Origin of the sequence: uncultured Bacteroides sp. (genome assembly GCF_958445495.1) — a bacterium.
Classification (GTDB): Bacteria; Bacteroidota; Bacteroidia; order Bacteroidales; family Bacteroidaceae; genus Bacteroides.
Genome location: NZ_CAUCSQ010000010.1, coordinates 57,672 through 115,342, shown reverse-complemented (window position 1 = coordinate 115,342; position 57,671 = coordinate 57,672). Strand labels below are relative to the sequence as shown.

Sequence of the window (57,671 nt, the reverse complement as noted above, 5' to 3'; positions counted from 1 at the left end):
ACAAACGGGTAAATATCATTACTCCTCCGTTGTATAAAGCTTTTCCGACTCCGGAGGCTCTGGCCGCCACTACGCCGGAAGTGGTTTTCGAATATATCCGCAGCGTGTCTTATCCGAACAATAAGGCGAAGCACTTGGTAGGAATGGCTAAAATGCTGGTCAAGGATTTCCATAGCGAGGTTCCCGACAACCTGGAGGATTTGATAAAGCTGCCCGGCGTGGGGAGGAAAACCGCCAACGTAATCCAGTCGGTCGTATTCCACAAGGCGGCAATGGCGGTAGATACGCACGTGTTCCGTGTCAGCCACCGTCTCGGACTGGTTCCGGACAGTTGCACCACTCCGTTCAGCGTAGAAAAAGAACTGACAAAGAACATCCCGGAAGAACTGGTTCCGATTGCACACCACTGGCTCATTCTGCACGGACGTTACGTCTGCCAGGCGCGCACCCCAAAATGTGCCACCTGCGGTTTGCAAATGATGTGCAAATATTTCTGTAACACTTATAAAGTTACAAAAGAGGAACCCAAAGTCAAGAATAAATAACGATTTAATAGCAAGAAACCGAAATAAATAGTAACTTTGCGGTCGTTCTGAAAGAATATCTTTAAAACACTTTTAAATAAAATAGAGTATTATGCAGACAATTGACAAATTCAATTTTGCCGGTAAAAAGGCATTTGTTCGCGTGGACTTCAATGTACCCCTGGACGAAAACTTCAACATTACAGATGACACCCGTATGCGTGCAGCTCTTCCTACTTTGAAGAAGATTTTGGCAGACGGCGGCAGCATTATCATCGGTTCCCACCTGGGCCGTCCGAAAGGAGTTGCCGATAAATTCTCCTTGAAACATATCATCAAGCATCTGTCTGATTTGCTGGGCGTTGAAGTTCAGTTCGCTAACGACTGCATGGGTGAAGAAGCTGCCGTAAAGGCTGCCGCTCTGCAACCGGGAGAAGTTCTGTTGCTCGAAAACCTCCGTTTCTACGCTGAAGAAGAAGGCAAACCGAGAGGCTTGGCTGAAGATGCTACGGACGAAGAAAAAGCGGCTGCCAAGAAAGCGGTAAAAGAAAGCCAGAAGGAATTTACCAAGAAATTGGCTTCTTACGCTGACTGTTATGTAAACGACGCATTCGGTACCGCTCACCGCGCCCATGCTTCCACTGCATTGATTGCCAAATATTTCGATGTAGACCATAAGATGTTCGGTTACCTGATGGAAAAAGAGGTGAAAGCCGTTGATAAGGTGCTGAACGACATCAAACGTCCGTTCACTGCCATCATGGGCGGTTCTAAGGTTTCTTCCAAAATCGAAATCATCGAAAACCTGCTGAACAAGGTGGACAACCTGATTATCGCCGGCGGTATGACATATACGTTCACGAAGGCAATGGGCGGCAAAATCGGTATCTCTATCTGCGAGGACGATAAGCTTGACCTGGCTCTGGACCTGATGAAAAAAGCAAAAGAGAAAGGTGTAAACCTAGTTCTGGCCGTTGACGCCAAGATTGCCGATTCTTTCTCTAACGATGCCAATACGAAGTTCTGCCCGGTCAATGAAATTCCCGACGGATGGGAAGGCCTGGATATCGGTCCTAAGACGGAAGAAATCTTCGCTAACGTTATCAGAGAATCCAAGACTATCCTCTGGAACGGTCCTACAGGCGTATTCGAATTCGACAACTTTACCCACGGCTCACGTGCTGTAGGCGAAGCAATCGTTGAAGCGACCAAGAACGGCGCATTCTCACTCGTAGGCGGAGGTGACTCCGTAGCTTGTGTCAACAAGTTCGGCCTGGCAAGCGGCGTGTCTTATGTTTCAACCGGTGGCGGCGCATTGCTCGAAGCTATCGAAGGAAAAGTTCTTCCGGGTATCGCTGCTATTCAGGAATAAGATTTGATTTTTCCATATTTTCTATTTGGGAGGCAGTTCTTTTTAAAAAGGACTGCCTTCATTTATAAAATGAGGGATATGAAGCCCGTCATTATTGATTCGTTCGTGCCGAATGCCTGTCTGCTTCCGGTTCCCGCATCACCGAACGGTTCCGGCATGATTCGCTCTTCCCGGCCATGCAAAAGGGCATGAAATTCCCTGCTGTGGGACAGATACGGATGTGAAATCCCGGTTTTATCACCTCATACGATTATTTCAGCCCCGATAAAGAAGGAAATTTCAATCAAAATAAGTATATTGCCACCCTGTTTGCCATATCCGGATTATCCTTGGGCAACATGGACAGGCGCCGGATATTTGAAGAAGCCGGAAAAAGACAAATAAACAGATATGAACCTTATAAAACAGAGAAACTAAAAACATGGAACACAAAATCGCCGAAACCAACGCCCGGATAGACGTGGCCGACGTATTAAGAGGATTTGCCGTAATGGGAATTATCCTTTTACACAGTGTTGAGCATTTCAATTTTTATTCTTTCCCGGAGAAAGTCCCTTTCGAATGGATGGGTTTTACCGACCAGGCTATCTGGCGAGGATTATTCTTTGCATTCAGCAACAAGGCGTATGCAGTATTCGCATTGCTCTTCGGTTTCAGCTTTTACATCCAGGAACATAACCAACAACGCAAAGGGAAAGATTTCCGGCTCCGTTTTTTATGGCGGTTATTTCTTTTGTTCATCATCGGGCAGTTTAACGCGGCATTCTTCACCGGAGAGATATTGACGATGTATGCCATTCTCGGAATCATCCTTCCGCTATTCTGCCGCATGAGCGACCGTACCGTCATCATTACCGCCACTTTGCTAATCCTCCAGCCGATTGACTGGGCAAAGTTAATTTATGCTTTATGCAACCCGGATTATGCGGCGGGTGAGAGTCTCGCACGTTATTATTTCGGCATAGCATACGACGTACAGAAAAACGGCACATTCCTCGAAACTATCCGCATGAATCTGTGGGAAGGGCAGCTTGCCAACATGACCTGGGCGTTGGAACACGGGCGTATCCTGCAGACTCCGGGATTGTTTTTGTTCGGCATGCTGGTCGGCCGCCGGAAATATTTCCTTTACAGCGAACGGAATGAACGTCTCTGGCTGAAAGCTCTGGCGATTTCCCTGCTCTGCTTCTTTCCCCTCTACGGACTCAACAACATGCTGCCGGAATATATCGGAAGAGATGCCGTCCTCGTACCTTTACAACTTATTTTAAGCTCGCTCAGCAACCTTAGCTTCATGGTGCTGCTGGTAACGGGACTGTTACTCACTTTCTACCGCGTGAAAGACCGCAGTTTCCTGATGCGTTTCACGTCTTACGGGAAAATGAGCCTGACAAACTATCTGGGACAATCCGTTTTCGGTTCTCTTTTGTTCTATCATTGGGGATTCGAACTGGGACGTTATCTGGGTATCACTTACAGTTTCTTTTTTGGCATTCTTTTTGTTCTGCTACAAATGGCATTCTGTTCGTGGTGGCTCCGACACCATAAGCACGGTCCTTTCGAAGGTCTGTGGAGACGTCTGACCTGGATTGGAAAAAATAAATAATTGAATCATGATGAACGAAAAAACAATTAATGAACAATACGCATATATACGTACCTTACTGGAAGGGAAAAGGCTCAAGGAAGCTTTAATGCAACTGGAGTCATCGCTCTGGCAATGTCCCGATTGGGATTTGCGCACTCGTCTGGAGGAGCTCCAGACTTCTTACAAGTATATGCTGGAATATATGAGGCAGGGGGCGAACGATCCCGAACGGTGGAACCTGTACCGGAAACTGGTGGCAGACACATGGAGCATTGCCGACCAAGCGCATTTGCTCATGCTGGACAATGTATCGTCAAAATATTACCATGAGGTGCGGCGTACTCCCGGACCTGCCGGCGTGTCGGCATACGGCATAAAGAAAATGCTGCATATACTGGAAGCGTTCAATGACGACTTGGCAGTCAGCGGATTGCTTTCCGATGAAAAAATGGATGAGGTATTGAAACGGCACGAAGATACACTCAAATTCATGTTCATAAGAACATGGACGAACAGTTCTTGGAGCCAGGAGGAGGAAGAGGACGCCCAGTCCATGCTCACCTCGGAATTGCTTTCGCCCAATGATTTATGCCTGTTTGTCAGCGCCGTCACATTAAGCGTGATGGAGTGTTTCGATTTGCGCAAAGTCATGTGGCTGCTGGATGCCTACCGGCATCCGGACGTCAACGTCAGCCAGCGGGCACTGGTGGGGGCTCTGATTGTTTTCCACCTATACAGAATGCGGCTTCCTTTCTATCCCGACTTAATCAGACGGATGGACCTCATGGAGGAAATACCGCCTTTCAGGGAAGATGTCGCCCGTATTTACCGCCAGATGCTTTTATGCCAGGAAACGGAGAAGATAGACAAAAAAATGAGGGAGGAGATTATTCCCGAAATGTTGAGAAATGTCTCTTCCATGAAGAACATGAAATTCGGTTTCGAAGAGAACGACGAGGAGAATGACGACAAGAACCCGGACTGGGAGGACGCTTTTTCCAAATCCGGACTGGGAGACAAGCTGCGCGAAATGAATGAACTTCAACTGGAAGGCGCGGATGTGTATATGAGCACGTTCTCTTCCCTGAAGAGTTATCCGTTCTTCCGTGAAGTGCAGAACTGGTTTTATCCGTTCAGCAAGCAGCAGTCTAACGTATTCAGGGCGATGAAGCAAACGGGCAATGAGGGAAGCAGCCTGCTGGATTTAATTCTCCAGTCGGGATTTTTCAGCAACAGCGACAAGTATTCGCTCTTTTTCACTATCCACCAACTGCCTAAGATGCAACAGGAGATGATGCTGAGCCAGCTTAGCGAACAGCAGGTGGCGGAATTGACGGAGAGGTCGAATGCGGAGAACATCAAGAAATTCAATGAACGTCCCGGAACCGCCAGCAACCAGTACTTACACGACCTGTACCGTTTTTTCAAACTAAACATGCGCCGGCATGAGTTCAGGGATATTTTCAAAGAGAAGCTCGACTTCCACCATATTCCCGCGCTGGACAATGTGTTGTATTGGGAGGATGTATTGTTCCCCATCGCTGATTTTTACCTGAAAAAAGAACGCTGGGACGAAGCGATTGAAATTTATGAGGAGATGGAAACCATAGGGGGATTTGAGGTCAACGGGGCGGAATCTTACCAGAAATTCGGATATGCTTTGCAGAAAAGGAAAAGATATGCGGAGGCTATCGGGATTTATTTAAAAGCCGACACGCTGAAACCGGACAATATCTGGAACAACCGCCATCTGGCTACCTGCTACCGGTTGAATAAGGACTACCGGACAGCGATTACTTATTATAAGAAGGTAGAGGAGGCAGAACCGGAGGCGGCAAATGTGGCGTTCTATATCGGCAGTTGCCTGGCGGAACTCGGACAGTATGAAGAGGCGCTGAACTATTTCTTCAAATTAGATTTCATCGAGAACAATTGTATCAAGGCATGGCGCGGCATCGGCTGGTGTTCATTCGTCAGCCTGAAATACGAGCAGGCGATGAGATATTACGAAAAAATCATTGAGCTGAAACCGTTAGCCATCGACTATATGAATGCGGGACATGTCGCCTGGGTTATGGGGGATACTCAAAAAGCCGCCGTTCTTTACGGGAAAGCGATTACCGTAAGCGGCAACCGTGAACGGTTTCTGGAGATGTTCCGCAAAGATGAGGAGTCTCTTCTCAAACAAGGCATTCGAGAAGAGGACATTCCTTTGATGCTGGATTTATTATAATTTTTTCAACTCCCCGTATAGTTTCTGTATGGGGAGTCCCATGATGTTATAAAAACTACCGGAAATAGATTTCACCCCGATATATCCAATCCACTCCTGCACACCGTAGGCTCCCGCCTTGTCCATCGGCCGGTAACGGTCTACATAATACAGGATTTCATCTTCTGACAGGACGTCGAACAGAACGTCGGAGGAGGCGGTAAAACTCTTTTGCCACTCGGTGGTGGTCAGACAGACACCCGTGAAGACCTGATGGGATTTTCCCGAAAGGGCACGGAGCATTTCAATGGCTCCTTCCCTGCCTTCCGGCTTACCGAGCACTTTTCCGTCTAACCAGACAATGGTGTCTGCCGTAATCAGCAATTCGCCGGGTTTCATGGCGGAACGATAAGCGTCGGCTTTCTCACGCGAAATGTATTCGGGAATGGCGGCGCCCGCCAACGTATCCGGGTATGACTCATCGACATCGGGCAATGTCCTGACTACGTATTCTATTCCCAAACCAGACATCAGTTCTTTCCGGCGGGGCGAATTGGAGGCTAATATAATCTGGTACTTCTTTAAATTGTCAAGCACGGCTTCAATTAATTATGCGAATCCCGATTAAGGGCTGCTGTTAGGAATTACATGTTATTAAAAATCAAATGCCATAATAAACGCGAGTTACCTTGTTACCATCCGAAGGCGTCTTCCGCCATCCATAACCCGTGGGCTTTCAAGACTTGTTCTATCACATCACGCCCGCAACCACGGCCTCCGTCCGCATAGGAGATGTATTTCGCCACAGCTTTCACTTCCGGCACGGCATCTTTCGGGCAACAAGGCAATCCGCACTCGCGCATCACTTCTATATCGGGCACGTCATCGCCCATATACAGTATTTCTTCATCCGCCAATCCGTATTTATCGCGAAAATCCCGATAGTCATGTATCTTCACGGCAGACCCCATATATATGTCTGTCATTCCCAGTCCTGCAAAACGGATACGCACCGCTTCCGTTCTCCCGCCGGTGATGATGGCGATATGGATGCCTTTCTTCACTGCCAGTTGGATGGCATACCCGTCTTTGATATTGACCGTACGCATCGGTTCGCCGGAGGGATGCAAAGGCACGGTTGTCGAACTCAACACTCCGTCTACATCAAATACCAGGGCTTTGATGCGGGATAAATCATAATTGATGGTGCTCATGGATACTCTTACTCATTAATTTATAAATTTCCTGCAATGCCGGGGAGTCTGCCAGCATCGCAAGATGGTTACTCATCACATTTTCGTCATAACGCACCGCCGGTCCTGTCTGCGCGTCACGCGGGGCCAGCTCGTGTACTTTCCGCGCGGTTTCGTCAATCAGCGGAAGCATCACTTCGAAAGGCAGCCCGTACTTTTCAAGTAAATCGGCAGCCAGGGCGTACATGTGGTTTGTAAAGTTACAGATAAAGACTGCCGCCAAATGAAGGCTTTTGCGTTGTTCGGAATTTATTTCATAGACTTTCTCCGAAAGGATGGAGGCGATGGCTTTTAAGAGTGCGGTGTCTTCCGGGTTTTCCGCTTCGATAAAGAACGGCACTTCCCGGAAGTTGACTTCACGCTGTTTGCTGAATGTCTGCATCGGATAAAATACTCCGTAACGTTCTGCGTGGCCTTTCCAAATGTCCATCGGGATACTTCCCGCCGTATGCACCAGCAAGGAATTTTGCTTACCCTCCGCTATCTGCGGCAACAGTTCTACAAAAGCCGCGTCTTTCAGGGATACGATATACAGCTTGGCGTCTTTCGAGACTTCCTGCAAATCCGTCGTATAACCGGCCTCTACCTTTTCAGCCAATGCGCGGGCGGATTCTTCCGTCCGGCTATATATCTGTACGATACGGAATCCCCGGCAATAGAATGCTTTCGCCAGATTGGTCGCCAGGTTTCCGGCGCCGATAAACACAATCGGAGTATCTTCTATACTTCTCTTCATTGTTTTTTCAACGTTTTGCTATCCAAAATAAAATGATTCCGACAATAAGTAATGTCAACGGCAATAAATAACCGGAAAGCGAACCGAGCAGGGAAATTACCAAACCGATATTCATTACCAGCCAAAGCCCTAACAGTACAAAACCAATCGATTTGTCACGCTTGAATATAAGAAAACAGGCAGAGGCATACAGCAGCATATTGTCTTTATTCATCACCCAAGGCAAACCGACGGAGGAAAAATGAACCAGTTTGTCAACTAAAAAAAGCGAACCGATTACTATAAAAGTAACGGCGGTAGCAAGATAGGTATCTTTACTATTATTTGCTTTGGCAGCTCCCATTCTTATTTTCCTCCGAACTTATTGATATGGATTTTTTCCCATTGGAGATGTTCTTCATTGAACGGCTTGCGCTCCATCCCTTTATGGCCGATGGCAATGACGGAGAGTACCTGAAGCTGCAAAGGAATATCCAGAATGCCGTGTACAAATTCGTCGGAGGGCATTCCGGTAGCCGTGAAACGTTCGCGCACCTGCACCCAACAACTGCCCAGCCCAAGGTCTTCCGCCTGCAACTGTATCATAATGGAGGCAATAGCCGCATCTTCAATCCAGACGTCACTCGCCAACGGATCGGCCGTCACCACAATAGCCAAAGCGGCATCCGCAATAAAAGAGGAGGCTTGCTCCTTGCAGTGAGAGAGTTCTTTCAATAGTTCTTTATCGTCAACTACTATGAATTGCCAACTGTTGCTGCGTTTGGAAGAAGGTGACATCAAAGCCGCTTTCATCAAGGATACGACCTCATCCTGGGTCAATTCTTCATCCGTGAATTTACGCATGCTGCGGCGTTTCTTTATCAATTCACTGAAATTTTCCATATTATTTCCGGTTTCATTTAGATTAATGTATGCAAAGATAGTGCAAAACAGCCGTAATAAGAAATAAAACCCTATCTTTGCACGGTTAAAAACAATATCATTATGAAAAAACAATTTACGCAGGACGATTACATCAAGGCCAATCGCAAAGCAAGCCGTGAGGCGGAAATCGAGATGTACGGACATCCGATTTGCCATAAAAGGGTGCATAAATCAAAGAGAGCATATGACCGTAAAAAGATAAAGGCAGCCGATAAAAAGCTGCCTTATTTTTTTGCTTTCTTTTCTTCTTTCATCACATCTGCACCCATAGGGAAAACGGTCGCCGCACTTATTTCAATTCGCCGTCCGGCCACGGTCCGCCCGATGCCGGCCTTACACAATCCTCGTCAGCTCCCCTGTCGTCGAATCGATGATGAATCCGTAGACTTTCACATCTGAAGGAATCAAAGGATGGTGTATGATAAAATCGACCGTTCCCCGTACCGATTTCTCCGTATCCTCGAAGCCGTCCAGCCACGCACGGAAATCGACCCCGCAAAAACGCATCATGTCAATATAATCGGGATTAATGCCTCTCGCCTTCATTTTCTCAAGCATCTCATCGCTATGCATGTGGCAGGCTCCGCAATCAGAATGCGCAATCACCATCACTTCTTCTACTCCCAGCTCAAAAATAGCGACAAGCAAACTGCGAATCACACTGCCGAACGGATGGGAAATCACTCCTCCCGCATTCTTTATCATTTTCACATCGCCGTTTTTTATCCCTAATGCGGCGGGCAACAAAGCCGTCAGCCGCGTATCCATACAGGAAAGAATGGCAATCTTTTTATCGGGATACTTATTGGTAATATATGCTTCGTATCCTTTCTTTTCAACGAATTGCTTGTTGTAAGCTAAAATTTCTTCAATCATGACATTTAATATATTACTGACGCAAAGGTAAGTAAAAGTATAAAAATATACACAAGTAATCCTTTCCGTTTTTCCCCGCCTTCACATTTTATCACATTGCATTTTCACAAGCTGCGGGGAAAACTTTTCTTTGATGTAAAACATGTTCAACAAAATCCCGATTTTCTTGTTGGATAAAAAATAAAAAGTGTAAATTTGTACCACATGTCACTTAAACTAACTACATATTATCATGGAAAGGATATTCCCGATTTGCCGGGAAACAATACATTCCATTCCAAAGAGTTGTTTCAGATATATGAAGCGACTCCCGGTTATTCGCCTCTGCTGATAGTGGCGACTGAAAACGGAAAACCCGTGGCACGACTTCTGGCAGCCATCCGCAAGGCAAAAAAATGGCTTCCCGCCTGTCTGGCAAGACAATGCGTAGTATATGGAGAGGGAGAGTTTCTGGACACTCCTCTTGCCGACGGCAGAGAAAAACCGCTTCCCGCTGTCAGAGAAAGGGAAGAGGTTATTTTCGGCGAGATGCTGGAACATCTTACGCAGGAGGCGACCCGCACCTGTATCCTTATCGAATTCCGCAACCTGAACAACTCGATGTTCGGTTACCGCTCTTTCAGGAGCAACGGCTATTTCCCTGTCAACTGGCTGCGGGTGCGCAATTCGTTACACAGTTCCCCGAAGGCGGAAGACCGGTTCAGTCCGTCACGTATCCGCCAGATAAAAAAGGGGCTCAAAAACGGAGCGAAAGTGGAAGAGGCCCATACTGCGGAAGAGATACGCGATTTTTCACGGATGTTGCACAAGGTTTATTCTTCCCGCATCCGCAGGTATTTCCCTGCCAACGATTTTTTCCGCCACATGAACAACATGCTCATAAAAGGAAAACAGGCAAAAATATTCATCGTCCGTTACAAGGAAAAGATTATCGGCGGTTCTGTGTGTATCTATTCCGGCGAAAACGCCTTCCTTTGGTTTTCGGGGGGGATGCGAAAGACGTATGCGCTGCAATATCCGGGCGTACTGGCTGTCTGGAAGGCTCTGGAAGACGCTCACGAACGGGGATTCCGCCACATCGAGTTCATGGATGTGGGACTTCCTTTCCGCAAACACGGTTATCGCGACTTCGTGCTCCGTTTCGGAGGGAAACAGAGCAGTACCCGCCGCTGGTTTCGTATCAGTTGGTCATGGCTGAACAAACTGATGGTGAAATTTTATGTTTAAATGCAATCTCCGGATTACAAAACTATTCCTTGCCGCCCTGTCCTATCGTTTTTTATCGTTTATATCTCAACAATTAAATGCTGAAAAATTTCTTTATTAAGCAAGAATTGTCTTTCTTTGTGCTGTTTTATACCATATAAGCACATAATTTAAAACCAAATAAAAAAAATATAGTCATGAAGATTTCACACATTGAACATCTGGGCATTGCCGTAAAGAGCATCGAAGAGGCCCTTCCTTACTACGAAAACGTATTAGGTTTGAAGTGTTATAACATTGAAACGGTAGAGGACCAGAAGGTTAGAACCGCTTTCCTGAAAGTAGGCGAGACGAAAATCGAACTGTTGGAGCCGACATGTCCCGAAAGTACTATCGCCAAGTTTATCGAGAACAGGGGCATGGGTGTCCACCACGTGGCATTTGCCGTAGAAGACGGCGTAGCCAACGCCTTGGCAGAAGCGGAAAGCAAGGAAATCCGCCTGATTGACAAAGCTCCCCGTAAAGGCGCCGAAGGTTTGAACATCGCTTTCCTTCACCCGAAATCCACTTTGGGAGTGTTGACAGAACTCTGCGAACATTAATCTATAAACTCTAAAACCAACAAGAACTCATGAGTAATCAACTTGAAAAAATTAAAGAGCTTATTGAACGTCGTGCCGTAGCGCGTATCGGAGGCGGCGAAAAAGCAATTGCGAAGCAACACGAGAAAGGGAAATACACAGCACGTGAGCGTCTGGCTATGCTGCTGGATGAAGGCAGCTTCGAAGAAATGGACATGTTCGTCGAGCATAGATGCACGAACTTCGGTATGGAGAAAAAACATTATCCGGGTGACGGCGTGGTAACCGGTTGCGGTACTATCGAAGGACGCCTGGTATATGTATTCGCTCAAGATTTCACCGTTTCCGCCGGTTCTCTGTCGGAAACCATGTCGCAGAAGATTTGCAAAATCATGGACCAGGCCATGAAAATGGGTGCTCCCTGTATCGGAATCAACGACTCAGGAGGTGCACGTATTCAGGAAGGTATCAATGCTTTGGCCGGTTACGCGGAAATATTCCAACGTAACATCCTCGCATCCGGCGTTATTCCGCAAATTTCCGGTATCTTCGGCCCTTGTGCCGGCGGCGCCGTTTATTCTCCGGCTTTGACTGACTTTACTCTGATGATGGAAGGCACTTCCTATATGTTCCTTACCGGTCCGAAAGTGGTGAAAACCGTAACGGGTGAGGACGTAAGCCAGGAAAACCTCGGAGGCGCAAGCGTACATTCCACCAAATCGGGCGTTACCCACTTCACTGCCCAGACAGAAGAAGAGGGATTGGCGCTAATCCGCAAACTATTAAGTTATATCCCGCAGAATAATCTTGAAGAGGCTCCTTACATCGACTGTACCGACCCTATCGACCGGTTGGAGGACTCTTTGAACGATATCATCCCCGACAGCCCCAACAAACCGTACGACATGTATGAAGTCATCGGTGCGATTGTGGACAACGGTGAGTTCCTCGAAATCCAGAAAGACTACGCCAAGAACATTATCATCGGTTTCGCACGTTTCAACGGACAATCCGTGGGTATCGTCGCCAACCAGCCGAAATATCTGGCAGGAGTGCTCGACAGCAACGCATCCCGCAAGGGCGCACGTTTCGTACGTTTCTGCGATGCTTTCAATATTCCTATCGTATCATTGGTGGACGTGCCGGGATTCCTTCCGGGAACAGGACAGGAATACAACGGAGTAATCCTCCACGGCGCCAAGCTGTTATATGCTTACGGTGAAGCCACCGTGCCCAAGGTAACAATCACATTGCGCAAATCTTACGGCGGCTCGCACATCGTCATGAGCTGTAAACAACTCCGCGGAGACATGAATTATGCATGGCCTACTGCAGAAATTGCCGTAATGGGCGGTGCGGGAGCCGTAGAAGTGTTGTACGCCCGTGAAGCGAAAGAGCATGAAAATCCGGCGCAATTCCTTGCGGAAAAGGAAGCCGAATATACCAAACTGTTCGCCAATCCTTACAATGCGGCCAAATACGGTTACATTGACGACGTTATCGAACCGCGCAACACACGTTTCCGTATTATCCGCGCTTTGCAGCAATTGCAGACCAAGAAGCTGAGCAATCCGGCTAAGAAACATGGTAATATTCCGTTGTAATCTAACTTTTCACATTAAAACAAGAACGATTATGAACAAATTCAAAACCGGAATATTCCTTTCTTTGCTATCGCTCGCCGGGCTGACTTCTTGCGGAGAACAAGAGTCGAACAGCAAGCTGGTGCTAAATGAAATCCTGATAGACAACCAAAGCAACTATCAGGACGATTACGGGGTACACAGCGCATGGATTGAAATATTCAACAAGTCATACGGCAGCGCCGATTTGGCAGCTTGCCTGTTAAAGGTGAGCAGCCAACCGGGAGACACGATTACTTATTTTATCCCGAAAGGCGATATCCTGACAGTAATAAAACCCCGTCAACATGCCTTATTCTGGGCAGACGGAGAGCCGAACCGCGGAACTTTCCACACGAACTTCAAACTGAACGCCGAAACAGCCAATTGGGTCGGCCTGTTCGATTCCGGCAAGAAGCTGCTGGACGAAGTGGTAGTACCGGCAGGTGTTCTCAAACCCGACCATTCTTACGCACGTATCAGTGACGGAGCGCTGGAATGGGAAGTGAAAGGCGGAAGCAGCGACAAGTATGTCACTCCGAGCACGAATAACAAGACGCTTAACAGCAACGCCAAGATGGAAAAATTCGAAGAACATGATGCGGTCGGCATCGGTATGTCCATTTCGGCTATGAGCGTAGTATTCTGCGGATTGATTCTTCTTTTCATCGCTTTCAAAATCATCGGCAAAATAGCCGTGAACCTGAGCAAACGCAATACCATGAAATCCAAAGGTATCGACAAGCACGAAGCGAAACAGTTATCGCAGGCTCCGGGCGAAGTATATGCCGCCATCTCCATGGCATTGCATGAAATGCAGGATGAAGTACACGATGTAGAAGAAACCGTATTGACTATCACTCGTGTGAAACGCAGCTATTCACCGTGGAGCTCAAAGATTTACACTTTGCGCGAGACTCCCCCCAGAAAGTAAATCACCCAATAAAAAGATAAAACGATGAAAGAATATAAATATAAAATCAACGGTAACTCATATAAAGTAACCATTGGAGACATCGAAGACAACATCGCTCACGTAGAAGTGAACGGTACACACTATAAAGTGGAAATGGAAAAACAACCGAAGGCTGCACCGGCAAGGCCCGTGGTGCGTCCTTTGCCTAACTCTCCGGCCGCTCCTACCACGCCGGTAGTGAAACCGACCGCTCCTTCCGGCGGCAAATCCGGTGTTAAATCTCCGCTGCCGGGCGTTATCCTCGATATCAAGGTAAATGTCGGCGATACCGTAAAAAAGGGACAAACTATCATTATATTGGAAGCCATGAAAATGGAAAACAATATCAATGCGGACAAAGACGGTAAAGTGACTGCCGTCAATGTCAACAAGGGAGATTCTGTTCTTGAAGGTACTGACCTCGTAATTATCGAATAATATGGGAGATTTTATTAACTTTTTAGGAAACAACCTTGCCGACTTCTGGACCTACACAGGATTTGCCAACGCTACAGCGGGACACATCATCATGATTCTTGTCGGCCTGGCGTTCATCTACTTGGCCGTAGCCAAAGAGTTTGAACCGATGTTGCTGATTCCCATCGGATTCGGTATCCTAATCGGTAATATACCTTTTAACATGGATGCCGGACTGAAAGTCGGCATTTACGAAGAAGGTTCGGTATTGAACATATTGTACCAGGGAGTGACTTCCGGCTGGTATCCGCCACTCATATTTTTAGGTATCGGCGCCATGACCGACTTTTCCGCACTTATCTCTAACCCCAAACTGATGCTGATTGGCGCAGCCGCACAATTCGGTATTTTCGGGGCTTATATGATTGCATTGGAAATGGGATTCGACCCGATGCAGGCCGGTGCTATCGGCATTATCGGCGGTGCGGACGGCCCGACGGCTATCTTCCTTTCGTCCAAACTGGCCCCGAACCTGATGGGAGCTATTGCGGTGTCCGCCTATTCCTATATGGCGCTAGTGCCGGTGATACAACCGCCAATCATGCGTTTGCTCACCACCAAGCACGAGCGTGTTATCCGCATGAAGCCGCCGCGTGCCGTTTCACATACGGAAAAGGTGATTTTCCCGATTATCGGTTTGCTGTTGACTTGCTTCCTGGTTCCTTCCGGTCTGCCTTTGCTGGGTATGCTGTTCTTCGGCAACTTGCTGAAAGAAAGCGGTGTGACCCGTCGTTTGGCTAACACGGCCAGCGGTCCGTTGATTGATACGATTACCATCCTGTTGGGACTTACGGTGGGCGCTTCCACTCAAGCATCCGAATTCCTGACGTTTGACTCAATCAAGATTTTCGCTCTCGGTGCTTTGTCATTCATCATTGCTACCGCATCCGGCGTACTCTTCGTCAAAATCTTCAATCTTTTCCTGAAGAAAGGTAATAAGATTAATCCGCTAATCGGTAATGCCGGTGTATCCGCAGTTCCTGACTCCGCCCGTATCTCCCAAATTATCGGTCTGGAATATGACCCGACCAACTATTTGCTGATGCATGCCATGGGTCCGAATGTTGCCGGAGTAATCGGTTCGGCTGTCGCTGCCGGTATCCTGCTTGGATTCTTGATGTAAAAACAACTGTCTTTCATATAAAAACGCTTCCTTATCAAAGAAGGAAGCGTTTTTTTTATTGCCTTATGTTATTCTTTCTCATTCTCAGATGCAATACCGTTCCAGGACTCAAGATGACCCAATAAAAAGGGACATTCGGTAAATAGTATAAAATTAGCCAACTAATTCATACTTAAAGTATTGCGAATTAGGGATATTCAGTAAATGTCCCTAAAAAAGGCTGCCACCGTTAAAACCGATAGCAGCCTTTCAAATTTATTCTGGAATAATCCGAAGATTACTGTGCCAGTTTATTATCGGAACCGAGCACATTGATGATTTTGTGCTTATACAGTTTTTCCATATTGTCACGAGCCGGTCCCAGATACTTACGCGGGTCGAATTCAGCCGGTTTTTCAGCGAATACTTTACGTACGGCAGCAGTCATAGCCAGACGAGAGTCTGAGTCGATATTAATCTTGCAAACAGCAGACTTAGCGGCCTTACGCAATTCTTCTTCCGGAATACCGATAGCAGCTTTCAGAGCACCGCCGTATTTGTTGATAGTTTCCACTTCTTCCTGAGGAACAGAAGATGAACCGTGAAGAACGATAGGGAATCCCGGAAGTTTTTCCATTACAGCGTCCAATACGTTGAATGCCAACGGAGGAGGAACCATACGGCCTGTCTTCGGGTCGATGTGGCATTGTTCCGGAGTGAATTTATAAGCACCGTGAGAAGTACCGATAGAGATTGCCAAAGAGTCGCAACCCGTACGAGTAGCAAAATCAATTACTTCTTCGGGGTCGGTATATGTGTGATGGTCTGAAGAAACTTCATCTTCCACACCTGCCAACACGCCCAATTCACCTTCTACAGTTACATCGAACTGGTGAGCATAGTCAACCACTTTCTTCGTCAACGCTACGTTTTCTTCGTAAGGAAGATGAGAACCGTCAATCATGACTGAAGAAAAACCGGAGTCGATGCAAGACTTGCAAGTTTCAAAAGTATCTCCGTGGTCAAGGTGAAGAACGATTTCGGGATGTGCACAACCTAATTCTTTAGCATATTCCACAGCACCCTGGGCCATGTAACGCAACAAAGTTGCGTTAGCATACTGACGCGCACCTTTGGAAACCTGAAGAATCACAGGAGATTTAGTTTCAACAGCAGCCTTGATGATAGCCTGCATTTGTTCCATATTGTTGAAGTTGAATGCTGGGATAGCATATCCACCTTTGATAGCCTTAGCAAACATTTCTCTTGTGTTTACCAATCCTAAATCTTTGTAATTTACCATTTTGTTTAAAGTTTATTGTTAGTGAATAAAAATTCTACGCAAAAGTAAGCATTCTCACCCGAATAACGAACATCGGAAAGGAAAATATAGCAGAAAAAGGTTTAAATCCGTGACTGATTTCTTATAGGAAAGTGAGTCTGATATCAGATTGTAATGTCTACCTAGCAAATGAATATGAACAAGATTACCTGCCTTCTACTTATAAAACAGGATACCTCTACCGAAGTTTTTCCATAAAACTTTTTTCTATTTCAAAGAAAAGCATTATCTTTGCGCTCTGAAAAAGACCATTACACTATTTCTTACCAAAAATAGGAACAGAATATAAATTAAAAAAACAGATACTGAAATGAAAAAAGGTATTCATCCAGAATCATACCGTCCGGTAGTATTCAAAGATATGTCAAACGGTGACATGTTTTTGTCCAAGTCAACTGTAGCAACGAAAGAAACCATTGAATTTGAAGGTGAAACTTATCCGTTGCTGAAAATTGAAATCTCAAACACGTCTCACCCGTTCTATACAGGTAAATCTACATTGGTAGACACAGCCGGACGTGTTGATAAGTTCATGAGCCGTTATGGTGACCGTAAGAAGAAATAAATCAATCTTTTCCGTAAGATTGAGAAAAAGGAGGTTTCGAGTTCGAAATCTCCTTTTTTCATTCTTTTCCTCCCCTCTCCTTCCCGGAAAGCCATAAGTTCTTTTTCCGGCAGGAAAATCAGAAAAAGGTACTGGAAAATACATATACTGCCTGCCCCGAACCGAAGCGGAGAGATGTCACCTGCCGGTTTCCGCCAGGCCTATTTCTCAGCATAAAGTCCAAGCGTATTTCCTTCACTATCGGCAAACATGGCAAAATACCCCATCCCGTCCGCTTCTATTTTAGTTTTTGGACGGACTGTCTTACCGCCGTTAGCCTCAATCAGGGATAACGCAGTTTCGATGCTTTCGACCGGCAGACTGACCAATACGCCATCTCTGGAAGGATGAAAATCCGTCGCCCACGAGATTGCGACATTAGGCTTGATTGAGAAATCTGAAAAGAAAGCCATCTTTTCCGTCTCACAAGCATCACAGACCCTCAGCTCGATGCCTAATACTGTTTCATAAAACCTTACTGCACGCTCAAAATCCACCGAAGGAATTTCTACCAATTCAATCAAATTTTTCATCATTTGTTAATTTTTAGTTTCTGTCTTATTGACCTCACAAAGGTAAAGCGACGAAAATCCGTAAACTTGGAAAAAAGGGACTAAATAGAGAAATAATCGGAATAAGGGGTACAGATTGCCACATACTGGCCCGGAGTGTAACCGGAAAAAAGCTTGAACTCGTTTATCATGTGTGCCTGGTCATAATAACCGCATTCATAAGCCAATGCGGTAAAATTCATCGCCGGGTTTTGCTGCAACGTATAGAGCGCCCTGTGAAACCGGACAATCCGCATAAATTCTTTCGGGGTCGCTCCCACGTATTCGCCAAAAATCCGTTGAAACTGTTTTTTACTCAGACAAATCTCCTCCGCGAGACGGGATACGGAAAGTTCTTTACCGCACTGGTTGATTGCATTGACAGCCGTAACCATCCTCCGGTAATTATATTCTTTCAAAGGTTGCAAACGATTCATTAAAAAGGCTTCAATCAGATGGATGCAAGTATGGTTATCAGTCGTATGAAGTATCTTGTCTTCCAACTCTTTTAATGAACCGATGTTCAAGTCATCCGCCGAAACAATCAAACCGGATAATTCGGAGAGGGGCAACTCAAAGAAAGCTTTTACTCCGAACGGGTGAAATACCACAGCAATCATACTAACCGTCCCTGTCGGAATCAAATCCGCAAAAGAAAGAGACTGTCCTGAAAACGAAGTCGTCGCAATAAGCTGACGGTTGCATTTCATAGGATTAGCCCTGTGGAATAATAAATCCACATTGCCGCTCGGAAAGATCCGCTGTGAATTGACAACATCATCGCTTTCCAATAGCCAGTAGTGCTTGACGTAGGGTGTAAGTACTGCAGAGGGACGTATAATACTGAAATGTTCCATCGGACACAAAGTTAATCCTTCAAATCGGAATAACCTTGTAAAAAAGAGACATTTCCCGTTTGACAGTTCTTTTAGAACTCCCGCATTTCAAACCTGCCATCTCCCCCAATGGCAAATTAACGACCAATCAAACTGCCCGGTAATTTCCATTGCTTGGACAAGAGGTTATCCCGTCAGAACAAAACATCTCCCTATTGAAACAAAAAACATGTGTTTATCTCTCCCGACAAACAAAAAGAAATCCGGTCAGCTCCGTTTATTATCAAAAAAGAAACTACCTTTACGGAATTAATAAAACAAAATAGAAATAATCAACCCAAAACAATGACAAAGGAGGAAGTTTATAAACTTATCAGGCAACGCCTGTCTTTCGGGGACGAATTGCAACAGCAGTTAAGACATATTAATAAAGACGTTTTCATGAAAGAACACCGCAGGTTCGAGATGTCCGGATGCGAAAGCCAAACCGGTTGGTGCACAGTTTTCAATACGGCTATTCTGAATGAATTTGCAGACCTGGGAATCTACAATTACACCTCTTACCTTTTTCTCGATTTCCATAGAGGGGTTCCGACCGTCTATCTCAAATATTTTTCCGAAGATGAAAACCTGGAATACACTCTTGACGGATATACGACAACGGAAATTATATTCGCAATCTTCGAATTGACTATTTTCTCCGGCAAACCAACAAGAATCCGGAGATAAGCCAGTACTTACCTCCGGATTCCCCAATCTAAATTGTATGTCGTCCTTTAATTATGCAAGGAAAGAAATCAATACCCCGGCAGCTACGGCAGAACCAATGACTCCGGAGATGTTACTTGCCATACAATATTGCAACACATGATTTTTTGAATCGTACTTCAAAGCAATCTCATTGGCAACACGGCTCGCCATCGGAACGGCACTTAATCCGGTCGCACCGATAAGCGGGTTGATTTTTTTCTTGGAGAACAGATTCACCAACTTCACGAACAGGATACCGCCCGCAATGGACAAGGCAAATGCCAGGAAACCGCCGATAACGATGCCGATTGTAGTCCAATTCAGGAAGGCTTCCGTTGTCATGGTTGCACCCACCGACAATCCGAGAAAAATAGTAGCGGCATTCATAATGCTATTGGAGGCGGCATCGAACAGACGGAATGTATTCGTCCCGATTTCTTTCACCAGGTTACCGAACATCAGCATACCAATCAAAGGAACCGCACTCGGCACAAACAAGGCTACAACTGTAGTCACCACAATCGGGAAGACAATCTTCAGCACACGCAGATTCTTAATCTCCGTCTTTGAAGGATATTTTTTCTCTTGTTCCTTCATGTTGATGCTCAACTCTTTTTTAGTACAGAGCAACTTCACTACCAGCGGAATAATCACCGGAACCAATGCCATATACGAATAGGCTGCAATAGCAATCGGTCCCAACAGATGAGGAGCCAGCTTGATAGTCGTGAAGATGGCTGTCGGACCGTCCGCACCGCCGATAATGCCGAGAGAAGCCGCCTCTTTAGGAGTGAATCCCATCAGAATAGCTACCAGCAATACGGTAAAGATGCCAAGCTGTGCGGCAGCCCCGAAAATAGAAAGACGCAGGTTACGCAACATCGGACCGAAATCAGTCAATGCACCGACTCCCATAAAGATAATCGGCGGCAGGAAGCCTGTCTTAATCAACATATAATAAATGAAGTTCATCAACCCCAGCTCATGTGCAATATCATGCAGGGGCATTTCCCAGATGTTCTTCATTACCCCGTTCACCATCACCATGCCATTCTCATCCGCCTGGACCACTCCCATATCTCCTCCGGGGAAGTTGGCAAGCAATACGCCGAAGGCGATAGGAACCAGCAACAAGGGTTCGTACTGTTTCTTGATACCCAAATAAAGCAAGACGAACGCGATGGCATACATTATCAGGAACTGCGGTTCGGCAACAATATTGCTGAACGCAGTCATGTCATATAAGTTTTCAAATATCTCGTTCATTATCCTATCTTCATTAATACATCATCTTCAGAAACACTGTCCCCCGGATTAACGCAGATAGCAGTAATCGTACCGCCAAATTCCGCACGGATGGCATTATAAGTCTTCATTGCTTCTACATAACAGAGCACATCTCCCTCTTTCACCGCATCGCCGACCTTCAAAGCAGATTCCTGTGCATTTTTTACCAGGAAGAATTTGCCTTCAAGCGGAGAAAGGACTTCTTTCCCTTCTCCCGCCGGTACAGCGGCGGCAGGTGCGGCAGGAAGCTCGGCATCACCGTAAGCTACGGTCACGCGATAAGCCTGTCCGTCCACTTGTACGGTCAGAGTCTTCGGCTTGGCATCTTCCGACGGCGATTTATCTTTCTCGGCACGGCGTTTGGCTACATCTTCCAAAAATTCTTCTTTGGCTTTACCGCTCTTGTAAGCCTCGTACTGAGCCGGATGCATCGCATATTCAAAGAGTTCTTCATCGTCTTCTCCCGTCTCCCATTTGTTCTCTTTCATCAATTTGCGGTACTTGTCAAGAGAATCCGGATAATTATCCTGCGGATTTCCTTCGAAGAACTTACGTCCCTCACGTTCCGCCTTCTCTACGATTTCAGGAGCGAGTTTGCCCGGCAAGCGTCCTGCTTTACCTAAAATCATATCCCAGATATCATCGGCAATCATTCCCCAACGTTCCTTGCCTTTCTCCATTGCCATTACATTCATCATAGCCAGATTTTTCACATACTGGCTGAACGGAGTCACCAACGGGGGATAACCGACACGCGGCCATACATAGGCAACCTCGTCAAACAGCTTAATCAAAAGCTGGTCTTGCGTCATGAACGGCAAATTACGTTTCGCCTTATATTTGTTGATTGATTCCAGATTTGTTTCAAGGTCTGCCATCAAACTGCCCATCATACCGCCGGGAAGTCCGGGGGCAATAAGCAGGGAATTCATCAGGCGGTTTTTCGGACTGATGTACAATCCGAGAAAATCGTCCATAAATTCCTGAATCAACCCGCGTACCTTCATATAGGCTTCCATATTAATTTCAGGGACTTGGTAACCGGCATCTTTCAGCATGGCTTGTACACTTAGCAAATCAGCATGTCCCGTGCCCCATGATAGCGGCTCCATCCCCACGTCGATGTAATCGCAACCGGCTTCACAAACTTCGAGGATGCTTGCCATATTGAATCCCGGACCTGCATGACTATGATATTGGACAGGTATCTCAGGATGCGCCGCCTTGATATTAGCGACAATCTTACCCAACGAAACGGGACGGCCGATTCCCGCCATATCCTTGATACAGATTTCATCCGCTCCCAGCTTGATAAGTTCCAACGCCATGTTAGTGTAATACTCTACGGTATGGATGGGTGAATGGGTGATACAGAGCGAACATTGCGAAATCATGCCTGCTTCCTTCGCATACGTAATGGAAGGAGCAATGTTACGCACATCGTTCAATCCGCAGAAAGTACGGGTGATATCTGTGCCTTGTGCTTTTTTCACTTTATAGAACAGTTTGCGGACGTCTGCCGGGACGGGACTCATACGGAGTCCGTTCAACGCACGGTCGAGCATGTGGGTTTGAATGCCTGCTTCATGGAATGGTTTCGTCCATTCGCGTACGGCTCTATTCGGGTTTTCGCCAAACAATAAATTTACCTGTTCAAAACCTCCGCCATTGGTTTCCACACGGGCAAAACAACCCATTTCAATAATAGCGGGAGCTACCTTCACGAGTTGGTCTACACGAGGTACGTATTTTCCGGCAGACTGCCACATATCTCGGAACACCAAACTAAACTTTACTTCTCTTTTCATGTTTTTCAACGATAAAATGATATTGATTAATTATAATTTTTCTACTTTAGTGACTTTCCCCTTACCTTGTGTCACCACATTCACAGCAGCCGTAATGGCAGCCAGAATATTAGCCGGAACAGGCGCAGGACCTTTCTGTGCCTCTTTCTTGGCAGGAAGTACTTCTTCCGGAGCATACTTATTGACTGAAGCAATCAGTAATTTACCTAAATAAATCACAATCAGCAGAATAACAAACACGGTAGCCATTCCGACCACCATCAGCAAGAGCGCTGTCTCGATATTTTCCATATAACAAATTATTAGTAATTTAAGCGTGTGTGTCTAAAAGCGTTCGAAAATACCAATTTTTTATTTTAAAATTAATTAAGAAAGGGATAATAAAGTATAAAACCGCAAGTTAGCGATAAGATTTATAATCTCCCGAAATCGCTTTCTTAAAAAATAAATTGGCGTGGGAGAAGTTCCCTCCTTCTTCTCCCACACACTGCAGATAAAAAAACAATTATAAAAAATAATGTATTTACTGATAGCAGATTGATAACAGATAACAATCCGACTAAATTTCACTTCCGGCTTCATTTTTTTCTTAACCTAGCAAAGTCTCCGGAAGCAAACCGATCAACATAAAATATAACTCTCCGGCCATCATCGGCCTCCTGAATAAAATTAGTGTGCCGGGTATAAACCTCCTGAAACTCATCCCGGCTTTTCAATCGGAAAATCAAGCTGACTCATTTTCAACTTCGGCGAGGGAACCCTTTTCCAATCCACTCTTTTGACAGTCATTCATTATACTGTCCTGAATCTATTGTTTGTTTTGACTTTTTCGTTCGCCACCTTTTCCTGATGACATTAAATATCTTTTCCGCGCTTCATTTAAGAAGCGCTTACATTAGGAGGAGAACGTTTCTTTCCTTTTTTACCAAAAAAAATCAAGAAAAATAAACGGATAGTTCTAAAACGTGGTGATAGTTTTAACGGAACCGGCTTCATACGGTGTTGCAAACGATAGATAATCAATTTCAAACTCTGCTACAAATACCCCGGCAAACCCTTTCCCGGGAATTCAAAGAATAAACGAAAAAATGATAAACACTGAACAAATTACCGATTCCGCCCAGCTTTTTATTGAAGAATAACTTCTTTGCCCCGAAGCTGGTAACCGATTCCGCAGGATCCGAAGACCTTTTCCAACGTAGCGTTCAAATCCTTTGTCAGAATGGCCCCGCTGTAAATCATTCCCTCACATTTTTCACGTCCGATGACCTTCACTTTAAATATCTGCTCCATATCCGCAACGACATTCACCAACGGATCATCTTCGTATTCCAGAATCTCCGGAAATTCAGATTCCGGTGTCGGCACTTTCCTTTTTACCGGAACAATTTTACTTTCATCACACCGGACGCTTTGTCCGGCAGTCAATGTCTGTTGCCCGACAGGCGTTGCAACCTGCACACTTCCTTCTTCACAATTCACAAGCATTTTCTTTCCTTGTTGTGCCACCAGAAACTTCGTGCCCAACACTGTCACATTTCCCGCCTCTGTCCAGACGGTAAATGTCTCTCCGGAAGTCACATTAAAAAGTGCCCTTCCGAACAGTTGCAGTTTCCGTTCCCAAAACCATCCGATACGATTGTATGCCAAAGTCGAATTTGCCATGAGTTTTACCTTACTGCCGTCCGGCAATTCATAGTCCACCGCCGTCGCCTCAGCAGTCACCTTTTTTGCAGACAAATAATAAGCGCTTACTCCCAGAAGAATAACAAATGCGGCAGCCACTCCCCGATACAGGAAAACGGACTTATAACCATCCCGCTTCCGCCGGCGGCTTAAAGCAATCCGATGAATCTCTTCCCGCTGCAATTCCAGTTTTCCGGCAATTTTCGCTTTACGGATAAATTTCTCACCGGTCAGAGGCAGTTTACCTTCCTCAATGTACTTTTCCAAAAGTCCCGTTTTATCTTCCATACCTCAACTAAAAATCCATAAATTAGCCCCCACCGCAATCAGGAAAGATTTATCCAACCGTTCTCTCAGTTTGGATATAGCCATGTGGGTGGTGTTATAAACCGTGCGTGAAGTCAATCCCATCACCTGCGCTATTTCCTCCGGACTCATTTTTCTGTAATATTTCAGATAAATTACTTCCCGTTGCTGCCTAGTCAGGTTATTAATCTCCTTCTGCAGAGTTTCCAATTGCTCCCTTTCCAATTCGGAGCGGATGATAGCCGTTTCTATATCAATCTCAAGGTCAAATTTATATTCGTCCGTATCCACTTCATCCAACGAACTGAATGTTCCGCCATTCTCTTTCTTCAACTCACTTATAATGATGTGCCTCAATGAAACACATAAATATGCAGGAATTGACTTAGGTGTGGCGCAAGTTTCTCTTTTTTCAAAGATATACATAAACAACGACTGTATCGCATCAGTAACCAAATCATCATTTCCGGCAATCTTCATGCCATATCCGTACAGTAAATCCGCATATTGGTCATAAAGCCGCCGGAACGCCCCTTCATCTCCTTGCTGAATCTTATTCCAGGATAGCTTATTCATTTCCCTCCTCTCTCATCTATATGAGATATGTTTGTTTCGTTTTATCCGTTTTTCCCTCCGGTCAAGCCCGGTGAAACGGGCATCTAAAATTCACTTGTAAAATGGAACTTAATATGTTTGAAATCCATCTGTGCCATTTGAAGTACATAGCCGGAATCGGCAAGAAACACATCCCGCCCTTCTCTGTCCTTAGCCATATACTGGTATTTACGTTTCTTGAAAGCTTCCAACTCCGCCGGTTCGTCACTTTCCACCCAGCAAGCCTTATACAGGCTTACCGGCTCCCAACGACAGGATGCATTGTATTCATTCAACAGACGATATTGAATAACCTCGAACTGCAACTGTCCTACCGTACCGATAATCTTACGTCCGTTGAACTGGTTGACAAAAAGCTGGGCCACTCCTTCATCCATCAGTTGGTCTATGCCTTTGGCTAACTGTTTCTGCTTCATCGGGTCTGCATTCTCGATATACTTGAACATCTCCGGCGAGAAACTGGGCAATCCGCGGAAATGAAGCATTTCTCCTTCCGTCAACGTATCGCCGATTTTAAACGTGCCATTATCCGGCAACCCGATAATATCTCCGGCATAAGCCTCGTCAATGGTTGTCTTCCGTTGCGCCATGAACTGTGTAGGCGACGAGAAACGCATCGTTTTACCGTGACGGACATGCAAATACGGAGCGTTACGCACGAACTTGCCTGAACAAATCTTACAGAAAGCGACACATGAGCGATGGTTCGGGTCAATATTAGCCGTAATCTTAAAGATAAACCCGGTAAACTTCGGCTCTTCCGGTTTCACTTCACGTTCTTCCGCCTGCACGGGACGAGGACTCGGAGCGATTTCAACAAAGCAATTCAATAATTCTTGCACACCGAAGTTGTTCAATGCAGATCCGAAAAACACCGGTGCGCAATCTCCCGCCAGATAAGCCTCCGAGTCAAATGCCGGATAAACTCCCTCAATCAACTCCAGGTCACCGCGCAATTTGTCTGCCAGCGGCTTCCCGATTTGATTATCCAGCTCCTCCGTATGGATATCGACCTCCACCTTCTCCGTCACCATCTGTTTGGACGGTTGATACAAATCCAGTTTCTGCTCGTAGATATTATATACTCCTTTAAAACGCGCTCCCTGTTCAATCGGCCAGGAGAGCGGACGCACCTGAATCATCAGTTCTTCTTCCAGCTCATCCAGCAAGTCGAACGGGTCTTTTCCTTCCCGGTCCATCTTGTTGACGAAAATGATGACCGGGGTCTTTCTCATACGGCATACCTCCATCAGCTTCCGTGTCTGCGTTTCCACGCCTTTCGCACCGTCTACTACGATAATAACACTGTCTACCGCAGTCAGCGTACGATATGTATCTTCGGCAAAATCCTGGTGTCCCGGAGTGTCAAGGATATTAATCTTGTAATCGCGGTAATCGAACTCCATCACGGAAGTCGTCACCGAAATACCGCGCTGTTTCTCGATTTCCATCCAGTCGGAAGTAGCCGTTTTCTTAATCTTGTTACTCTTTACCGCACCTGCCACTTGAATCTGACCGCCGAACAGCAACAGCTTTTCCGTCAGTGATGTTTTTCCGGCATCCGGATGTGCAATAATGGCGAACGTCCGCCGTCTTAAAATTTCTGTATTATCTGCCATATATATTATAAGGTGTCAATGCATCGTTCAAGACTCTCTTCCCAATGAGGAATCTCGATACCGAACGTTGTTTTTATCTTTGTCTTATCAAATACGGAATAGGCCGGACGGTTTGCTTTTACCGGATATTCCGCCGTATGTAAAGGTTTCACCTTGCACGATTTAATTCCCGCCAGCCGATGAACGGCTACAGCGAAATCATACCACGAACAGACTCCTTCATTACTGAAATGATAGACGCCGCGAATAAGTCCTTTATTTATTATGGAACAGATAGCCCGTGCAAGGTCTTTGGCATAAGTCGGCGTCCCTATCTGATCGAAGACCACTCCCAGAGTGTCGCGTTCCTTCCCCAGACGTATCATTGTCTTTACGAAATTATTGCCGAAAGCGGAATAAAGCCATGCAGTACGGATAATGACCGCCTTTTCACAGCATTCCAACACTTCCCGTTCTCCTTCCAGCTTGGTGGTTCCGTAAACGGAACCGGGGCAAGGTTCACATTCTTCCGTATAAGGAGAATGGGCAGTCCCGTCAAAAACATAGTCCGTAGAAATCTGAATGATAGCTGCATTATTGGTTTGTGCCGCCCGTGCCAGAATACCGGGAGCCGTACTGTTCAGCCGATACGCCATTTCCCGGTCATCCTCCGCTTTATCCACCGCCGTATAAGCCGCACAGTTCACTATCAATTCAATCTGTTTTTCGGCAATGTACGTCCGCACGGCTGCTTCATCACAGATATCGAGTTCACGTATATCCGTGAAATAATACGCATGTTGCGGATTCTCTTCGGCAAGCAACTGCATCTCATTGCCAAGCTGCCCATTGGCGCCCGTTACTAAAATTCTCATTTATTCATCAAGTTTTAATTCACCTTTACGGTCTTTGTCGTAATAGTTTGCCAGCATGGAAAGGAAACTGCTGATAGTTTCCACAGCCTTCGTCGTTCCTTCACTGACAGGTTTTCCTTGCAGGCGAAGCAGAAATACGCCATACAAAGCTTCAAAACATGTTTCAAGCTCCGGCTCTTCCTTCTTCCCGTTCTTCATCCGCAATTCTACGATAAACGGCAAAGCCTTGAAATAGGCAGCACTGTAAAAAGGGAATTTCGGGGAAGAAGACAGCGCATTGTGCAATTCCGTCAAATTGATAATCACATTTTTATTTATCTGCAGATGACCTTTTTCACGCACCCCTTCTTCGCTCATCATTGTAATCAGGTTGCCGTACCATTCCCTCATGGCAGGACGCTGTTCTTCCGGATAACGGGCAATCACATGCTCTTCCATTTCTTCCAGTTCACAATGGTTGGCACGGATAAGGTCTTCTTCCTGCCACATATATATCAGATATTCGGCAATGTTTTTCTCTTTCAGTTGTTGTGCTATCCGATTCATAATATCATCTTCTAATAAAGCGACTCTCCCAACAATGTGTAGATAAGTCCGGCAAGGGATACCAGCATCACAATACTGCCGATAACGCGATTCAGTATCCAGATTCCGCGCAAATTAAACTTCGTGCGTACCTTGTTCACAAAATAAGTGATTCCGAACCACCAGACCAATGCGCCCAGGACAATGGCGAAATACCCGGTAATCTCTTCAAACACCAGTACCCCCGGCTGCACAAAAGCAAAACGGGCAAAAAGACCGATGAACAAGAAGATAATCAGGGGATTGGAGAGCGTAACGAAAAATGCGGTAATGAAATTATGGAAATAAGAACCCTTATTGGCCGATGCCGGACGAATGGACTGCACCGGATTGCTGCGAAAGGTATATATTCCGAAAAGAAGCAGCATGATACTGCCCAATAATTGCAGGTAGAAAATATTCTTATTGATGTAGTCGAACACAAAACTCATGCCGTAACCGGTCAATAAGGCATAAGCAATGTCGCTCAATGAGGCTCCCAATCCTGTCACAAATCCATACCAACGCCCTTTATTCAAGGTTCTCTGAATACACAGGACCCCCACCGGACCGAGAGGTGCGGACACAACAACGCCAATAATAAAGCCTTTAACTATTATATCGAATATTGTTCCTATCTGAATCATGCCGCAAATATCGCACTTTTTTATGAGACGTGGATAGGATATTAACGTTTTTTCCAACGAACTGTAAGAAAGGCCGGAGCAGACAACCGGCAAAGCAAAGATGCGGTTTGCATAATATATATGAAGATACAAGGAATTTATTCTTTATTTTTTTCTCACCACCAACGAAATTGCTTATCTTTGCGCCACAGAAAAAAGTGGCAAATCATAAAATCATATATAATAAGACATGATTCTTTTTTTCAGAACCCCTTCCAAGAGCGCGATTGCCGTAGAGAGCAACCATCCGCTCACCCCGGACGAAAGTAATAAACTCTGCTGGCTTTTTGGAGAAGCCGTGACGGAAAGTGAAGAAAACCTGAAAGGCTGTTTCGTCGGTCCCCGCCGCGAAATGATTACCCCCTGGAGTACAAATGCTGTAGAAATCACCCAGAACATGGGACTTGAAGGTATCAGCCGCATAGAGGAATACTTCCCCGTAAAGGATGAAAATGCCGATCATGACCCGATGCTGCAACGCATGTACAAAGGACTTGACCAGAACGTATTCACGACCAACCATCAACCGGAACCCATTATCTACATCGAAGACCTGGAAGCTTACAACGAACAAGAAGGGCTTGCTCTTTCGAAAGAAGAAATGGACTACTTGAAGAAAGTGGAAAACGACCTCGGACGCAAACTGACCGATTCCGAGGTTTTCGGTTTCGCGCAAATCAATTCCGAACATTGCCGCCACAAAATTTTCGGCGGAACATTCATTATCGACGGCGTAGAACAGGAATCGTCCCTGTTCCAAATGATAAAAAAGACCACACAGGAAAATCCGAATAAAATCATTTCCGCCTATAAAGACAATGTAGCTTTTGCAGAAGGACCGGTTGTGGAACAGTTTGCTCCGGCAGACCATTCCAAACCCGATTTCTTCCAAATCAAAGATATTAAAAGCGTTATCTCGTTGAAAGCGGAAACACATAACTTCCCGACTACCGTAGAGCCGTTCAACGGCGCTTCCACAGGTACGGGCGGCGAAATCCGGGACCGTATGGGCGGAGGCAAAGGTTCATGGCCGATTGCCGGTACTGCCGTCTACATAACCTCTTACCCCCGTACGGAAGAAGGACGTGAATGGGAAGAGATTCTTCCGGTACGCAAATGGTTGTACCAGACTCCCGAACAAATCCTGATTAAGGCGTCCAACGGCGCTTCCGATTTCGGTAACAAATTCGGCCAACCGTTGATTTGCGGTTCGGTACTGACTTTCGAACATCAGGAAAAAAAGGGAGAACCTTTCTACGGTTATGACAAAGTTATCATGCTTGCCGGCGGTGTAGGTTACGGTACGCAACGCGACTGCCTGAAAGGCAAACCGGAAGCCGGGAATAAAATCGTTGTCATCGGAGGTGACAATTACCGTATCGGGCTTGGCGGGGGTTCCGTATCTTCTGTCGATACCGGACGTTACAGCAGCGGCATCGAACTGAATGCCGTGCAACGTGCCAATGCAGAAATGCAGAAACGTGCCAACAACGTTGTACGCGCTCTCTGTGAGGAAGACACGAATCCCGTTGTCTCTATCCACGACCACGGTTCGGCCGGACATGTGAACTGCCTGTCCGAATTAGTGGAAGAATGCGGAGGCCTGATTGACATGAGTAAATTGCCTATCGGTGACAAAACCCTGTCCGCCAAAGAAATAATCGCCAATGAGAGCCAGGAGCGCATGGGACTTCTCATCAAAGAAGAAGCCATCGAACATGTACGTAAAATCGCCGAACGCGAACGCGCCCCGATGTATGTAGTCGGTGAAACGACCGGCGACCACCGCTTCGCTTTCCAGCAAGCTGACGGTGTACGCCCGTTCGACCTTGCCGTAGAGCAAATGTTCGGTTCTTCCCCCAAGACATATATGGTGGACAAGACTGTGGAACATCATTATGAAATGCCTGCATACGAACTGTCCGAACTTCACGAATACCTGACGAACGTATTGCAGCTCGAAGCGGTAGCTTGCAAAGACTGGCTGACGAACAAGGTAGACCGTTCGGTAACAGGAAAAATAGCCCGCCAGCAATGCCAGGGCGAGCTTCAGTTACCGTTGAGCGACTGCGGTGTCGTGACGCTCGACTACCGGGGCGAGAAAGGTATCGCCACTTCCATCGGACATGCTCCGCAGGCCGCACTCGCCGACCCAGCCGCCGGTTCCATTCTTTCCGTATCCGAAGCCTTGACAAATCTCGTATGGGCTCCGATGGCGGACGGCATGGACAGCATTTCCCTGTCTGCCAACTGGATGTGGCCCTGCCGTTCGCAGGAAGGGGAAGACGCCCGCCTCTACACAGCCGTAAAAGCGTTGAGCGACTTCTGTTGCGCTCTGCAAATCAATGTTCCTACGGGAAAAGATTCTTTGTCTATGACACAGAAATACCCGAACGGCGAGAAAGTGATTTCTCCGGGAACCGTGATTGTCTCAGCAGGCGGTGAGGTTTCCGACGTAAAGAAAGTGGTATCCCCCGTATTGGTGAACAATAAAAAAACGACTCTCTACCATATCGATTTCAGTTTTGACGAACTGAAACTCGGCGGTTCCGCCTTCGCGCAATCCCTGGGCAAGGTGGGTGATGATGTGCCTTGTGTACAGGACGCCGAATATTTCCGTGACGCTTTCCTCGCCGTACAGCAATTAGTCAATAAGAAATTAATCCTTGCCGGACATGACATTTCCGCCGGAGGCCTGATTACCACATTGCTCGAAATGTGTTTCTCCAACGTAGAAGGAGGTATGGAAATCAACCTCGATAAGATAAAGGAACAGGACATTGTCAAGATTCTGTTTGCAGAGAATCCGGGTATCGTTATCCAAATCAACGACAAGCACAAAGAAGAAGTCAAGAAGATACTGGAAGATGCCGGCATAGGTTATGTAAAACTGGGTAAACCGACTGACGAACGCCACATTCTGATATCCAAGAACGGGGCTACCTACCAGTTCGGCGTAGACTATATGCGTGACGTATGGTATTCCTCCTCCTATCTGCTCGACCGCAAGCAATCAATGAACGGCTGTGCGAAGAAGCGTTTCGAGAACTATAAGATGCAACCTGTCGAGTTTGCTTTCATGCCGGAATTCAAAGGTAAATTCTCCCAATACGGCATCACTCCGGACCGCCGTACCCCTAGCGGTATCCGGGCGGCCATTATCCGTGAAAAGGGGACAAACGGCGAACGCGAGATGGCTTATTCGCTCTATCTGGCGGGATTCGACGTAAAAGACGTCACCATGACCGACCTCATCAGCGGCCGCGAGACGCTGGAAGATGTAAACATGATTGTTTACTGCGGCGGTTTCTCCAATTCCGACGTACTCGGTTCCGCCAAAGGATGGGCGGGCGCATTCCTGTTTAACCCGAAAGCAAAAGAAGCTTTGGACAACTATTATGCACGTGAAGATACGCTGTCATTAGGTGTTTGCAACGGTTGCCAATTGATGATGGAACTGGACCTTATCAATCCCGAACATGAGAAAAAGGGCAAAATGCTGCATAACGACTCACATAAGTTCGAATCACGTTTCCTCGGACTCACCATCCCGACAAACCGCAGCGTAATGTTCGGTTCCCTGAGCGGCAGCAAGCTGGGTATCTGGGTAGCCCACGGAGAAGGGAAGTTCTCGTTGCCGTATGAGGAAGACCGGTATAACGTGGTTGCCAAATACAGTTATGACGAATATCCGTCCAACCCGAACGGTTCCGACTATTCCATCGCAGCATTGGCTAGCGCCGACGGACGCCATCTGGCTATCATGCCTCATCTGGAACGTTCCATTTTCCCTTGGCAGAACGGATATTATCCGGCAGACCGTAAAGACAGCGACCAGGTAACGCCGTGGATAGAAGCATTTGTCAATGCACGCAAATGGATTGAGGAAAAAATGAAATAACATAATCCTTTTATATTTTACCGAGGCTGTATCAAAATAAAGACAGGTTTATCAGATTCGTCACTGCCTACCTTAATGGAGAACATGATGATAACCGGATTTTATTTTTGATACAGCTTCGTTTTTATCCGGTTGCAGCTTCGTGTTTATTCTACCATCAGCAAAAGGCCACTCAAGCTCAACCAAACAGGAAACCAAAACAAGCAATAATTAAGATTCTTCACCCTTATCACGCCAAACGCCTGATTTTAAAATTTTGCAGAGTCGGAAAGTTTTCTTATTTTTGTCAAAACTTCCCCCTCAATACAAGAATCAATAACCCATAAAAGTCCCATTTATATGAAAAAATGGATTTTGCTAATCGTATTGTTTCCTTTAACCTGTATTGCCCAGACATATAAATACCTGGGAGTGGAAGACGGCCTGAGCAACCGGCGAGTCTACCGCATTCAAAAAGACAGGACCGGGTTTATGTGGTTCCTCACCCATGAAGGGATTGACCGATATAACGGAAAAGACTTCAAGAACTATAAACTAATGGACGACGGGACAGAAGTAAACTCCCTGTTAAACCTGAACTGGCTGTATATCGACCAAGACGGGGTATTATGGGAAATCGGGAAAAAAGGAAAAATATTCCAGTATGACCGGATTCATGACTGCTTTACCCTCGTGTACAGACTGCCCATAAAGAATTTCCATGAACAGCCTACTCCGATTAGTTTTGCATGGCTCGACCCCAACAGGCGCATCTGGTTATGTAACGAGTCAACCATATACATTTACAATACGGAAACCGGAAAAGCCACTCATATAAAAAACAAAATCAATGAAGAAATCAGCGATATCGAACAGATTGACGGCACACATTACTTCATCGGCACGGATACGGGAATACATTATGCCAGCCTGAACCGTGACACACTGGAACTAATCCATTGCGACAAGCTGGAAAATGTCAAAGGGCAAATACAGGACCTGCACTTTGACACCAGGCTCCGCAAACTGTTCATCGGCACTTTCCAGCGGGGAATTATCATCTACGATATGGCAACCAAATCCATTATCCAGCCTAAATACAATCTGAAAGACATCGGTATCACACGTATCAAGCCTTTGAATGACCAAGAACTGCTGGTGGCATCGGACGGAGGAGGCATCCACAAAATGAATATCGAGAACTACCGGATAGAGCCCTATATCATTGCCGATTACAACAGCAACAACGGCATGAACGGCAACAGTATCAATGATTTCTACATAGATGACGAAGAACGAATCTGGATAGCGAACTACCCTATCGGAATCACGGTACAGAACAACCGTTACCCCAGTTACAAATGGTTCAAACATTCCATAGGCAACAGGCAGTCTTTAATCAACGACCAAGTCAACTCCGTCATTGAAGACAGTGACGGCGACCTGTGGTTCGGTACAAACAACGGCATCAGCCTGTTGAACTCCCGGACCGGCCAATGGCGTTCCTATCTCAGCTCCTTCGAAGAAAACCAAGAAAGCCAAAGCCATATCTTCATTACACTATGCGAAGTGTCCCCAGGTGTAATCTGGGCAGGAGGATATTTTTCAGGTATCTACCAGATAGAAAAGAAATCTTCCCGCATCAGTTATTTTACACCGGCTTTGTACGCACATGAAAACATACGGGCAGACAAGTACATACGCGATATCCGGAAAGATTCCCAGGGAAACGTATGGAGCGGAGGGTTCTACAACCTGAAACGTTTCAACATACAAACCAGGGAAATACGGCTTTATCCCGGACTGAACTCCATCACCGCCATCACCGAAAAAGACAGTGCACACGTATGGATAGGCAGCGCTACAGGATTATACTTGCTGGACAAGGAATCCGGAAAATACGAACATATACGGCTTCCGGTAGAGTCCACTTATATCTACTCCCTGTATCAGGCGGAAAACGGTTCGTTATATATAGGGACCAGCGGTTCCGGACTGTTGATTTACGCTCCGGACAGCAAACAGTTTACCCATTATCATACGGAAAACAGCTCACTGATATCCAACAACATATATACACTGCTGTCAGACGGGGACGAAGATATCCTGTTAAGTACGGAAAACGGGCTGACCAGCTTTTATCCCGAACAAAAAACATTCCATAACTGGACCAAAGAAATGGGATTGATGACTACGCACTTCAATGCGTTGTCCGGTATCTTGAGAAGCAACAACAATTTCGTCCTGGGAAGTTCAAACGGGGCTGTGGAATTCAATAAGGACATCAAACTGCCCCGGAGTTACTTTTCCAAGATGATTTTCAGCGATTTCAAGCTATTCTACCAGACAGTGTACCCAGGAGATAAAGATTCACCTTTGAAAACGGACATCAACGATACCAAAGAGCTGAATCTGGAATACGACCAGAACATATTCTCACTGCAAGTCTCCTCCATTAATTACGACTACCCTTCCAACATTATCTACTCCTGGAGGCTGGAAGGATTCTATGACGAATGGAGCAAACCCGGAACCGAGAACACCATCCGCTATACCAATATCGCTCCGGGTACATATACATTGCGGGTACGCGCCATTTCCAATGAAGACCAGCGCGTCATACTTGAAGAAAGAAGCATAGACATTATCATTGCCCGTCCTTTCTGGCTGACACCCTGGGCTATGTTGCTCTATGCCGTCTTCCTTTTCTTCATAGCCGCTATTTCATTGCGTATCCTGATTTTAAGAAAACAGCGTAAAGTATCCGATGAAAAAATACACTTTTTCATCAATACGGCACATGACATACGTACTCCGCTGACACTTATCAAAGCTCCCTTGGAAGACTTGCGTGAAAAAGAAAAACTGAGCAAAGAAGGAATCGCCAATATGAATACGGCGCTACGGAATGTAAATGCCCTGTTGCGCCTCACCACCAACCTGATTAATTTTGAAAGGGCGGACGTATATTCTTCCGAACTGTATATCTCGGAACACGAACTGAATACGTTTACCACCGAAATATACAACGCTTTCCAGCAATATGCCAATATCAAACACATCAATTTCACTTATGAAAGCAATTTCAAGTATATGAATGTTTGGTTTGACAAAGAGAAAATGGAATCAATCCTGAAAAACGTGATTTCGAACGCATTGAAATATACTCCGGAAAACGGGAACGTACAGATTTTCGTATTCGACAATACGGACACGTGGAGCGTTGAAGTCAGGGACACGGGAATCGGTATTCCCGCCAGTGAGCAAAAGAAACTATTCAGGTTGCATTTCCGTGGCAGCAACGCAATCAATTCCAAAATAACAGGTAGCGGTATCGGACTGATGCTCGTATGGAAACTGGTGCGGTTGCATAAAGGAAAGATTAACCTGTCGAGCACGGAGAACAAAGGTTCTATAATCAAGATTTCTTTCCCGAAAGACAGCAAACGTTTCCGCAAAGCACATCTGGCAGGTCCGGACAGACAACGCCAAGATATCAGGACTATAAGCAACGTTCCCGCTCCCTCATCCGAAATATACGAAAACATCCACAAAAAAGTAAATGCCGATCACCGGCGAATCCTGATTGCGGAAGACAATGACGAACTGCGGAGCTATCTGTTGCAAACATTATCGGACGATTATACAGTCCAAACCTGTTCCAACGGAAAAGAAGCGCTAACCATTATCCCCGAATACAGGCCGGAATTGGTGATTTCAGATATTATGATGCCCGAAATGCGGGGAGACGAACTATGCCAGGAAATCAAAAGCAATATCGAAACCTCGCATATCCCCGTCATATTGCTGACGGCGCTGAATAATGAAAAAGACATCTTGTCGGGACTCCAGACCGGTGCGGATGAATATGTCGTAAAACCATTCAATATCGGCATACTGAAAGCGACCGTCGCCAATCTGCTGGCTAACCGCGCCCTCTTGCGCAGCAAATACGCCAATCCGAATCTGGACGACGATGAGAAAGAAGAGAACGAATGCCTCAACTGCGCGCAAGATATCGACTGGACATTCATAGCCAATGTAAAAAGGCATATCAAGGAAAATATCGATAACCCGGCTCTCACGGTAGACGTGCTTTGTAATCTGGTAGGCATGAGCCGTACAAGTTTCTACAACAAGCTCCGGGCATTAACCGACCAGGCTCCGGGAGACTATATCCGGCTAATCCGTCTGAAATATGCCGTACGCCTGCTGAAAGAAGGCACGCACAGCATAACGGAAATTGCCGAAATGACGGGATTCAGCGACGCCAAATATTTCCGCGAAGTATTTAAGAAGCATTTTAACGTAAGCCCCAGCCAATACGTTAAAGAGAAAAAAGCGAACAAGGAAGGAGAAAAGAAAGAATGAACATTTACCTCGAATCATTTGGAATCTTTTTCAAGATAGGAGCTTTCACTATCGGAGGAGGATATGCGATGGTGCCGCTCATCGAAAACGAGATTGTCACTAAGCGGAAATGGATTGCCCAGGAAGATTTTATAGATTTGCTCGCCATCTCCCAATCTGCTCCGGGAATCCTGGCAGTCAACATCTCCATCTTCATAGGATACAAGCTGCGCGGCATCCGGGGAAGTATTATTACGGCCCTGGGCACTATCCTGCCGTCATTCATCATCATATTGGCTATTGCCCTGTTTTTCCACAGTTTCAAGGATAATCCGATAGTAGAACGTATCTTCAAAGGCATCCGCCCGGCAGTAGTCGCACTCATCGCCGCACCGACTTTCACGATGGGAAGGTCGGCAAAAATCAATCGCTACAACCTATGGATTCCGGTTGTTTCGGCCTTACTGATTTGGTTATTGGGATTCTCCCCTATCTGGATTATCATTGCCGCAGGCACAGGAGGCTTCCTCTGGGGAAAACTAAGGAAAAACAAAAGAATAGAAAGCGAACGGTGAAAAATCAAAAATCATTCCACACCGGTAAATCCGCTACCAGAACCGTTTATTTACTATCAGCATCATGATTTACTTACAACTATTTTATACATTTTTCAAAATCGGCCTCTTCGGTTTCGGCGGAGGTTATGCCATGCTTTCCATGATTCAAGGAGAAGTAGTGACCCGCCATGAATGGGTAAGCTCACAAGAATTTACGGACATTGTCGCAATCAGCCAGATGACGCCGGGTCCCATCGGCATCAATGCCGCCACTTATGTAGGGTTTACCTCTACCGGCAGCGTCTGGGGTTCCGTCGTCGCTACCTTTGCAGTAGTCCTTCCCTCTTTTATCTTAATGCTGACTATCAGCAAATTCTTTCTGAAATACCAGAAACACCCGGCGGTAGAATCCGTATTCAACGGATTACGTCCCGCTGTCGTCGGCTTGCTGGCCTCCGCCGCACTGGTACTAATGAATACGGAAAATTTCAGTTCGCCTGTCGAAGACACCTACTCGTTCATTATTAGCGTACTCATATTTCTGGTTGCCTTCATCGGGACAAGAAAATATAAAGCAAATCCGATTTTGATGATTATCGCCTGCGGTATTGCAGGACTGTTACTCTATTAAATGCGGAACAGACAAAAAAATGACAGATGACAACGGGTTACATCCTCATGCCGCATTCCCCCTTATCATCTGTCATGTTCCCAACTGCCGCTCATTACAGTTTCACTTTCTTGCTGACTGATTTCGATTCGTTATGAAGGCGGTCCAGAGCCGTTACCACATAACGGTATTTGGTTTTTCCCGTTTCATAAGGAAGTTTGTAGAACGGATTACGTGTGATAGCAACAATATGAGAAGGATCATCCAAATCCACCTTTTCCTTTCCGTTAAAGCGGTAAACGACATACCTCACCGCCTTATCCATTTCCGATTCAGCTTTCGGAGCAGTCCAAAAAAGCACATACCCGTCTTCCGTCCATATCTTTTTCATTTTACGGACTTTTCCAGGAGCCTTGTTATCCATAAAGTCAAAAACAGGAATCAAAGCCGGATATTTGTGATACTCCGAAACCAATGCATCCCGATATCTGCCCTGATTTTCAACAATGGCCGAAGCATACCACTGGCAACTGCCTCCGATGGTCTGATAAGCACGCTGTAAAGCCATTTTCCGGGGAAGCTGGTTGATAGACGGATTCTGCGGGTCGGCATGCTGGATTGTATTTATCACAGACTGTCCGATAAACAACGGACGATTTTCCGAATGAGTCGCCCACCAGTTTACCAATTTCTCATAGTCGGCCGCCTTATGACCGATTTCCCAATAAATCTGCGGAACATTGTAATCTATCCATCCTTCGCGTGCCCAAAGCAACACATCAGCATAAAGGTCGTCATAATTCTGCAAGCCGTTAGTGTCGCTTCCCAACGGGTCACTCGACTGGTTACGGTAAATCCCGAAAGGACTGATTCCGAACTTCACCCACGGTTTCAAACCGCGGATTGTTTCATGAAGCTTCTTAATCAACAGATTCACATTGTTGCGCCGCCAGTCCGCCTTGTTAGTGAAGCCGCCGCCATAACGGGCAAAACTCGCGTCATCGGGAAAATCAACGCCCTTAATCGGATAAGGATAGAAATAATCATCCATATGGATGGCATCCACATCATAGCGGGACACGATATCGGTCACTACCTTACAAATATACTCACGGCTTTCGGGAAGCGCCGGGTCAAAGTACAACTGGTCTCCATAAGTGACGAACCATTCCGGATGCTGGTGATATATATGTTCGGGCGCCAACTGGTTCTTCAACGAAGTCTTTACGCGGTAAGGATTAATCCATGCATGAAATTCCATATTCCGTTTCTGGCATTGTTCAATCATAAACTGCATCGGGTCCCATACGGGAACAGGTATCTGCCCCTGCGTCCCTGTCAGAAAACGGCTCCACGGCTCATGCAACGAAGCATACAAGGCATCCGCCTCAGGACGTACCTGAAAAATAATTGCATTAATACCCGCTTCCTGAAGCGAATTCAACTGGCTAACCAGCGTTTGCTTCAATCTCTCTGCAGGAACACCGCGAAACTGTCCGTTGACAGCCTGTATCCATGCCGCACGAAACTCGCGTTTGGGATATTTGTTGCCTGACGGCACCTGCGCCCTCACTCCTACAGCCAGAAGAAGAGCCAATAGTAAAAGATAGTTTTTCAGCTTCATAATATTCTTAAATCGTAATAATACCTCGCAAAGATAATACAAACTCCCGATAAATTCGCTAACTTTGCCGACTACCATAAAACAAGGAGCATTTTATGTCAGAAAATAACTATATTTCGATTAAAGGTGCACGAGTAAACAACCTGAAAAACATCGATGTAGATATTCCACGCAACAAGCTTGTTGTCATTACCGGATTGTCGGGTTCAGGGAAGTCGTCTCTCGCTTTCGATACTCTTTATGCAGAAGGGCAACGCCGCTACGTAGAAAGCCTGAGCAGTTATGCACGCCAGTTTCTGGGACGAATGAGCAAACCGGAATGCGATTTTATCAAAGGCATCCCGCCTGCAATCGCTATCGAACAGAAAGTCAACAGCCGCAACCCGCGTTCTACCGTAGGAACTTCGACTGAAATCTATGAATATCTCCGCCTGTTATATTCCCGCATAGGCAAAACATACAGCCCCGTCAGCGGACAGGAAGTAAAAAAACATTCCACCGAAGACATTGTCAACTGTATGCTCTCATATCCGGAAGGAACAAGATATACGGTACTGACACCTATCCGCCTCCGCGAAGGCCGCACCCTTCGGCAACAACTGGAAATAGACCGGAAACAGGGATTCAACCGCATTGAGGTAAACGGAGAAATGAAACGTATTGACGAATATACGCCTGCAGCAGACGACGAAGTGCACCTCTTGGTAGACCGCATGGCAGTAGCCAAAACCAAAGATGCTATCAGCAGGCTGACCGACTCTGCCGAAACAGCCATGTATGAAGGAGACGGCACTTGCATGCTGCGCTTCTACCTGCCGGACGGGACAACCAAGTTGTTTTCATTCAGCACCAAGTTTGAAGCGGACGGCCTCACCTTTGAAGAACCCAACGACCAGATGTTTTCGTTCAATTCCCCCATCGGAGCCTGCCCGGTATGCGAAGGATTCGGCAAAGTTATCGGTATCGACGAACATCTGGTAGTTCCCAACCGTTCGCTGTCGGTCTATGAAGGGGCAATCGTATGCTGGCGCGGCGAGAAAATGGGAGAATGGAAAGAAGAGCTTATCCACAACGCAGATAAATTCAACTTCCCGATTTTCACTCCCTATTACGAACTGACCGATGAACAGCGCCGGATACTCTGGGAAGGCAACAAATACTTTCACGGCATCAATGACTTCTTCAAAATGCTTGAAGAAAACCAATACAAAATACAATACCGTGTGATGCTTGCCCGTTACAGGGGAAAAACGCTTTGCCCGAAATGCCACGGCACACGCCTGAAACCGGAAGCCGGATACGTACGCATCAACGGGAAAAACATTTCCGAACTGGTAGACTTGCCCATCACGGAACTGCAACAGTTCTTCGACTGTCTGGCGCTGGATGAGCACGATACCAACATCGCCCGCCGGATTCTCATCGAAATCAACAGCCGCATCCGGTTCCTGATTGACGTAGGCCTGGGATACCTGACATTGAACCGGCTCAGCAATTCCCTGTCGGGCGGAGAAAGCCAACGTATCAACCTCGCCACCTCATTGGGCAGCAGCCTGGTAGGCAGCCTTTACATCCTTGACGAACCCAGCATCGGACTGCATAGCCGCGACACCGACCGGCTGATACACGTGCTGCGCCAACTCCAGCAACTGGGCAATACGGTAGTCGTTGTAGAGCATGATGAAGAAATCATCCGTGCCGCAGACTACATCATCGACATCGGTCCGAATGCCGGACGCCTGGGAGGAGAAGTCGTCTACCGGGGAGACATGAAAGACCTTAAAAAAGGCAGCAACAGCTATACGGTACGTTATCTTTTGGGAGAAGAAGAAATTCCCGTTCCCGAACACCGCCGTCCGTGGAACAACTATATCGAACTGAAAGGAGCGCGGGAGAATAACCTGAAAGGAATCGACGTCCGGTTCCCGCTCAATGTGATGACTGTAGTCACAGGCGTTTCCGGTTCCGGCAAAAGCACGCTGGTAAGGGATATCTTCTACCGGGCGCTGAAACGCGAACTGGATGAATGCAGCGACCGTCCGGGAGAGTTTTCTTCCATCAGCGGCAATATACGCGACTTGAGAAACGTAGAATTTGTAGACCAGAATCCAATCGGAAAGTCCTCCCGTTCCAATCCGGTGACATATATCAAAGCCTACGACGAGATACGCAAACTATGGTCTGAACAGCCCCTCGCCAAACAAATGGGATACACTGCAGGATTTTTCAGCTTCAACAGCGAAGGAGGCCGGTGCGAAGAATGCAAAGGCGAAGGAACCATCACTGTGGAAATGCAGTTCATGGCGGATTTGGTACTGGAATGCGAATCCTGCCACGGGAAACGCTTCAAGTCCGATACGCTGGAAGTCAAATTCCACGATAAGAACATTTATGATGTATTGGAAATGACCGTCAACCAGGCAATCGAGTTTTTTACGGAACACGGACAGAAAAAAATAGTGAAGAAATTACTCCCCCTGCAAGACGTAGGACTGGGATATATCAAACTGGGACAATCCTCCTCCACCCTTTCCGGAGGTGAGAACCAACGGGTAAAACTGGCTTTCTATCTGAGTCAGGAAAAAGCAGACCCCACCCTTTTCATCTTTGACGAACCGACAACGGGACTTCATTTCCATGACATCCGCAAACTTCTGGACGCCTTTGACGCTTTAATCCGCCGGGGACACAGCATCGTAATCATCGAACACAACCTGGATGTCATCAAATGCGCCGACTATGTCATTGACCTCGGACCGGAAGGCGGCGATAAAGGAGGAAACATCGTAGTGGCAGGCACGCCGGAAGAAGTAGCCGCCTGCGGAGCAAGCTACACGGGACAATTCCTGAAAGAAAAACTGTACAAATAACCCTTCCGGCTTTTCCGCACCGGAGAGCCGGAGCCTTCGCGGAAAACCGTTTCCAGGAAAGATGCTCCTCCAAAAATCATGGAAAGTCAAAACCAAACCGTACGCTCAGAAAAGTGACGGATTGCAACAGGTAAATATAAAAGAACCGTATCAGACCCCTGAAGTGCCCCCCAAAAGTTTTGTGTCTAACTTTTGGGGGGCACTTCATTCATTGTTGAGTAATGATACGGTTCTTTTTATGGCTAACGGAGATAGTCAGGTCTCAGATTAAAAGCTCACCTTCTCCAAAATCGAATTTTGACCGCCCTCTCCATATCCTGGCATTTACTCAAAATCACTCTGTTGCTTTTCCACCTCCTTCAACCGCAAGCGGTTCAGTTCTTGTTGCAACTCGCGGATTTGTTTCTCATAACCGAAAGAAGAAACTTGCGTCCCGGTTCCGGCACGTCCGCGTCCTTCTTCCATCCTTTTCAATTCCTCTTTATCGGCAACCAACGCATGGGCCGCCTTACGAGTAGGAATAACCAATTCCGCCGAAACAGGCGTATGTTTGCCTTGCCACACCACCGATGCGCGTATTCTTATCTCACCCGGTACGGTAGTGGCCCTGACAAGCACCGGAGCAGTTCCCCACAACACCGGACGAGGATTCGTGAAGGTCTGTTCGTCGGCAACCAATTGTCCCGGACCTTCTATTTCAAATCTCACCTCATAATTATTCAGACGTTTGATATTACCGTTATCATCAGCCACCGCAGCTATTACAGTCACCATATCGGAACCGTCGGCCGTCATTTCCACCTTTTCATCGTCCGCCCACAACAGCAATTTTGACGGACGGCGTGCCGGCATCACCTTATGAGTAGCCACCACTTTACCGTCCACCAGCCCTTCCGCCAACAAATACGAATCCATCTGTTTGTTGTCGCGTGAGAGCTGTTTGTCATACATCACATCAAATACCCCTTTAAACGTGATGACAGGAGACGGCATTCCTTCCCGCACCTCCGGCTTGTGATAAACAGATTGTTTGCCACCCTTGCAATAAGTCAGGCGGACTTCATCGCAATTACTGTACACCGTCACATCTTCCGGCGAAAACGGAGTCATGGCGTTAGCAATATAAACCATCGGCCCGTTGTCGGCTATCAGTTCCGGATTCGGACGGGACGGACGCTGTGAACAGAACATATAATACGATAACTTGGGCTGACGGAAAGCATCCATAATCCCTCCGTAGAAAGGATCGGGATGATAACCGCGCTGATGGTCGAACGAATGCCACAGGCATCCCCCCGCATGTTGCCTGGTATTGCGGTACAACACATCATAACACGTATATTGATAATCAGTCTTGGCATATCCCTGCGCCTGTTTCAACATAGGCATCTCCCCCCATGAACGGTTGACGCGGCTGGGAGAGTTATGAGAATTCCAGTCGTCTACGTTATCCCCCCATTCACGGGTAAAATAACAAATTTCCGGATCAAGCTTTTCGGTATTGAACGCTCCTCCCTGCCCGTTTACCGGATGAGTGAAATGAACGGGAAAATACTCATGTCCGCGTGCCGTAACGTCACAGCCGGCATAACAATAAGGATAAGGATATTCTTCATTCAGAATGTCCGTTACTTTTTTCGCAAAATCGGCCGGATACCATGTCTCATTCAAAATAGGTTCCCACAACCACACGGAAGGATGATTCCTGTCCCGGCGCACCATGTTGCGGATATCATCATATACACGTTCCGCAAACACAGGAGCGTCATTCCAGAACTGCCATCCCGGCGTATTGACAATCACGAAAAGCCCCAATTCGTCACAAGCATCCATAAAAGCCGGATCTTGAGGATAGTGCGCATTGCGAATCACCCTCAGGCCGGCATCCCGCAACTTTTTCGCGTCACGCCAATGCAAACTGTTAGAAAGAGCATTCCCGACTACTGCAAAATCCTGATGGCGATTAGCCCCTATCAAAGGCTCCGGATAAGGTTTTCCATTCAACCAGAATCCGTCTTTCCCCTTAAACTCGATGCTGCGGATTCCGATACGACGGCAATAACCGTCTACAATCTGTCCGCCTTTGTCTTTAACATACACATGCAACCGGTACAGATAAGGTGAATCCGGAGACCACAAATGAGGAGATTCCACCTCCATCTTACCGGACACCTGTCCGGCACTTCCATTCCTTACCGAGATATTTTTCTCCGTACAAACCACTTGTTTGCCATTGCGGTCATATAACTCATACACAACCTTCCCCTTAAACGCCTTTCCCGAAGCGTTACGGATATGCGCATCCATATTGACCTGCGCCGACTGTTCGGAAACCTTATCGTAGGAAACAAACAAACCGCCTCCCGCCGTTTCGTTTTCGTAATTGGAATCAGTAATAAACACATTGTTATGCACAATCATCCAACAATCCCGGTAGATACCGCCGAAATACGCAAAGTCCAGCATATCCTGCGTCTTTCCGGGAGGATAGGAAGCATCGTCGCTATTGTCCGCCCACACGGCAATCACATTATCCTGCCCGTATTTCAAATATGAAGTGACATTGACAATGACCGGTAAGAAACCGCCATAATGCTCTTTCAGGAGCGTTCCGTTCACCCATACTTTGGATTTGCCCATAATGGCCTCAAAATGAAGGAACAACTGCTTTCCTTTCCATGCTTCTTCGGGAACGAAATGTTTGCGATACCACACCTCTCCCTGATAATTGATACATCCGCTGGCCTCAGTGGGAAGATATTCTATCCCGTCGGGAAGCGATACGATATCCCAATCCTTGTCGTTAAACTCCATCCGTTCCGCCCCTTCCGCATCTCCTTTATGAAAACGCCATGCCGGATTCATGCTATAAGCATCCCGTCCCGTTCCGGACAGAGCATAAAAGCCGGCTGTCGAATAAGAAGGCTGGTGGTTTCCCCACATTGTCAACGGGAGAAACATCAGCAGGAAAGCCATAAGTTTCCAGTTTTTCAGTTTTTGTTTCATACGCATTTAAATGACAGTTAAAATATTAAGTTATTCCTTTCCGCTCTGGTCCGGATTAAGTTTCAGGTAATAATCGATACGCTGTGTCCACGGCTTGTCCTCCAAAGGAAAAACCTTATACGCCTTTGCCCACTCATCCCATTTCTTTTCCAGCTCACTCCTTTTCTGCGGATACCGGCTTGACAAGTCTTCCGTCTCAAAAGGGTCGTTGTCCAAGTCAATCAATTCCCATGCCTCGTTCCGGTTGGCACGGACAAGCTTCCAGTTGCCGGAAATGATTGCACATGAGCTCTGATGTTCAAAATACAACGTGCGTTCCCGTAGCTTCTTTCCCTGAACGGCAGGAAGCAGGCTTATGCCGGGAAAATCGGAATGGTTGTACTCTGCCGGATACCGTGCGGAAGCCAGATCCATGCACGTAGGCAAAATATCTATGATATGGGAAGGCTGGCTGCATAATTTCCCTTTCATTTTATTCCGTGCCGCATCACCGTAAGTAAGAATGAAAGGCGTACTGGTTCCTCCCTGAAAACACCATTGTTTATAGCTCCTGTACGGAGTATTGCTGAGGTCCGCCATCAGTTGCCCCAGAAATCCCCCTTCATTTGTCGCTCCGTTATCGCTCAGAAACAAGAATACCGTATTGTCCAGGATACCTTTCTGCCGTACGGCTTCCACCAATTCACCGATACCGTCATCCATAATCTCAATCATAGCCGCATACGTAGCCATATCCTCGGTCCATTTCTGGCGTTGCTCTTCGGTCAGGTCTGTCCAAGCCGGACGCTTGCCCCCGAATTCCCTATCGAAAACAGGAAGCTGCATCTCTTCGGGAACAAGCCCCAGTTCTTTCTGCTTCTCAAACCTTTTCTTCCGAAGCACATCATAACCCGCTTTATAACGGTTTATGCATTTTTCAATCCTTTCGGCAGGAGCATGCAAAGGCAAATGGGGAGCATAATGCGCCACATACAAAAACATAGGCTCACCGGCCGGATGCTGCCGGACGAAACTGACTGCCGAATCGGTAATGGCTGTAGTATAATAATAATCGTCCGGCAATTCGGTGATTCTGGTCAAGTCATTGTACAACGGAGAAGGTTTATAATAACTCCCCCCGCCATGCAGACACCCGTAATAACGGTCGAATCCGCGCTGTACGGGATAACTCCCGTTAGGCTTGTCAAATGCCCCGTCTACCGTGACATGCCATTTCCCGCTCATATAGGTACGGTAACCGTTGGATTTCATTACTTCGGCAATCGTGGGGAACTCCCCGCTTATTTGCCCCCTGTATCCGGGACGATGCTCGTCCACAGCCGTCATCCATCCCATACCGGCTTCATGCTGGTAACGTCCCGTCAGCAAGGCGGCACGGCTGGGACAACTTCTTCCCGTATTCTTGAACTGGCTGAAACGCACTCCGTTCATAGCCAAGCTATCTATGTGAGGAGTCTGGATTTCACTGCCGTAACAACCCAAATCGGAGAACCCCATATCGTCACATAAAATCAAAACGATATTGGGCGTAACGGCTTGCCGGACTTGTGCTTGCAAACAAAGCGGAGTAATAAGTACTGAAGTGAATAATGTCTTTTTCATAATATCATATTTTATACCACAAATATAATAAGAACCCATATAAAAACGACAAAATCCAGACAAATAAAACAAGTGTCCGGATTCCAAACGGGATGAAACGGCATTACTTTTACCGATACCTTGCAGGATTTTAACACCCTGTGACATATAAAGCGGCAATTCACATTCTCAAGGAGAAAAGGAACCGGGAATACGGGTTTCATCTTTCGGAACTTACGAAGGGGCTCTGCATCATATCCGCAACATTGGAAAACAAAAAATACCTTTTCCGGGAAGAACCGCCGAACAGCGTGCCGGCTACACATATCACCGGCCTTTATGCCCCCATATAACACACTGCAGGGAAGCCATATTCCCTATCGGAACATACAGCTTCCCTGCCGCGGCAATTCATCGGACGGTAAACCGGTAGATACCGGACAAGCCGTTTCATTATTCAGGCTTTGAACGGCCGGCATTTACCTTTATTCATATTCCAGCCACCCTGCACCACAGTCCTCCGTAAAGAAAAGGACAACACGGCAGCGTTTCTTTTTTATTCTCTTTTAAAAGTAGAATCCAAATCCTATCTTTATCCCGAAACGTGAATTGTCAGAATCATCAAAACGCCATTTATAATAGATGGCCGGTTCTATAGTCACGGTACGCGAGAGGAAATAAGCATATCCGGCTTCAATTCCCAATCCCCAGTCGTTGTTGTGGTCTCCTCCTTTGTAACGTCTGCGTTCCCAGTCGAGACCGCCGCCAATATAAATCCCCGTAGTATTGAAATAACACCGTGCTCCCGTACCCAGCGTATATATATCTATCGGCTGCGACCAGTCTGCGCTTGCATTTACCATCAAGGCAAAACCGTCCGCCAAGAACGAACCGGCCTGCGCCCCGATACCGAACTTGGCATCATCGTTTTTACTATAAGAAAAATCCAGTCCCGTAAGAGAAGGGTTAAGGATTACAGTTCCTTTCTCAAATTGCGCCTGTGCAGCTATTGAGACTACCAACAGACAAATAGCTAAAGCTAATTTCTTCATGAATCTACTTTTTTTAAGTGAATAAATTACTCATCTTTTTTACGGCGTTCACGCATCTGCTCTTTTTTACGGAGAACCAGCCAAAGAAGGAAAACAATGAGATAAGACACCGCCACCGTCACATATTTTTCCGTCTGGCTGACTTCCGTATTACGAGGCAGCAGATAAGCCGCCGTAACGGACACGTAAATAAGGAATGCCAATGCAACTCCTGTCGATTTTTTTATTTTCTTCATTCTGATAATTTCCTGTTTTTTTTCTGTTTACCCATCCAGGCAAAGAACCATACCGCCGCAATCACCACACATCCGATACCGATGCTGTAAGAAACCACATGCGAAAATCCCAGGCCTTCAGGGGCGATACATATATAAGTGGAGCACACACACGTCATAAACAAAGCAGGAACCAAGGTAATTATATAAGGTTTCCCGGATACCGTCAGAAAGACGGTCACAGCCCATAAGGTAAACACGGCCAATGTCTGGTTAGCCCAGGCAAAATAACGCCATACCATATTGAAACCGTCGGCATCGCGCAAACTGTACAAAAGCAAGCCGATAGCCGCAACAAACATCGGAATACAGATGTAAAGACGGCGGCGCATGCTTTTTTGTTCCATTCCCAAAAAGTCGGCCACAATTAAACGGGCGGAACGGAAAGCCGTGTCACCGGAAGTAATCGGAGCGGCAATCACTCCCAGAACGGCAAGTATCCCTCCTACCGTCCCCAACCACTCTTTAGTGATGGAATCCACAATCACCGCCGCATTGCTTTCACCCATCCCGTTCTCATGGAAAAAATAAGTAGCGGCGGCAGCCCAAATCAGGGCAACGATACCTTCGGTAATCATCGCACCGTAGAACACCGGCCGGCCGTGGCGTTCCGAGGTCATGCAACGCGCCATCAAAGGGCTCTGCGTAGCATGGAAACCGGAAATGGCACCACATGCGATACTCACAAACATAATCGGGAAAACAGGCAGCTTGTCCGCTTCCGGGTTCGTATTCTGCAAACCGTCCCACAATTCCGGTAAAGCCGGATGGTTGACATAGAGCATCACCAAGATTCCCACCGCCATGAACAACAAGGCAATCGCGAATAAAGGATATATCTTACCGATAATTTTGTCTACAGGAAGCAAAGTCGCCAAAATATAATACACAAACACGACAACAATCCAAAAAACCGTATCCAGGCTTTCCGGCGTCAGCTTTGCCAATAATCCCGCCGGGCCGGCTACAAAAACCGAACCTACCAGAATCATCAGAATGACGGTGAAGCCTCTCATCACTTGCTTCGCAGTGACACCCAGATAACGTCCGATAATCTCCGGCAAACTCTCACCTCCATTACGCAAAGAAAGCATCCCGGCAAAATAGTCGTGCACCGCTCCCGCAAAAATACTGCCGAGCACAATCCATAGATAAGAAGAACTTCCGAATTTCGCTCCCATTATCGCACCGAAGATAGGTCCCAGTCCGGCAATATTAAGAAATTGAATCATAAAAATCTTCCAGGTAGGCAAAGGGATGTAGTCCACTCCGTCAGCCATGGTAAGAGCCGGCGTTTTACGGTCGTCAGGACCAAAGACACGTTCCATCAAGCGTCCATACGTAAAATAGCCTACTATCAACACAAGCAGGCATAGAGTAAATGTAATCATAATGTGTTGTATTTAAGCTTGGCAAATGTAACATAATCTCATGAAACAGCCCAACAATACAGACACTTTTACTAACTTTGCAGGGATTTAAAACAAAAAACAAAGGATATGCGTCAATATATTTTCATTCTTTCACTTTTGTTTCCTTTCCTCTTTACGACAGCGCAACCCAAATATGAAGTCCGTGCCGCATGGGTGACGACCGTGTACGGGCTGGACTGGCCGAAAACACGCGCCACAAGCCCGTCTGCAATCCGGAAACAGAAAGATGAACTAGTGGATATCCTTGACAAACTGAAAGCCGCCAACTTCAATACCGTCCTGTTCCAGGCGCGTACGCGCGGAGATGTCCTGTATCCTTCGGACATAGAACCGTTCAATGCCATATTGACCGGCAAGCCGGGCGGCAATCCCGGTTATGACCCCTTGGCATTCGCCATAGAAGAATGTCACAAACGGGGAATGGAATGCCACGCATGGATGGTTACCATACCTCTGGGAAGTAAAAAACACGTCGCCTCACTCGGCAACCGGTCCGTTACCAAACGAATGAAAGAGATTTGCGTACCTTACAAAAACGAATATTTTCTCAATCCGGGACATCCCGGAACCAAAGAATACCTGATGAGACTCGTGCGCGAAGTGGTAAGCCGCTATGACGTGGACGGAGTTCATTTCGACTACCTGCGTTATCCGGAGAATGCGCCTTTTTTCCCCGACAGACACGATTTCCGGCGCTACAATAAAGGACGTACGACGGAACAGTGGCGACGGGACAATATTTCCGAAATCGTACGCTATATATATAAAGGTGTAAAATCCATGAAACCCTGGGTAAAGGTCAGTACTTGCCCGGTCGGCAAATACCGGGACACTTCCCGTTACCCTTCCCGCGGCTGGAACGCATTCTTCACCGTCTGCCAAGACCCGCAAGGATGGCTCGGAGAAGGAATCATGGACCAGATATACCCGATGATGTATTTCCAAGGAAATAATTTCTATCCTTTTGCACTCGACTGGCAGGAACAGAGCAACGGACGGCAAGTGATTCCGGGACTCGGCATTTATTTCCTCCATCCCGACGAAGGGAAATGGACACGCGACGAAATAGACCGGCAGATGAATTTCATCCGTAGCCGGAAGATGGCGGGTGAAGGGCATTACCGGGTGAAATATCTCATGGAAAACATACAAGGCGTCTACAACGAATTAGCTGAAAACTTCTATGCATATCCGGCTTTGCAGCCCCCCATGCCCTGGTTGGACAGCATTCCGCCTACGGCTCCGTCCAATCTGGAAATAACGAATGCGGGCAACGGATATACGGAATTAAAATGGCAGGCTGCCGCCGACAATGATTCGCGTAACAATCCGATGTACGTCATTTACGCATCAAACGACTATCCGGTAGATATCAATCGCCCGGAAAATATCGTGGCACAGAACATTCGGCAGACAAGTTATACCTACGCACCCGTTTTCCCCTGGAAGGCCAAGAAACATTTTGCAGTTACAGCCATCGACCGTTACGGAAACGAGAGCACAGCGGCCCAGAAGTAAACCAGCCCGCCAACGGCGTCAGCCCCCTGCAACGGCATCATCACCCCTTATCTTATTCCGTCAACCGGTTTCTTATACAGGAGCCTGTCGGTTCATACGTAGCAATCTCCGGTTTCTCGTAGAGGAAACTATAGTTTCATACCGATGAATATATCGTTCCTCGTAGAGGAAACTGTAGTTTCATGCAGACGAAACTACAGTTTCTATCCTATGAAAAACGATTCATCCATGCCCGGTCTTTTTAGAAAAGCAGATATACAATCATGGAAGCCCGAATAATTTTCAGCCCAAGAAACCGGAATATAGAGAAACGGCTGGCGGAAGGGAAGAAATAAGAATCCATGCCCGGTAATTGCTTTTCTTATGGACAGGCACCAATGGCAAATAGCCCGAACAGATTCGTCCTCTCTCTATTCTTAAAGGATAAGCCTCCTCCATTTCTTTATGCGCACTCCAAGCCGCTCCTGCCGTAGGATGATAGCTTATCTGAAAAATTCCTGCCGAGGCAGGGGATATATAACGGTCGTACAGATGACGCGCTACCACTCCCATATTCATCCGCAAATTGATTTCCACACATGGATGAATGCGGTAAACAGGGGATTCAGGGAAGCGGCAGACCATCATATCCACTCCCAGATAGCCGTCATAGACAGCGCCGAAGCGGAGAGACAATTCCCGTTCAAGACAGTCGCGCAGTTTATGCACCTCTTCGACAGGAATATAGTCCGAAAGATTCCGTTCGATAACAGCATCGGAAATCAGCAGATTACCTTCATACGCCCCGCTCCCGCCCGTACGAAACCGGGAATATCCGGCAAAACGAAACCTGCCGCCTGAAGAACGGAATTCCATCGCGAAATCTTCCACCTTATTATATATAGGCTCACCGATTACACCTCCCTGTTGATTTCCGATGCGTGAACACCAACCGGAAATTGAAGGAGTATATATGCCTTTACACCAGTTCAATCCTTTTCCGCTACCGGACAGAGGAGCTTTCAACAGACAAGTATCATGCGACTCTACGAACGACTTCCATTCTTCGGGAAACCTCAGATAAAAAGACTCTCCGCAAAAGCTGTCTCCCAACCGCAGGCGGGGTAACAGTTCCACCGCACAGGAACGGTGGGAACAGGAACGCAGTTTGTCCAACTGTCCGGCAGAAGGAAGCTTGCCCTCTCCGACTCCCAGGTCCGACAACCGTTTCCTCACGGCAAGGTCCCATCCCCACGGACGGATATCCAAATCCGTCCCGGAAGCAAGTTCCGGTTCTGTCATCAGATGTACGGAAAGGCCCAGCAATTCCCTCATCTTTTTTATATGGTCGAGATTATAGGCGGAAGGAGCCAGTACCATTTCCTCTTCTCCAGCATACCACATCGGCAGCAAAGCCAATTCTAAAGCCATCTGGCGGGCAGAAGCGGGAGCCATATAATTCGTCTCACCGCTAGCCAACGCCAAATCATGTTCCGGATTAAATATGTAAAGAGCCTTTTTTGCCATTTCAAACGGATTCAATTCTTTATTCTGCAAATATATACAGGAAATAGCCATTCCCGGCTATTGTAAACAGAAAGTTCCAATTAAATACACAATTTTGCCATCTCTACTTTGCAAATCCTAAAAAAAACACTATATTTGCCCCCCGAAAAACAAAGAACTGAAATGGAATCATTCTATCGCACACACGCTTACCTTGTCGAGCACACCAATGCCCCCGTTCGCCGCGACCTCATGGACGAGATCGACTGGAGCGACCGCCTGATTGGTATTAAAGGGACACGTGGTGTAGGAAAAACCACCTTTCTTCTCCAATATGCCAAGGAGAAATTCGGGACCGACCGTTCTTGCCTGTTCATCAACATGAACAACTTCTATTTCTCCGGCCACAGCATCGTGGACTTCGCCAATGAATTTCAGAAACGCGGTGGAAAAGTTCTTCTGATTGACCAGGTATTCAAGCATCCGGAATGGAGCAAAGAGCTCCGCATGTGCTACGACCGTTATCCGAATCTGAAAATCGTATTCACCGGTTCGTCCGTAATGCGGCTGAAAGAGGAGAATCTTGAGTTGCGCGATATCGTGAAAAGCTATAATCTGCGCGGATTCTCTTTCCGTGAGTTTCTGAACCTGCAGACCGGAATGAAATTCCGCGCCTACAGCCTTGAAGAAATCCTCAGTACCCATGAGCAGATTGCCAAAGGAGTGCTTTCCAAAGTCCGTCCGCTGGACTACTTCCAAGATTACCTCCATCACGGGTTCTATCCCTTCTTCCTGGAGAAACGCAATTTCTCAGAAAACCTGCTGAAGACTATGAACATGATGGTGGAAGTGGACATATTGCTTATCAAACAAATTGAGCTGAAATATCTCTCGAAGATAAAAAAATTACTATATTTGCTGGCTGTCGACGGCCCGAAGGCTCCGAATGTCAGCCAGTTGGCAAGCGACATACAGACATCCCGCGCCACGGTGATGAATTACATCAAGTATCTGGCGGATTCACGCCTCATCAATCTGGTTTATCCGAAGGGAGAGGAATTTCCCAAGAAACCGTCCAAGATTATGATGCATAATTCCAACCTGATGTATTCCATTTATCCGGTCAAAGTAGAAGAGCAGGATGTACTCGACACTTTCTTCGTCAATTCTTTATGGAAGGACCATAAGGTACATAAAGGAGATAAAAACGTCTCATTCATGGTGGACGAAGTGATGCCGTTTAAAATTTGCCCGGAAGGCACAAAAATAAAAAACAACCCGGACGTGACGTATGCGTTGCAAAAGGCGGAAATAGGCCGGGCTAACCAGATTCCTCTGTGGATGTTCGGTTTCTTATATTAAAAAGATTTATTTACTTAAATATTTAATTTAGTTATGACTAAACAGAAGAAATTCATCACTTGTGATGGTAATCAGGCTGCGGCACATATCTCGTATATGTTCTCTGAAGTAGCAGCTATCTACCCCATCACTCCTTCTTCGACTATGGCAGAGTACGTAGACGAGTGGGCTGCTGCAGGACGTAAAAACATCTTCGGCGAAACGGTATTGGTACAAGAAATGCAATCGGAAGGCGGTGCTGCCGGTGCGGTTCACGGTTCTCTTCAGGCCGGTGCGCTGACAACGACCTACACTGCTTCCCAGGGTCTTCTCCTGATGATTCCCAACATGTACAAAATTGCCGGTGAATTCCTGCCTTGCGTATTCCACGTATCGGCCCGTACATTAGCCAGCCACGCTTTATGTATCTTCGGCGACCATCAGGATGTGATGTCTGCCCGCCAGACAGGTTTTGCCATGTTAGCCGAAGGTTCCGTACAGGAAGTTATGGATTTGGCAGGTGTCGCTCATCTGGCTACCATCAAATCCCGTGTTCCTTTCATGAACTTCTTTGACGGTTTCCGTACTTCTCACGAAATCCAGAAAATCGAGATGCTGGAAAACGAGGACCTTGCTCCGCTAATCGACCAGGAAGCGTTGGCGGAATTCCGTGCCCGCGCACTGAATCCGATGAATCCGGTAGCCCGCGGTATGGCTGAAAACCCCGACCACTTCTTCCAACATCGCGAATCATGCAACAACTACTATGAGGCTGTTCCCGCTATCGTAGAAGAATACATGAACGAAATTTCCAAGATTACCGGCCGCAAATACGGTCTGTTCGACTATTACGGTGCAGAAGATGCAGAACGTGTAATTATCGCAATGGGTTCCGTAACCGAAGCTGCCCGTGAAGCTATCGACTACCTGACGGAGAAAGGTGAAAAGGTAGGTTTGGTTGCTGTGCACCTGTACCGCCCGTTCTCTGCCAAGCATTTCCTGGCTGCCGTTCCAAAGACTGCCAAGACAATTGCCGTCCTCGACCGCACTAAAGAACCGGGAGCTAACGGCGAACCGTTGTATCTCGATGTCAAAGATTGTTTCTACGGCGTAGAAAATGCTCCGGTTATCGTTGGCGGCCGTTACGGTCTGGGTTCTAAAGATACTACTCCCGCACAGATTATCGCAGTGTTCAAGAATCTGGCTATGCCGATGCCGAAGAACCACTTTACTATCGGTATCGTAGACGATGTCACTTTCACTTCTCTTCCTCAAGAAGAAGAAATCGCTTTGGGCGGTGAAGGCATGTTCGAGGCTAAATTCTACGGTCTGGGTGCCGACGGTACGGTAGGCGCCAACAAGAACTCTGTGAAAATCATCGGTGACAACACCGACAAACATTGCCAGGCTTACTTCTCTTACGACTCCAAGAAGTCCGGAGGTTTCACTTGTTCCCACTTGCGTTTCGGCGACACTCCGATTCGTTCCACTTATCTGGTAAACACTCCGAATTTCGTAGCTTGCCACGTTCAGGCTTACCTGCACATGTATGATGTTACCCGCGGTTTGCGCAAGAACGGTTCTTTCCTGCTGAATACGATTTGGGAAGGTGAAGAACTGGCAAAGAACCTGCCGAACAGAGTAAAGAAATATTTCGCACAGAACAACATTTCCGTTTATTATATCAACGCGACTCAGATTGCTCTGGAAATCGGTTTGGGCAATCGTACCAATACTATCCTGCAGTCTGCATTCTTCCGTATCACAGGCGTTATCCCTGTAGAACAAGCTGTTGAGCAGATGAAGAAATTCATCGTCAAGTCTTACGGCAAGAAGGGTGAAGACGTCGTTAACAAAAACTATGCAGCCGTTGACCGTGGTGGTGAATATAAGCAACTGACCGTTGACCCGGCATGGGCTAATCTGCCGGATGACGTAAAATCGGAAAACAATGACCCTGCATTCATCAATGAAGTGGTTCGTCCTATCAATGCGCAAGACGGCGACTTGCTTCCCGTATCCGCATTCAAAGGTATTGAAGACGGTACCTGGCATCAGGGAACGGCTAAATACGAGAAACGTGGCGTAGCTGCTTTCGTTCCTGAATGGAGTCCTGAAAACTGTATCCAATGTAATAAATGTGCTTACGTTTGTCCTCACGCTGCCATCCGTCCGTTCGTTCTCGATGCGGAAGAACAAAAGGGTGCTCAGTTCGAACAACTGAAAGCTGTAGGAAAGGTATTCGACGGCATGACATTCCGCATGCAGGTAGATGTCCTTGACTGCTTGGGTTGCGGCAACTGCGCCGATGTTTGTCCGGGCAATCCGAAGAAGGGCGGCAAGGCATTGACTATGAAGCATCTTGAAAGCCAACTGGCTGAAGCTGCCAACTGGGAATACTGTATCAACAACGTGAAGAGCAAACAACATTTGGTAGACATTAAGTCTAATGTTAAGAACTCCCAGTTCGCTACTCCGTTGTTTGAGTTCTCCGGCGCTTGTTCCGGTTGCGGTGAGACTCCGTATGTAAAACTGATTTCCCAATTGTTCGGCGACCGCGAAATGGTTGCTAACGCTACAGGATGTTCTTCCATCTATTCCGGTTCGGTTCCTTCCACTCCTTATACCAAGAATGAAAACGGACATGGTCCCGCTTGGGCTAACTCCCTGTTCGAGGACTTCTGCGAATTCGGTCTGGGTATGGAGCTGGCTAACGAGAAGATGCGCGCCCGTATCGTGAAAGTGATGAACGAAGCAATCGAAGCCGACTGCACTCCTGCTGAAGTCAAAGAGTTGTTCGCCGAATGGATTAACAATATGCTGGATGCCGACAAGACTAAGGAATTGGCAGCTAAGATTATTCCGATTGTCGAAGCTAACAAAGATAAATGCAATCACTGCAAGCAAATCGCCGAACTGAAACAATATCTTGTTAAACGCAGCCAGTGGATTATCGGCGGTGACGGTGCTTCATACGATATCGGCTACGGCGGTCTCGACCACGTTATCGCTTCCGGCAAAGATGTCAACATTCTTGTTCTGGATACCGAAGTTTACTCCAATACAGGAGGACAATCTTCTAAAGCTACTCCGGTAGGCGCTATCGCCAAATTCGCCGCTGCCGGCAAACGTGTACGTAAAAAAGACCTCGGC

The 57,671-nt window shown here is 46.7% G+C and carries 46 protein-coding genes (2 of these 46 cut by a window edge); 21 read left to right on the top strand and 25 right to left on the bottom strand.

From position 1 onward, the window contains the following. The 4 genes from nth to Q5076_RS05585 all read left to right on the top strand — a co-directional run. On the top strand, positions 1-545 hold the 3' portion of the coding sequence (nth, locus tag Q5076_RS05600) for an endonuclease III (protein ID WP_303011502.1). The gene continues 133 nt to the left of window position 1, outside the view; the window shows 545 of its 678 coding nt (coding positions 134-678); its start codon lies off the left edge, out of view; it ends in the stop codon at positions 543-545. Between the two features lie 91 nt (positions 546-636). Further along, positions 637-1,896 (top strand): phosphoglycerate kinase, encoded by a 1,260-nt coding sequence (pgk, locus tag Q5076_RS05595; protein WP_303011500.1) that lies wholly within the window; start codon positions 637-639, stop codon positions 1,894-1,896. Positions 1,897-2,317: 421 nt separating this feature from the next. Beyond that, positions 2,318-3,502, top strand: a complete 1,185-nt coding sequence (locus Q5076_RS05590) for a DUF418 domain-containing protein (RefSeq protein ID WP_303011498.1) — start codon at positions 2,318-2,320, stop codon at positions 3,500-3,502. A gap of 7 nt (positions 3,503-3,509) precedes the next feature. Continuing rightward, the gene (locus Q5076_RS05585; protein ID WP_303011496.1) at positions 3,510-5,717 is read left to right on the top strand and encodes a tetratricopeptide repeat protein; all 2,208 of its coding nucleotides are present in this window, start codon (positions 3,510-3,512) and stop codon (positions 5,715-5,717) included. Here Q5076_RS05585 and Q5076_RS05580 read toward each other — a convergent pair. From Q5076_RS05580 to Q5076_RS05560, 5 genes are all read right to left on the bottom strand, one after another. Further along, on the bottom strand, positions 5,712-6,293 hold the full coding sequence (locus Q5076_RS05580) for a Maf-like protein (RefSeq protein ID WP_303011494.1): 582 nt from the start codon (positions 6,291-6,293) through the stop codon (positions 5,712-5,714). The two genes, Q5076_RS05585 and Q5076_RS05580, sit on opposite strands and share 6 nt — an antisense overlap. Positions 6,294-6,388: 95 nt before the next feature. Continuing rightward, complete coding sequence (locus tag Q5076_RS05575; RefSeq protein WP_303011493.1) at positions 6,389-6,910, bottom strand: HAD family hydrolase; 522 nt, start codon at positions 6,908-6,910, stop codon at positions 6,389-6,391. Next, entirely contained in the window at positions 6,891-7,685 is a 795-nt protein-coding gene (locus tag Q5076_RS05570; protein ID WP_303011492.1) for a Rossmann-like and DUF2520 domain-containing protein, read from the bottom strand. Before Q5076_RS05570 ends, Q5076_RS05575 begins: the two co-directional genes overlap by 20 nt. Before the next feature lie 7 nt (positions 7,686-7,692). Then, positions 7,693-8,028 carry a hypothetical protein gene (locus Q5076_RS05565; RefSeq protein ID WP_303011490.1) on the bottom strand — a complete coding sequence of 112 codons (336 nt, stop codon included), beginning with the start codon at positions 8,026-8,028 and terminating at the stop codon, positions 7,693-7,695. 2 nt (positions 8,029-8,030) lie between these two features. Continuing rightward, positions 8,031-8,567: a nitroreductase family protein gene (locus Q5076_RS05560; RefSeq protein WP_303011488.1), complete on the bottom strand. Its 537-nt coding sequence runs from the start codon at positions 8,565-8,567 to the stop codon at positions 8,031-8,033. Between the two features lie 102 nt (positions 8,568-8,669). Here Q5076_RS05560 and Q5076_RS05555 point away from each other — a divergent pair, with 102 nt between their 5' ends. Further along, a complete protein-coding gene (locus Q5076_RS05555; protein WP_303011528.1) occupies positions 8,670-9,008 on the top strand; it encodes a hypothetical protein in 339 nt (112 codons plus the stop codon). On the opposite strand, the gene Q5076_RS05550 is transcribed toward Q5076_RS05555, so the two are convergent. Further along, the gene (locus Q5076_RS05550) at positions 8,943-9,485 is read right to left on the bottom strand and encodes a carbonic anhydrase (RefSeq protein ID WP_303011486.1); all 543 of its coding nucleotides are present in this window, start codon (positions 9,483-9,485) and stop codon (positions 8,943-8,945) included. The genes Q5076_RS05555 and Q5076_RS05550 overlap by 66 nt on opposite strands. Before the next feature lie 204 nt (positions 9,486-9,689). On the opposite strand from Q5076_RS05550, the gene Q5076_RS05545 reads away from it, so the two are divergent. The 6 genes from Q5076_RS05545 (at position 9,690) to Q5076_RS05520 (ending at position 15,449) form a co-directional block, all read left to right on the top strand. Further along, on the top strand, positions 9,690-10,712 hold the full coding sequence (locus tag Q5076_RS05545; RefSeq protein WP_303011483.1) for a GNAT family N-acetyltransferase: 1,023 nt from the start codon (positions 9,690-9,692) through the stop codon (positions 10,710-10,712). Positions 10,713-10,888: 176 nt separating this feature from the next. After that, positions 10,889-11,293 carry a methylmalonyl-CoA epimerase gene (mce, locus tag Q5076_RS05540; protein WP_303011481.1) on the top strand — a complete coding sequence of 135 codons (405 nt, stop codon included), beginning with the start codon at positions 10,889-10,891 and terminating at the stop codon, positions 11,291-11,293. 29 nt (positions 11,294-11,322) lie between these two features. Further along, on the top strand, positions 11,323-12,876 hold the full coding sequence (locus tag Q5076_RS05535; RefSeq protein ID WP_303011479.1) for an acyl-CoA carboxylase subunit beta: 1,554 nt from the start codon (positions 11,323-11,325) through the stop codon (positions 12,874-12,876). A 31-nt stretch (positions 12,877-12,907) separates the two neighbouring features. Further along, on the top strand, positions 12,908-13,828 hold the full coding sequence (locus tag Q5076_RS05530; protein WP_303011477.1) for an OadG family transporter subunit: 921 nt from the start codon (positions 12,908-12,910) through the stop codon (positions 13,826-13,828). A 24-nt stretch (positions 13,829-13,852) separates the two neighbouring features. Beyond that, complete coding sequence (locus tag Q5076_RS05525; protein ID WP_303011475.1) at positions 13,853-14,287, top strand: biotin/lipoyl-containing protein; 435 nt, start codon at positions 13,853-13,855, stop codon at positions 14,285-14,287. A 1-nt stretch (position 14,288) separates the two neighbouring features. Beyond that, positions 14,289-15,449 carry a sodium ion-translocating decarboxylase subunit beta gene (locus Q5076_RS05520; protein ID WP_303011474.1) on the top strand — a complete coding sequence of 387 codons (1,161 nt, stop codon included), beginning with the start codon at positions 14,289-14,291 and terminating at the stop codon, positions 15,447-15,449. Positions 15,450-15,726: 277 nt separating this feature from the next. On the opposite strand, the gene Q5076_RS05515 is transcribed toward Q5076_RS05520, so the two are convergent. After that, a complete protein-coding gene (locus Q5076_RS05515) occupies positions 15,727-16,731 on the bottom strand; it encodes a class II fructose-bisphosphate aldolase (protein ID WP_303011472.1) in 1,005 nt (334 codons plus the stop codon). 349 nt (positions 16,732-17,080) lie between these two features. Here Q5076_RS05515 and Q5076_RS05510 point away from each other — a divergent pair, with 349 nt between their 5' ends. After that, the gene (locus Q5076_RS05510; RefSeq protein WP_294537319.1) at positions 17,081-17,335 is read left to right on the top strand and encodes a type B 50S ribosomal protein L31; all 255 of its coding nucleotides are present in this window, start codon (positions 17,081-17,083) and stop codon (positions 17,333-17,335) included. A gap of 200 nt (positions 17,336-17,535) precedes the next feature. Here Q5076_RS05510 and Q5076_RS05505 read toward each other — a convergent pair whose 3' ends face one another. Then, entirely contained in the window at positions 17,536-17,907 is a 372-nt protein-coding gene (locus tag Q5076_RS05505; RefSeq protein WP_303011468.1) for a VOC family protein, read from the bottom strand. A gap of 80 nt (positions 17,908-17,987) precedes the next feature. After that, on the bottom strand, positions 17,988-18,782 hold the full coding sequence (locus Q5076_RS05500; protein WP_303011466.1) for a helix-turn-helix domain-containing protein: 795 nt from the start codon (positions 18,780-18,782) through the stop codon (positions 17,988-17,990). Between the two features lie 324 nt (positions 18,783-19,106). Here Q5076_RS05500 and Q5076_RS05495 point away from each other — a divergent pair, with 324 nt between their 5' ends. Then, complete coding sequence (locus Q5076_RS05495; protein WP_303011463.1) at positions 19,107-19,490, top strand: hypothetical protein; 384 nt, start codon at positions 19,107-19,109, stop codon at positions 19,488-19,490. A 51-nt stretch (positions 19,491-19,541) separates the two neighbouring features. Here the strand turns inward: Q5076_RS05495 and Q5076_RS05490 are convergent, their stop codons facing one another. The 9 genes from Q5076_RS05490 to Q5076_RS05450 all read right to left on the bottom strand — a co-directional run bounded on the left by Q5076_RS05490 (position 19,542) and on the right by Q5076_RS05450 (position 28,897). Continuing rightward, positions 19,542-20,777, bottom strand: coding sequence for a sodium ion-translocating decarboxylase subunit beta (locus Q5076_RS05490; RefSeq protein WP_303011461.1), 1,236 nt, complete (start codon positions 20,775-20,777; stop codon positions 19,542-19,544). Further along, entirely contained in the window at positions 20,777-22,606 is a 1,830-nt protein-coding gene (locus tag Q5076_RS05485) for a biotin/lipoyl-containing protein (RefSeq protein ID WP_303011460.1), read from the bottom strand. Before Q5076_RS05485 ends, Q5076_RS05490 begins: the two co-directional genes overlap by 1 nt. Before the next feature lie 30 nt (positions 22,607-22,636). Beyond that, positions 22,637-22,897 carry an OadG family protein gene (locus Q5076_RS05480; protein WP_303011459.1) on the bottom strand — a complete coding sequence of 87 codons (261 nt, stop codon included), beginning with the start codon at positions 22,895-22,897 and terminating at the stop codon, positions 22,637-22,639. An 837-nt stretch (positions 22,898-23,734) separates the two neighbouring features. Continuing rightward, positions 23,735-24,580 (bottom strand): FecR family protein, encoded by an 846-nt coding sequence (locus Q5076_RS05475; RefSeq protein ID WP_303011455.1) that lies wholly within the window; start codon positions 24,578-24,580, stop codon positions 23,735-23,737. Positions 24,581-24,583: 3 nt separating this feature from the next. Then, entirely contained in the window at positions 24,584-25,174 is a 591-nt protein-coding gene (locus Q5076_RS05470; protein WP_303011454.1) for an RNA polymerase sigma factor, read from the bottom strand. A gap of 83 nt (positions 25,175-25,257) precedes the next feature. Further along, positions 25,258-26,832, bottom strand: a complete 1,575-nt coding sequence (locus tag Q5076_RS05465) for a peptide chain release factor 3 (protein ID WP_303011453.1) — start codon at positions 26,830-26,832, stop codon at positions 25,258-25,260. Positions 26,833-26,837: 5 nt separating this feature from the next. Further along, the gene (gene rfbD, locus Q5076_RS05460; RefSeq protein ID WP_303011451.1) at positions 26,838-27,686 is read right to left on the bottom strand and encodes a dTDP-4-dehydrorhamnose reductase; all 849 of its coding nucleotides are present in this window, start codon (positions 27,684-27,686) and stop codon (positions 26,838-26,840) included. After that, positions 27,687-28,232 (bottom strand): DUF4924 family protein, encoded by a 546-nt coding sequence (locus Q5076_RS05455; protein WP_303011449.1) that lies wholly within the window; start codon positions 28,230-28,232, stop codon positions 27,687-27,689. It lies immediately after the preceding gene. An 11-nt stretch (positions 28,233-28,243) separates the two neighbouring features. Beyond that, positions 28,244-28,897: a LysE family translocator gene (locus Q5076_RS05450; protein WP_303011448.1), complete on the bottom strand. Its 654-nt coding sequence runs from the start codon at positions 28,895-28,897 to the stop codon at positions 28,244-28,246. A gap of 229 nt (positions 28,898-29,126) precedes the next feature. Here Q5076_RS05450 and purL point away from each other — a divergent pair, with 229 nt between their 5' ends. The 4 genes from purL to Q5076_RS05430 all read left to right on the top strand — a co-directional run bounded on the left by purL (position 29,127) and on the right by Q5076_RS05430 (position 38,354). Then, positions 29,127-32,837, top strand: a complete 3,711-nt coding sequence (purL, locus tag Q5076_RS05445; protein WP_303011447.1) for a phosphoribosylformylglycinamidine synthase — start codon at positions 29,127-29,129, stop codon at positions 32,835-32,837. A 339-nt stretch (positions 32,838-33,176) separates the two neighbouring features. Beyond that, on the top strand, positions 33,177-37,187 hold the full coding sequence (locus Q5076_RS05440) for a hybrid sensor histidine kinase/response regulator transcription factor (RefSeq protein WP_303011446.1): 4,011 nt from the start codon (positions 33,177-33,179) through the stop codon (positions 37,185-37,187). Beyond that, entirely contained in the window at positions 37,184-37,741 is a 558-nt protein-coding gene (locus tag Q5076_RS05435) for a chromate transporter (RefSeq protein ID WP_303011445.1), read from the top strand. The genes Q5076_RS05440 and Q5076_RS05435 overlap by 4 nt, the downstream gene beginning before the upstream one ends. 64 nt (positions 37,742-37,805) lie before the next feature. Then, positions 37,806-38,354, top strand: a complete 549-nt coding sequence (locus Q5076_RS05430) for a chromate transporter (protein WP_303011444.1) — start codon at positions 37,806-37,808, stop codon at positions 38,352-38,354. Positions 38,355-38,448: 94 nt separating this feature from the next. Here Q5076_RS05430 and Q5076_RS05425 read toward each other — a convergent pair whose 3' ends face one another. Continuing rightward, complete coding sequence (locus Q5076_RS05425) at positions 38,449-40,035, bottom strand: glycoside hydrolase family 10 protein (protein WP_303011442.1); 1,587 nt, start codon at positions 40,033-40,035, stop codon at positions 38,449-38,451. A gap of 17 nt (positions 40,036-40,052) precedes the next feature. Between Q5076_RS05425 and uvrA the strand changes: the two genes are divergently transcribed. Next, entirely contained in the window at positions 40,053-42,827 is a 2,775-nt protein-coding gene (gene uvrA / locus Q5076_RS05420) for an excinuclease ABC subunit UvrA (RefSeq protein WP_303011440.1), read from the top strand. Positions 42,828-43,151: 324 nt separating this feature from the next. Here the strand turns inward: uvrA and Q5076_RS05415 are convergent, their stop codons facing one another. From Q5076_RS05415 to Q5076_RS05395, 5 genes are all read right to left on the bottom strand, one after another. After that, positions 43,152-45,803, bottom strand: coding sequence for a glycoside hydrolase family 2 TIM barrel-domain containing protein (locus Q5076_RS05415; RefSeq protein ID WP_303011526.1), 2,652 nt, complete (start codon positions 45,801-45,803; stop codon positions 43,152-43,154). A 60-nt stretch (positions 45,804-45,863) separates the two neighbouring features. Then, positions 45,864-47,435 carry an arylsulfatase gene (locus tag Q5076_RS05410; RefSeq protein WP_303011439.1) on the bottom strand — a complete coding sequence of 524 codons (1,572 nt, stop codon included), beginning with the start codon at positions 47,433-47,435 and terminating at the stop codon, positions 45,864-45,866. Between the two features lie 545 nt (positions 47,436-47,980). Beyond that, positions 47,981-48,466, bottom strand: a complete 486-nt coding sequence (locus Q5076_RS05405) for an outer membrane beta-barrel protein (protein ID WP_303011438.1) — start codon at positions 48,464-48,466, stop codon at positions 47,981-47,983. Positions 48,467-48,492: 26 nt separating this feature from the next. Then, positions 48,493-48,702, bottom strand: a complete 210-nt coding sequence (locus Q5076_RS05400) for a hypothetical protein (protein ID WP_303011437.1) — start codon at positions 48,700-48,702, stop codon at positions 48,493-48,495. Then, entirely contained in the window at positions 48,699-50,132 is a 1,434-nt protein-coding gene (locus tag Q5076_RS05395; RefSeq protein WP_303011435.1) for a carbon starvation protein A, read from the bottom strand. Before Q5076_RS05395 ends, Q5076_RS05400 begins: the two co-directional genes overlap by 4 nt. A 108-nt stretch (positions 50,133-50,240) precedes the next feature. On the opposite strand from Q5076_RS05395, the gene Q5076_RS05390 reads away from it, so the two are divergent. Next, on the top strand, positions 50,241-51,692 hold the full coding sequence (locus Q5076_RS05390) for a glycoside hydrolase family 10 protein (RefSeq protein ID WP_303011433.1): 1,452 nt from the start codon (positions 50,241-50,243) through the stop codon (positions 51,690-51,692). A gap of 282 nt (positions 51,693-51,974) precedes the next feature. Here the strand turns inward: Q5076_RS05390 and Q5076_RS05385 are convergent, their stop codons facing one another. Then, positions 51,975-53,198, bottom strand: a complete 1,224-nt coding sequence (locus Q5076_RS05385) for a hypothetical protein (protein ID WP_303011432.1) — start codon at positions 53,196-53,198, stop codon at positions 51,975-51,977. 162 nt (positions 53,199-53,360) lie between these two features. Here Q5076_RS05385 and Q5076_RS05380 point away from each other — a divergent pair, with 162 nt between their 5' ends. Next, complete coding sequence (locus Q5076_RS05380; protein ID WP_303011431.1) at positions 53,361-54,539, top strand: ATP-binding protein; 1,179 nt, start codon at positions 53,361-53,363, stop codon at positions 54,537-54,539. 33 nt (positions 54,540-54,572) lie between these two features. After that, on the top strand, positions 54,573-57,671 hold the 5' portion of the coding sequence (gene nifJ, locus Q5076_RS05375) for a pyruvate:ferredoxin (flavodoxin) oxidoreductase (protein WP_303011429.1). The gene runs 450 nt beyond the window's last position; only the first 3,099 of its 3,549 coding nucleotides appear in the window; it begins with the start codon at positions 54,573-54,575; its stop codon lies off the right edge, out of view.

What these genes read in the sequence shown, in the direction of transcription:
- pgk (WP_303011500.1), top strand. Translation starts at nt 637, where the DNA reads ATGCAGACAATTGACAAATTCAATTTTGCCGGTAAAAAGGCATTTGTT.
- Q5076_RS05590 (WP_303011498.1), top strand. Translation starts at nt 2,318, where the DNA reads ATGGAACACAAAATCGCCGAAACCAACGCCCGGATAGACGTGGCCGAC.
- Q5076_RS05585 (WP_303011496.1), top strand. Translation starts at nt 3,510, where the DNA reads ATGATGAACGAAAAAACAATTAATGAACAATACGCATATATACGTACC.
- Q5076_RS05575 (WP_303011493.1), bottom strand. Translation starts at nt 6,910, where the DNA reads ATGAGCACCATCAATTATGATTTATCCCGCATCAAAGCCCTGGTATTT.
- Q5076_RS05570 (WP_303011492.1), bottom strand. Translation starts at nt 7,685, where the DNA reads ATGAAGAGAAGTATAGAAGATACTCCGATTGTGTTTATCGGCGCCGGA.
- Q5076_RS05565 (WP_303011490.1), bottom strand. Translation starts at nt 8,028, where the DNA reads ATGGGAGCTGCCAAAGCAAATAATAGTAAAGATACCTATCTTGCTACC.
- Q5076_RS05560 (WP_303011488.1), bottom strand. Translation starts at nt 8,567, where the DNA reads ATGGAAAATTTCAGTGAATTGATAAAGAAACGCCGCAGCATGCGTAAA.
- Q5076_RS05555 (WP_303011528.1), top strand. Translation starts at nt 8,670, where the DNA reads ATGAAAAAACAATTTACGCAGGACGATTACATCAAGGCCAATCGCAAA.
- Q5076_RS05550 (WP_303011486.1), bottom strand. Translation starts at nt 9,485, where the DNA reads ATGATTGAAGAAATTTTAGCTTACAACAAGCAATTCGTTGAAAAGAAA.
- Q5076_RS05545 (WP_303011483.1), top strand. Translation starts at nt 9,690, where the DNA reads ATGTCACTTAAACTAACTACATATTATCATGGAAAGGATATTCCCGAT.
- mce (WP_303011481.1), top strand. Translation starts at nt 10,889, where the DNA reads ATGAAGATTTCACACATTGAACATCTGGGCATTGCCGTAAAGAGCATC.
- Q5076_RS05535 (WP_303011479.1), top strand. Translation starts at nt 11,323, where the DNA reads ATGAGTAATCAACTTGAAAAAATTAAAGAGCTTATTGAACGTCGTGCC.
- Q5076_RS05530 (WP_303011477.1), top strand. Translation starts at nt 12,908, where the DNA reads ATGAACAAATTCAAAACCGGAATATTCCTTTCTTTGCTATCGCTCGCC.
- Q5076_RS05525 (WP_303011475.1), top strand. Translation starts at nt 13,853, where the DNA reads ATGAAAGAATATAAATATAAAATCAACGGTAACTCATATAAAGTAACC.
- Q5076_RS05520 (WP_303011474.1), top strand. Translation starts at nt 14,289, where the DNA reads ATGGGAGATTTTATTAACTTTTTAGGAAACAACCTTGCCGACTTCTGG.
- Q5076_RS05515 (WP_303011472.1), bottom strand. Translation starts at nt 16,731, where the DNA reads ATGGTAAATTACAAAGATTTAGGATTGGTAAACACAAGAGAAATGTTT.
- Q5076_RS05510 (WP_294537319.1), top strand. Translation starts at nt 17,081, where the DNA reads ATGAAAAAAGGTATTCATCCAGAATCATACCGTCCGGTAGTATTCAAA.
- Q5076_RS05505 (WP_303011468.1), bottom strand. Translation starts at nt 17,907, where the DNA reads ATGAAAAATTTGATTGAATTGGTAGAAATTCCTTCGGTGGATTTTGAG.
- Q5076_RS05500 (WP_303011466.1), bottom strand. Translation starts at nt 18,782, where the DNA reads ATGGAACATTTCAGTATTATACGTCCCTCTGCAGTACTTACACCCTAC.
- Q5076_RS05495 (WP_303011463.1), top strand. Translation starts at nt 19,107, where the DNA reads ATGACAAAGGAGGAAGTTTATAAACTTATCAGGCAACGCCTGTCTTTC.
- Q5076_RS05490 (WP_303011461.1), bottom strand. Translation starts at nt 20,777, where the DNA reads ATGAACGAGATATTTGAAAACTTATATGACATGACTGCGTTCAGCAAT.
- Q5076_RS05485 (WP_303011460.1), bottom strand. Translation starts at nt 22,606, where the DNA reads ATGAAAAGAGAAGTAAAGTTTAGTTTGGTGTTCCGAGATATGTGGCAG.
- Q5076_RS05480 (WP_303011459.1), bottom strand. Translation starts at nt 22,897, where the DNA reads ATGGAAAATATCGAGACAGCGCTCTTGCTGATGGTGGTCGGAATGGCT.
- Q5076_RS05475 (WP_303011455.1), bottom strand. Translation starts at nt 24,580, where the DNA reads ATGGAAGATAAAACGGGACTTTTGGAAAAGTACATTGAGGAAGGTAAA.
- Q5076_RS05470 (WP_303011454.1), bottom strand. Translation starts at nt 25,174, where the DNA reads ATGAATAAGCTATCCTGGAATAAGATTCAGCAAGGAGATGAAGGGGCG.
- Q5076_RS05465 (WP_303011453.1), bottom strand. Translation starts at nt 26,832, where the DNA reads ATGGCAGATAATACAGAAATTTTAAGACGGCGGACGTTCGCCATTATT.
- rfbD (WP_303011451.1), bottom strand. Translation starts at nt 27,686, where the DNA reads ATGAGAATTTTAGTAACGGGCGCCAATGGGCAGCTTGGCAATGAGATG.
- Q5076_RS05455 (WP_303011449.1), bottom strand. Translation starts at nt 28,232, where the DNA reads ATGAATCGGATAGCACAACAACTGAAAGAGAAAAACATTGCCGAATAT.
- Q5076_RS05450 (WP_303011448.1), bottom strand. Translation starts at nt 28,897, where the DNA reads ATGATTCAGATAGGAACAATATTCGATATAATAGTTAAAGGCTTTATT.
- purL (WP_303011447.1), top strand. Translation starts at nt 29,127, where the DNA reads ATGATTCTTTTTTTCAGAACCCCTTCCAAGAGCGCGATTGCCGTAGAG.
- Q5076_RS05440 (WP_303011446.1), top strand. Translation starts at nt 33,177, where the DNA reads ATGAAAAAATGGATTTTGCTAATCGTATTGTTTCCTTTAACCTGTATT.
- Q5076_RS05435 (WP_303011445.1), top strand. Translation starts at nt 37,184, where the DNA reads ATGAACATTTACCTCGAATCATTTGGAATCTTTTTCAAGATAGGAGCT.
- Q5076_RS05430 (WP_303011444.1), top strand. Translation starts at nt 37,806, where the DNA reads ATGATTTACTTACAACTATTTTATACATTTTTCAAAATCGGCCTCTTC.
- Q5076_RS05425 (WP_303011442.1), bottom strand. Translation starts at nt 40,035, where the DNA reads ATGGTAGTCGGCAAAGTTAGCGAATTTATCGGGAGTTTGTATTATCTT.
- uvrA (WP_303011440.1), top strand. Translation starts at nt 40,053, where the DNA reads ATGTCAGAAAATAACTATATTTCGATTAAAGGTGCACGAGTAAACAAC.
- Q5076_RS05415 (WP_303011526.1), bottom strand. Translation starts at nt 45,803, where the DNA reads ATGGCTTTCCTGCTGATGTTTCTCCCGTTGACAATGTGGGGAAACCAC.
- Q5076_RS05410 (WP_303011439.1), bottom strand. Translation starts at nt 47,435, where the DNA reads ATGAAAAAGACATTATTCACTTCAGTACTTATTACTCCGCTTTGTTTG.
- Q5076_RS05405 (WP_303011438.1), bottom strand. Translation starts at nt 48,466, where the DNA reads ATGAAGAAATTAGCTTTAGCTATTTGTCTGTTGGTAGTCTCAATAGCT.
- Q5076_RS05400 (WP_303011437.1), bottom strand. Translation starts at nt 48,702, where the DNA reads ATGAAGAAAATAAAAAAATCGACAGGAGTTGCATTGGCATTCCTTATT.
- Q5076_RS05395 (WP_303011435.1), bottom strand. Translation starts at nt 50,132, where the DNA reads ATGATTACATTTACTCTATGCCTGCTTGTGTTGATAGTAGGCTATTTT.
- Q5076_RS05390 (WP_303011433.1), top strand. Translation starts at nt 50,241, where the DNA reads ATGCGTCAATATATTTTCATTCTTTCACTTTTGTTTCCTTTCCTCTTT.
- Q5076_RS05385 (WP_303011432.1), bottom strand. Translation starts at nt 53,198, where the DNA reads ATGGCAAAAAAGGCTCTTTACATATTTAATCCGGAACATGATTTGGCG.
- Q5076_RS05380 (WP_303011431.1), top strand. Translation starts at nt 53,361, where the DNA reads ATGGAATCATTCTATCGCACACACGCTTACCTTGTCGAGCACACCAAT.